We start from the raw sequence: 56,854 nt of genomic DNA, 5'->3' as shown, positions 1-56,854 counted from the left end.
GGTAACCGCCATGCTCGGAAAAGTGCATGGCCTGCGCCAAATCACACTCGCCGATCAATACGTCATACACCGAATATTCCAAGGCGTGTTTATCCACGCCACTGCCCATGGTGGCGTTGCCCTGCGGGTCGAGATCGATCAACAAAACGCGGCGCTTGGTCGCGACCAATGACGCTGCGAGGTTGATACAGGTTGTGGTTTTACCCACGCCCCCTTTTTGGTTCGCTATCGCGAATACCTTAGCCATTCTTGCTCGTGTTCCCAATCATGCCGTGCGGCGCAGTATCAGCAGATGGCGTTGGCCTTGGCAACCAGGAACGGTCAAGGCTTGTGCGCTATCGAGACGAAAATCTGTCGGTAATGCTACCAGCTCATCCGCGGGGTGCAGGCCTTTCATCGCTAACCAGCGTGTATGGATATCGCCAAGGTGACGCGTCCAACCGGTAAAGTCCGCGAGATTGCTAAACGCTCGGGAAACGATCCCGGTGAAAGGCAGCAAAGGTTGAAATGTTTCCGCCCGGCTGTGGATAACTTCAAGATTATCAAGTTTGAGTTCAAGTTTAACTTGGGTTAAAAAACGGGTTTTCTTGCCGTTACTGTCTAAAACCGTGACTTTCATATCGGGAAACAAGATCGCCAACGGAATGCCTGGCATTCCACCGCCGCTGCCAACGTCAAGCCAACGGTCACCGGTTATGAAGGGCACCACGCTCAAGCTGTCGAGTAAATGCCGCGAAACCATTTCATCTGGGTCGCGAACCGCAGTGAGGTTGTAAGCCTTGTTCCATTTGATCAGCAGTGCCAAGTAGGCCAGCAGTTGGTGGTGTTGGCTTTCGCTCAAATCGACACCAAGTTGCAGGGCGCCACGGGATAACTCTTGGGCATGTTGCGAGGTAACCATAGAACTCAAGCGCTTTGCTCCAACTGACGGCCCGCGCCGCGTTTTTTCAAATGAATCATCAACAGCGAAATTGCTGCAGGGGTCACACCAGGTATGCGCGAGGCTTGACCCAACGTTTCTGGACGAGTTATCCCCAGCTTGCCTTGAATCTCTTTCGATAGACCAGAGATGCCTACGTAATCGATATCAGCGGGCAACTTAGTATCTTCACTGGCCCGCAGACGAGCGATTTCATCCTGTTGACGATCAATGTAACCGGCGTATTTGGTTTTGATTTCGACCTGCTCGGCCACTTGAGGATCACTGCAGCCATCACCCGTGATGGCGATCAAACTAGCGTAATCGACTTCAGGACGCGTCAGCAGATTGAGCAAATTGTATTCATGGGTCAGCGGCGTACCGAAATGCGCAGAAATGGCATCACCCTGCGCAGTACCAGGGCGAACCCACGTACTTTTCAGGCGCTGCTCTTCCAGAACGATGCTTTCGCGCTTGGTGCAGAACGCCGCCCAACGGGCATCGTCGACCAACCCTAACGCTCGACCTTTCTCGGTTAACCGCAGGTCGGCGTTGTCTTCACGCAGAATCAAACGGTACTCGGCACGAGAAGTGAACATCCGGTACGGCTCTTGGGTACCCAAGGTAATCAGGTCATCGACCAATACGCCTATGTAAGCCTCATCTCTGCGTGGACACCAACTTTCTTTACCCTGTGCAAGCAGCGCAGCATTAGCACCGGCCAACAAACCTTGGGCGGCGGCTTCTTCGTAGCCTGTCGTGCCGTTGATTTGCCCAGCGAAAAAGAGACCACCTATCACCTTGGTTTCAAGGCTGTATTTCAAATCCCTGGGGTCGAAGTAATCGTATTCGATGGCATAGCCAGGGCGAACAATGTGCGCGTTTTCCATGCCCCTAATCGAACGGACGATTTGCAGTTGAACGTCAAAGGGCAACGAAGTCGAAATACCGTTCGGGTAAAGCTCATGAGTGGTTAACCCTTCCGGTTCGATAAAAACCTGATGGCTATCCTTGTCGGCAAAGCGATGGATTTTATCTTCGATAGAAGGGCAGTAACGTGGGCCAACACCTTCAATGACGCCGGAATACATCGGCGAACGATCGAGGTTGGCCGCGATGATTTCATGGGTACGGGCGTTGGTGTGCGTAATCCAGCAGCTGACCTGGGCAGGATGCTGTTCTTTCGAGCCCATGAACGACATGACTGGAATCGGCGTATCGCCTGGCTGCTCAGTCATCACCGAAAAGTCCACCGAACGCCCATCGATACGAGGTGGCGTGCCCGTTTTAAGACGACCCACTCTCAGAGGCAGTTCGCGTAGACGTTGAGCTAACGCAATCGACGGCGGATCACCTGCGCGTCCGCCCGAATAATTTTGCATTCCAATGTGGATAAGTCCACCGAGGAACGTGCCCGTGGTCAATACCACCGCGTCCGCGAGAAATCGGAGCCCCATCTGAGTCACCACGCCGCGGACTTGGTCCTGTTCAACAATCAAGTCATCGCAGGCTTGTTGGAATATCCACAGGTTCGGCTGGTTTTCGATAATTTCGCGAATAGCCGACTTGTACAGCACGCGGTCAGCCTGAGCTCGGGTAGCCCGAACGGCTGGGCCTTTACGGCTGTTCAACACGCGAAATTGAATACCGCCTTTGTCGGTCGCGATGGCCATCGCGCCGCCAAGGGCATCGATTTCCTTGACCAAATGGCTTTTGCCGATGCCACCGATGGCTGGGTTGCAGCTCATTTGGCCGAGTGTTTCCACGTTATGCGTCAGCAGCAAGGTTTTTGCACCCATGCGCGCTGACGCCAGTGCGGCTTCGGTACCGGCATGACCGCCACCGATGACGATCACCTCAAAACGGGAAGGGAAATCCACCACGCACCTCGTTCCTACTCTTGAGAACAGGAAATTAAATTTTGGACAGTCGGCAAGTATAGGGACTTACCCCCCTTGAAAGGAACCTTTTGCACAAAATTCAACCAGCTGTGGGTGATTGACGGTTATATAAATTAAAAAAAAAGAAATTTATAAATCTTTGTTTTTATGTTTACTACTACTGAGCCATGTTTCTGTGGATAGAATCCTGAAGCCCTTTATATTAGCTGTGTACAGAGAATCAAAACATTGTGGTCATGTAGCCCTGGGCCGATGGGATAAGTGGCCTAAGCCTGTGGATTAAAGGGCGACTTGTCCACAGGGTGAATTATTCTCAGGTTTTAAGCCTAGTTATCAACCGAGCTGAAGGATGGTTACACACAGGGCTTATTCCACCCAAAATAGCGGTTGTTGCTAAAGGTTGGGCGAACGGAAGCCACCGAGACAGACATTGATCCGCTCGGTTGGAGGTTATTGGGGAAGGGAGAGTCTATTTGCCGATGCAAAAACTGGAGAAGATACGTCCCAACAGATCATCAGAACTGAAAGCGCCGGTAATTTCGCCCAATGATTTTTGAGCTTGCCGTAAGTCTTCGGCGAGTAATTCGCCAGCGCCTGCGAGCGTCAGCTGAGCTCTTCCATGCTCAAGCGATGCGCTGGCATGCCCTAAGGCCTCAAGATGTCGCCTGCGTGCGCTGAAGCTGCTTTCAGAGGTTTGCTCGTAGCCCATACACGCCTTTAAGTGATCTCTTAACAACTCTAGGCCTTCTCCCGCAGCCATCGCACTTAGGCTTATCGTCACGTGGCCGTCAGCGCTACGTTCTTGACCAATGACATCGCCACTCAAGTCGGCCTTATTCCTGATCAGCGTTACCTTGGAGGGATCGGGTCTCTGCTCAAGAAACTCAGGCCATAAGGCAAAGGGATCGTCAGCCTCAGGGGCCGTCGCATCCACCACCAATAGCACCCGATCGGCCTCGTTGATTGCCTTAAGTGCTCGCTCAACACCAATTTTTTCAACTTTATCATCCGTAGCGCGCAGTCCAGCCGTATCCACAACGTGCAATGGCATACCGTCGATATGGATATGCTCACGTAGAATGTCTCGTGTCGTGCCAGCGATGTCAGTGACAATTGCTGCCTCTCTGCCTGCGAGTGCATTAAGCAAACTCGATTTTCCCGCGTTAGGTCGGCCGGCGATCACTACCGTCATACCGTCCCGTAGAAGCGCGCCCTGTCCGGCTTCTCGCAAGACTGTGGATAACTCATCGCGAACAGCATCCAGCATATTAAGTACGTGGCCATCGGCAAGAAAATCGATTTCTTCTTCTGGAAAATCGATGGCTGCTTCTACATAGATTCGAAGACCTATCAATTTTTCGGTCAAGTTATCCACACGTACTGAGAAAGCACCTTGCAAGGATCGGACAGCGTTACGTGCCGCTTGCGCTGAGCTAGCTTCTATCAAGTCGGCGATTGCCTCAGCTTGGGCCAAGTCGAGTTTGTCATTGAGAAATGCGCGCTCACTAAATTCACCCGGCTTTGCTAATCTGCTGCCAAGCTGCAAACAGCGCTGCAACAGCATATCCATCACTACCGGGCCGCCATGCCCCTGCAGCTCCAGGACATCTTCACCGGTAAATGAGTTAGGTCCGGGGAAGTAAAGAGCGATGCCCTCGTCGATAACCTCTCCATTTTCATCGCTGAAAGGACCGAAGTGCGCATAGCGGGGGATAGGAGTGCGACCGATGATTGCTGACGCAGCTGTACTCGCTAATGGACCGGATATTCGCACAATGCCTACGCCACCTCGTCCCTGGGCAGTAGCAATGGCAGCGATGGTTTCATGAGGAACGTTCATAACCAGGCTCTCTAGACAAATGGCGGATAGCAAAACGCCCCACGAGGGGGCGTTTTACAATTACTTATACACAGGTTAGATCAAGCAGCCGCGCTCTTGGTAGCCGCTTCAATTTTGCGAGTGATGTACCACTGCTGCGAAATCGACAGGCAGTTGTTGACGACCCAGTACAGAACCAGACCAGCAGGGAACCAAAGGAAGAAGAACGTGAAGATGATTGGCATCAGCTTCATGACCTTGGCTTGCATTGGGTCTGGCGGAGTTGGGTTCAACCGCTGCTGGATGAACATGGTTGCACCCATGATGATCGGCAGGATGAAGAACGGGTCTTTGATCGACAGGTCAGTGATCCAGAGAATGAACGGAGCCTGACGCATTTCCACGCTTTCCAGGAGAACCCAGTACAGCGAGAGGAAAACCGGCATCTGTACAACGATCGGCAAGCAACCACCTAGCGGGTTGATCTTCTCTTTCTTGTACAGCTCCATCATCGACTGCGACATTTTCTGCCGGTCATCGCCATGTTGTTCTTTCAGAGCAGCCAGTTTCGGTGCTACGGCTCGCATGCGGGCCATGGATTTGTAGCTGGCAGCCGAGAGAGGAAAGAACAGCCCCTTGATCAACATGGTCAAGAAGATAATCGAGAAACCCCAGTTACCGACCAGGCTGTGGATATGTTGCAGCAACCAGAAAATCGGTTGGGCGATGAACCAGAGAATGCCGTAATCGACAGTCAGCTCGAGACCTGGGGATAACTCTTTCAATACCGCTTGGCTTTTAGGTCCTGCATACAGCGTGGCAGTTGTCTCACCTGTTGCACCGGCAGCGACAGAGATCGCTGGGCCAGTGAAACCAATGATGTAATTGCCTTGAGCATCCTTACGAGTCTGTACGACATTGCTGTCGGACTTGTTTGGAATCCAGGCCGTCACGAAATAATGCTGCAACCAGGCAACCCATCCGCCTTGAACAGTTTCTTTCAGTGAAGCCTTATCGATGTCTTTCATCGATACTTTTTTGTACGGTTCGGCTGGAGTACCCAGCGCAGCGCCCAAATAAGTCGCAGTGCCGGTTGCAGTGCTTGAAGATGGATCCGCACTGGCATCACGTTTCAACTGAGCAAACAGATTACCGGCCCAAGGCTTGCCGCTCTGGTTATCAATCAGGTAGGTGACTTTCAAGTCATACAAGCCACGCTTAAACGAAAAGCGCTTGATGTAATTGACACCGTTGTCAGCAAACTTCAGATCAACAACCAAATCATTTTGGCCATCAGCCAGTTGATAGGTTTTCTGCGTACTGGTGTAAACCGGGCGACCTGCCGCTCGAGCGTCAGGACCATCTGTGCCGGTCAAGCCACTTTGCGCAAGATAAGTACGTTCGCCGCCATTATCGAACAGCTGGAAAGCAATCTCCGGGTGGTCTTGGCGACGTGGATACAGGGGCAATCGCAACTGAGCAATATCACCACCGACCGGGTCTATTTCCAGATTGAGCACATCCGTTTTTATTTGAATGAGGTCTTTACTGGCCGCAATTGGCGCTTCAATAGGTGCAGCAATTTCACCGTTGGCGCTTGGAACATCGGCACTTGCAGTAGTATTTGAACCCAGCGCCGTTTCCGGAATGACCGGTGCGGTAGTGCTGGCAGCAACATTCTGAGTCGGCAGGGCAGCCTGACCGTAATCTTGGTTCCATTTCAGAACCCCGACATAGGTCACGATTGCCAAGGCGGCGATCAGGATCGTGCGTTTAATATCCATGATTACTCGGCCATCGAAGAGGAACGGGAGGTAGGTACAGGTGGAACCGGGTCATAACCACCGGCATTCCACGGATGACAGCGACCTAACCGACGGAAGGTCAGCCAGCCACCGCGTAGAAGGCCATGACTTTCAATGGCTTCATACGCGTAGCAGGAACAGCTGGGGTAGAAACGACAGTGGCTGGCCATCAGCGGGCTAATGGCATAGCGATAGAACTGGATCGGAACGAGTGCCAGCTTACGCATCTGAACTGTCTACCCTTATGGTTTCGGTTTTAACATCAGGAACCGGCCGGCTGCGTGCCAGGCGTTTCCATAGCTTGCCGAAATGCTGAATCAATTCGGGGTTTTCTATTTCACCCAAACCTTTGCGCGCCACTATGACGATATCCCAACCAACCAGATCATCCTGGTGCTGGCGAAATGATTCGCGCATTAGGCGTTTCAAGCGATTGCGCTCAACGGAGAGTTTGACGCTCTTTTTACCGATCACCAGCCCCAACCGGGGATGATCAAGGTCGTTGTTGCGCGCAAGGAGCAGGAGATTCTTCCCCGGAACCTTACCGGTAGGGGAGTCAAAGACTGCCTTGAAATGTCGGGGTGTCAGCAAACGCTTTTCCCGACTGAAGTCCTGACTCACCACCTGTACCTATTTATCAAACTGCCAGACGCTTACGGCCTTTGGCGCGGCGACGCGACAAGACTGCACGGCCGTTTTTGGTGGCCATGCGTGCACGGAAACCGTGGGTGCGGGCGCGCTTGATAGTGCTGGGTTGGAAAGTACGTTTCATGGCGTGTTACCTGGTTCGTCCACAACGGGCCGGAATGGCCCCCGTTTTAAGAGACCGGGGATTCTAGAGAAAGCAAGCCTCTAGGTCAATTTCCAACCAGCGTTTCCTTCAATTACTTATCAAGTCGGTTTTTTAGCCTCGGTTTTCCAGTCGGTCGTTTTTGCTTGGCTGGCCAATATGGATAGGTGTTTAAATATAGAAATAAAGAAGGAGAGTATTTAAAGCTCTTTTATAAAGCTTATAGAAGCTAAGGACCGCTTTTTCTGTGGATAAGTACCTGTATGCCTTCAAAATAGAGCTGTACAGAGGATGACAACTCAGTTGAAAAACCGTGCTCCACCTGTGCTGTACAGTAGGATAAGCTGTGTATGGAACGCCGTTTTATCCACAGGCAGGTTATCCACAGAGTTCGTGCTGGACTTATGCAGTGGGTTGAGGCCCGCTTATCCACAATGCTTATGCACAGGTGATGGGTGCTGTAGTTTGTCCATAAAGCGTTGATTCTTCGCATCCTGGGAGCAACCTACATGTGGATAAGTCAGCCACTGATCGTTACAATAGCGGCTGTTTTTGCCTCACCGGCATTCGACTTAGGGGATATCTGTGTCAGCGGAACTTTGGCAGCAGTGCGTGGAGCTATTGCGCGATGAGCTGCCGGCCCAGCAATTCAACACTTGGATCCGCCCGCTACAGGTCGAAGCCGAAGGCGACGAGTTGCGTGTGTATGCACCCAACCGTTTCGTTCTTGATTGGGTAAATGAAAAATACCTCGGTCGGTTGCTTGAGCTTCTTGGCGAACGCGGACAAGGCCTTGCGCCCGCGCTGTCCTTATTAATTGGCAGCAAGCGCAGTTCTGCTCCACGGGCTGCACCCAATGCGCCGTTGGCTGCGGCTGCCTCGCACGCAATTTCAGTAAACCAGGTAGCGGCTTTACCCATTCAACAGGTTAGTTCGCCACCACCGAGCCACACGGTTGCGGTTCACGACGAGCCTTCTCGCGCCAGTTTCGATCCTATGGCGGGGGCTAGCTCGCAACAGGCGCCCGCTCGTGCGGAGCAGCGCACGGTTCAGGTAGAAGGTGCGCTCAAGCACACCAGCTACTTGAATCGCACCTTTACCTTTGAGAATTTCGTTGAAGGTAAATCAAACCAGCTGGCGCGGGCGGCGGCTTGGCAAGTGGCGGACAACCCCAAGCACGGCTACAACCCTCTATTTCTTTACGGCGGGGTGGGCTTGGGTAAGACACATTTGATGCACGCGGTGGGAAACCACCTCTTAAAGAAGAACCCGAACGCCAAGGTTGTTTACCTGCACTCGGAGCGCTTCGTTGCTGACATGGTAAAAGCGCTTCAGCTCAACGCGATCAACGAATTCAAACGTTTTTACCGTTCGGTCGATGCGCTGTTAATTGATGATATTCAGTTTTTTGCTCGCAAAGAACGCTCCCAGGAAGAATTCTTTCATACTTTCAATGCGTTGCTTGAAGGTGGTCAGCAGGTCATCTTGACCAGTGACCGCTATCCGAAAGAAATTGAAGGTCTGGAAGAGCGTTTGAAGTCGCGTTTCGGTTGGGGGTTAACGGTCGCCGTTGAGCCGCCTGAGCTGGAAACCCGTGTTGCTATCTTGATGAAAAAGGCAGATCAGGCGAAAGTTGATCTGCCTCACGACGCGGCGTTCTTCATTGCTCAGCGGATACGTTCTAACGTTCGCGAACTTGAAGGTGCGTTAAAGCGGGTCATTGCACACTCGCACTTCATGGGCCGCGATATTACGATTGAGTTGATTCGCGAATCATTGAAGGATCTTTTGGCACTCCAAGATAAGTTGGTCAGTGTGGATAACATTCAGCGCACAGTGGCTGAGTACTACAAGATCAAGATTTCTGATTTGTTGTCCAAGCGTCGTTCGCGTTCGGTAGCGCGTCCGCGCCAGGTTGCGATGGCGCTGTCCAAAGAGTTAACCAATCACAGCTTGCCTGAAATTGGTGATGTGTTTGGCGGTCGTGACCATACCACCGTCCTGCACGCATGCCGAAAGATCAACGAGCTTAAGGAATCCGACGCGGATATTCGCGAGGACTACAAGAACCTGCTGCGGACACTCACAACCTGATGACATTAGCGCAGCTTATTAAGGCAAGGGACTAGACCATGCATTTCACCATTCAACGCGAAGCCTTGTTGAAACCTCTGCAACTGGTCGCCGGCGTCGTAGAGCGCCGCCAGACCTTGCCGGTGCTTTCCAACGTGCTTTTAGTTGTCCAAGGGCAACAGCTTTCGCTGACAGGAACAGACCTGGAAGTCGAGCTGGTTGGTCGTGTTCAACTGGAAGAGCCAGCCGAGCCTGGGGAAATCACTGTCCCTGCTCGCAAGCTGATGGACATTTGTAAGAGCCTGCCCAACGATGCGTTGATTGACATCAAACTGGACGAGCACAAGCTTGTTGTTAAAGCAGGTCGTAGCCGTTTTACCTTGTCCACGCTGCCAGCCAATGATTTTCCAACGGTGGAAGAAGGTCCTGGCTCGCTGACCTTTAATTTGGTGCAAAGCAAATTGCGCCGATTGATCGAACGCACTAGCTTCGCCATGGCACAGCAAGACGTCCGTTACTACCTCAATGGGATGTTGCTGGAAGTCAGCGCGGGCATATTGCGTGCTGTTGCCACCGATGGCCACCGCTTGGCAATGTGCTCAATGACCGCCGAGATAGAGCAGGCGGATCGGCACCAAGTCATCGTGCCCCGCAAAGGTATCCTTGAACTTGCACGCTTACTGACTGAGCAGGACGGTATTGTCAGCATTGTTTTAGGTCAGCATCACATCCGCGCAACCACCGGTGAGTTTACTTTTACCTCTAAATTGGTTGATGGCAAATTTCCGGATTACGAACGTGTTCTGCCAAAAGGTGGTGATAAGTTGGTGTTGGGTGATCGGCAGGCATTGCGTGAGGCGTTCAGCCGTACCGCCATTTTGTCCAACGAAAAGTATCGCGGTATCCGCCTGCAATTGGCCAGTGGGCTTCTAAAGATCCAGGCTAACAACCCGGAGCAAGAAGAGGCCGAAGAAGAAATCGGTGTTGATTACACTGGCGGCAATCTGGAGATTGGTTTCAACGTTAGTTATCTGCTCGACGTATTAGGCGTGATGACCACCGAACAGGTGCGTTTGATTCTGTCCGATTCCAATAGCAGCGCACTGGTGCAGGAATCGGACAACGATGATTCTGCTTATGTTGTTATGCCGATGCGCCTGTAACGTGTCCATGCTTAGCAGAGTTTGAATGTCTCTTAGCCGCGTTACCGTCACTGGGGTGCGCAATCTGCACCCGGTGACAATCTCCCCCTCTCCTCGTATCAACATCCTTCACGGCGCAAATGGCAGTGGTAAAACCAGCGTTCTGGAAGCCATCCATTTGCTCGGCCTTGCGCGTTCCTTTCGTAGCATACGGTTACTGCCGGTCATCCAATACGAACAGCCCGCGTGTACAGTTTTTGGCCAAGTCGAATTGGCCGAAGGTGGGCATAGCAGTCTTGGTATTTCCCGTGATCGTCAAGGTGATTTTCAAATCCGCATCGATGGCCAGAATGCAAAAAGCGCTGCGCAATTGGCCGAGGCGCTTCCCCTGCAGTTAATCAATCCTGATAGCTTTCGCCTTCTAGAAGGCGCTCCGAAAATACGTCGACAGTTCCTCGACTGGGGAGTGTTCCACGTGGAACCTCGTTTTATGTCGACCTGGCAGCGCTTGCAGAAGGCCCTTAGGCAGCGGAACTCATGGCTCCGGCATGGTACACTCGACGCCGCTTCACAAGCCGCTTGGGACAGAGAACTATGCCTCGCCAGTGATGAAATCGACGAGTATCGGCGGGCATATATCAAGGCCCTTAAACCAGTGTTCGAGCAAACCTTAAGTGAATTGGTTGAGCTCGAAGGTTTGACCTTAAGTTATTACCGCGGGTGGGATAAGGAAAAAGAGCTGAGTGCTGTGCTTGCCTCGTCCCTGCATCGCGATCAACAGATGGGCCATACACAAGCCGGGCCGCAACGAGCTGATTTGCGCTTGAGACTGGGCGCTCATAATGCTTCGGATATTTTATCCCGTGGTCAGCAGAAGTTAGTGGTCTGCGCATTGCGCATTGCTCAAGGACATTTGGTCAGCCAAGCACGGCGAGGCCAATGTATTTATCTGGTGGATGATTTGCCGTCCGAACTGGATGAGCATCACCGCCGCGCGCTTTGCCGTTTATTGGAAGACTTACGCTGCCAGGTGTTTATCACCTGTGTAGATCACGAATTATTGAGGGAAGGCTGGCAGACGGAAACGCCAGTCGCTTTGTTCCACGTGGAACATGGCCGTATTACCCAGACCCACGACCACCGGGAGTGAATGCATGAGCGAAAATCAAACGTACGACTCCTCCAGCATTAAAGTGCTGAAAGGGCTAGATGCCGTACGCAAGCGTCCCGGTATGTATATCGGCGACACCGACGATGGCAGCGGTTTACACCACATGGTATTCGAGGTGGTCGATAATTCGATCGACGAAGCTTTGGCTGGTCATTGCGATGAAATAAGTATTGTTATCCACACGGATGAATCGATCACCGTGCGCGATAACGGTCGCGGAATTCCGGTAGACGTACACAAAGAAGAAGGCATTTCTGCAGCAGAGGTCATCATGACCGTGCTGCATGCCGGTGGTAAGTTCGATGACAACTCTTACAAGGTTTCTGGCGGCTTGCACGGAGTCGGCGTTTCAGTTGTAAACGCTTTGTCTGAATTGTTGCTGTTGACTGTGCGCCGTAGTGGCAAAGTTTGGGAACAGACCTATGTCCACGGTGTTCCACAGGAACCCATGCGCATCGTTGGCGAGAGCGATTCCACCGGTACTGAAATCCATTTCAAACCGTCGGACCTTACGTTCAAAAATATTCATTTCAGCTGGGACATTCTAGCTAAGCGTATTCGTGAACTGTCGTTCCTAAACTCTGGTGTAGGGATTGTTTTAAGGGACGAGCGCAGTGGTAAAGAAGAGCTGTTCAAATACGAAGGCGGTTTACGCGCATTCGTCGAATATCTGAATACCAACAAGACGCCGGTTAACCAGGTGTTTCACTTCAACATTCAGCGCGAAGACGGTATTGGCGTTGAAATCGCGTTGCAATGGAATGACAGCTTTAACGAGAACTTGTTGTGTTTCACCAACAACATTCCTCAGCGCGATGGTGGTACCCACCTGGTCGGTTTTCGCTCTGCATTGACGCGAAACCTGAACACTTACATCGAGCAAGAAGGTCTGGCTAAAAAGCATAAAGTTGCCACTACCGGCGATGATGCACGTGAAGGCCTGACGGCAATCATTTCGGTCAAAGTGCCAGATCCTAAATTCAGCTCGCAGACAAAAGACAAGCTGGTCTCATCGGAAGTTAAGACCGCAGTAGAACAAGAGATGGGTAAACACTTCTCTGACTTCCTGCTGGAAAATCCGGCTGAAGCCAGAGCTGTTGTTGGCAAGATGATCGACGCTGCTCGAGCCCGTGAAGCCGCACGTAAAGCTCGCGAGATGACACGTCGTAAAGGTGCGTTGGACATTGCCGGTCTCCCCGGCAAACTTGCGGACTGCCAGGAAAAAGACCCTGCCCTTTCCGAACTGTATTTAGTGGAAGGTGACTCTGCTGGCGGGTCCGCCAAGCAGGGGCGTAACCGTAAAACCCAGGCCATTTTGCCGCTTAAAGGTAAAATCCTTAACGTCGAAAAAGCGCGCTTCGACAAAATGATCTCGTCCCAAGAAGTGGGCACGTTGATCACGGCGCTGGGCTGCGGCATTGGTCGTGACGAATACAACATCGCGAAACTGCGCTATCACAACATCATCATCATGACCGATGCTGACGTTGACGGTTCGCACATCCGAACACTGTTGTTGACCTTCTTTTTCCGGCAACTGCCTGAGTTGATTGAGCGTGGCTACATCTACATCGCTCAGCCACCGTTGTACAAAGTGAAAAAGGGTAAGCAAGAGCAGTACATCAAAGACGACGAAGCCATGGAAGAATACATGACCCAGTCGGCCCTTGAAGATGCCAGCTTGCACCTTAACGAGTCGGCACCGGGTATTTCGGGTGAGGCGCTGGAGCGTCTGGTTCACGAGTTCCGCATGGTCATGAAGACACTCAAGCGCCTGTCGCGCTTGTACCCTCAGGAACTGACCGAGCATTTCATTTACCTGCCGTCGATTTCACTTGAACAACTGTCGGATCACGATGGCATGCAGGCTTGGCTGGCTTTGTTTGATGCGCGCCTGCGCGTTGGCGAGAAGTCCGGTCTGGTCTACAAAGCGAGCTTGCGTGAAGACCGCGAACGTAATGTTTGGCTGCCAGAGGTCGAACTGATCTCACATGGCTTGTCCAACTACGTTACGTTCAACCGGGACTTCTTTGGCAGCAACGACTACAAAACCGTAACGACCCTCGGTGAAAAAATCAGCACTTTGCTGGAAGAAGGCGCTTACGTGCAACGCGGTGAACGCAAGAAGCTGGTGACTGAGTTCAAGGAAGCTCTTGCTTGGTTGATGGCGGAAAGCACCAAGCGTCACACTATCCAGCGCTACAAAGGTCTTGGCGAAATGAACCCGGACCAGCTGTGGGAAACCACCATGGACCCGGCTGTACGTCGCATGCTTAAGGTAACGATTGAAGATGCTGTTGGTGCTGACCAGATCTTCAACACCTTGATGGGTGACGCGGTGGAACCTCGCCGTGACTTCATTGAAAGCAATGCGTTGGCTGTGTCTAACCTGGATTTTTAAGAGGTTAGATTCGCTAAGCAAACCCCAGCCTTGGTGCTGGGGTTTTGCTATGTGGATTTATGTAAGCTTGAGCTGCTATAGAACATCGCTGAATCCCACTTGAACAAATAACTCTAAACACTGCCTCAACAGTCCCTAGCACCTTACACTGGGGAACATCCAACCTCCCTGGACGTATCGATGACTGTTGAGACCAATCCAAACCCGCTCCTTGAAACTGTCGAAAGCCAACGCCTATCGGGCGATGATTCTGACCGTTGGCGTGAGTGGGGGCCGTATCTCAGTGACCGTCAGTGGGGTACGGTGCGTGAGGATTACAGCGCTGATGGGGATGCCTGGCGTTACTTCCCACATGATCACGCCCGTAGCCGCGCGTATCGGTGGGGGGAGGATGGGCTCGCGGGCTTTTCTGACAAAGCGCAACGCTGGTGCCTGGGGCTTGCGCTGTGGAACGAGCGTGATCCGATTATAAAGGAGCGGCTGTTCGGTCTGAATAACTCAGAAGGCAATCACGGTGAGGACGTCAAAGAGCTGTATTTCCATGTCGATGGTGTCCCCAGCCACGCCTACATGCGCATGCTTTACAAATACCCGCACTCGGCATTTCCCTACGATGATTTGGTACAAGAAAACGGCCGGCGCGGCCTGAACGATTCGGAGTACGAAGTACTGGATACCGGCGTATTCGATGACAACAATTACTTCGACGTAACCATCGAATACGCCAAGAACACCCCCGACGATATATTCATGCGGATCACCGTGGAAAATCGCTCTGAAAAATCCGCACGCTTGCATGTCCTGCCGCATGTCTGGGCGCGTAATACCTGGAGTTGGGGTGATTCAGCCGAACGCCCTGCCTTGGTTCTGCAAGATCAGCAAGTCCTTGCGAGTTATCCCCAGCAGCCAAATAGAGTCGCTACCGCCTGGGGTCCGCAAACCTGTGAATGGCTGTTCTGTGAAAACGAAACCAACACTCCTCGGTTGAGCGGTGAATGGGCGAGCGGACCATTCAAGGATGGCATCAATGACTGTGTAGTAGACGGAAACGCCAAGGCTGTTCATCGCGATAAAGGAACGCGCGCCGCAGCGCATTTCGTACTCGAACTAAAAGGCCGGGAAACAGAGGTTATTTATCTGCGTTTTGCTCCCTACGATGCGGAGGCAGTAAATGGTAGAAAGCTTGTGGATCTGTGCCGTAAGCAAGCCGACGATTATTACGTAGCGCTGCAGCATAACCAGAAGGACGCTGACGCTCGTAACGTTCAACGCCAAGCATTGGCGGGATTGCTCTGGTCGAAGCAATTGTATTATTTCGACGTGAACCGTTGGCTGAACGGTGACTCAACACAACCGCCGCCACCGCCTGAACGTGCTGGAGTTCGTAACACTCATTGGCGACATCTTTCTAATTTCGACATTGTTTCCATGCCCGATAAATGGGAATACCCGTGGTACGCCTCTTGGGACCTAGCATTCCAGGCGGTAGCGTTTGCGTTGATTGATCCGGTATTTGCCAAGGACCAGCTGTTGCTGTTGGTGAAAGACCGTTTCATGCACCCTAACGGGCAATTGCCGGCCTACGAGTGGCGTTTCGATGACGCTAATCCACCCGTTCACGCCTGGGCGTCATGGCGGGTTTATCAGCAGGAAAAACAGCTGACGGGTGTCGGTGATCTGGATTTTCTCGAGCGAATATTCCACAAGTTGTTGTTGAATTTTTCCTGGTGGGTCAACCGCAAAGACAGCGAAGGCCGCAACGTGTTTCAAGGCGGCTTTCTGGGCCTGGACAATATTGCGCTGTTTGATCGATCTGCGGCCATGGCACCGGGTTACGAGTTGGATCAAGCTGACGGTACCGCATGGGTTGCGGCCTATGCTTTGGACATGATGCGAATTGCCCTGGAGTTGGCGAAACGCAACGCGGTGTATGTCGATATCTCGGTTAAGTTTTTTGAGCATTTTTTGTACATCGCAGGCGCGATCAATCGAGGTGACGACAGTTCGGGTGGTCTTTGGGATGAGCAGGATAAATTTTTCTACGACGTGCTGCACCGCCCCGATGGCAGTATTGAACCGGTAAGGCTTCGCTCGCTGGTTGGATTGATGCCATTGTTTGCAGTTCAAGTGCTGGAGCAACGCGAACATGAGGGCTTGCCGGGGTTGCGGGAGCGGATGCTCGGCTTCCTCCGGCATCGCCCAGACCTTGCTCGATTAATTTCCCGCTGGACTGAACCCGGTAAAGGCAATCGACTTTTACTGGCGCTGTTACGTGGTCAGCGGACTAAAGACCTGCTGTCGCGGATGCTCGACGAAAATGAGTTCTTGTCTGAATTCGGTATTCGTTCGCTATCGAAGGCTTATGCGGAAACGCCATTCGGCATGCAAATAAACGGCAATATGCTGTGCGCTAATTATCAGCCAGCGGAGTCAAACTCACGGCTGTACGGTGGGAACTCGAATTGGAGGGGGCCGGTCTGGATGCCAGTGAATTACATGCTGATCGAATCCCTGCGGGAATTTCATCGCTATTACGACGACAACTTTCTCGTTGAATATCCGACGGGCTCCGGATTTCTCTCATCACTGGACGAAGTCACTGACGGACTTAGCCAGCGCCTGTCTCGTCTGTTTCTGCTCGACGAGAATGGAAGACGCCCGAGCATGGCAGCGTATCCACAGCTGCAGGCGGATCCTGCAAGTCGAGATCTCGTGCTTTTTCACGAATACTTTAATGGTGAAACGGGGCGTGGGCTGGGTGCGTCTCATCAAACCGGTTGGAGTGCTTTGGTTGCGCTGTTGCTGCAAAAATAACCGGATAAAAAAACAAACAAAAATCGAGCCTATAAAAACTTATGCACGGTTTTAGTTCGTTAGTGAACGTAAAAAATAAGTAATTAAATCAAAGAATTAGCGCAGTGTTTCACCAGATTCACAAAATTGGTGCACAGGTTATCCACAAAATCAGACGACTGCATTTTCTCCGCTCACCAAGGGTGCGTTTACCGAACCCATTGCCCGTTGAGTTGATTCATTCCAAGCTTGAACGCGTTCGTTGAGCGCTGCAATGGCTCTAGGACCAGTTCCCTCGGCATACATCGGTTCGCCAATGACGACTTCAATGGTACCGGCCCTCTTGGCCCATCCTTCCTTCGGCCAATACTTACCGGCGTTGTGCGCAATGGGCAGCACGGGAAGATTTGCGTTTACCGCAAGTGCTGTTCCGCCGCGTGAAAACTTACCTACTTGGCCAAACGGAACGCGGGTTCCTTCCGGAAAGATCAGTACCCAGACGCCATCTTTTAGCAGCTCGTCCCCGCGCTTGGCGACGTGCTTAAGCGCCGCTTTAGGGTTGTCGCGGTTGATTGCGATGGGCCGTAACATGGCCATGGCCCATCCAAAAAACGGTACGTACAACAATTCACGCTTGAGTACCTGGCTTAGCGGTTCGAAATGCGCCGAGAGGAAAAAGGTTTCCCATGTGCTTTGGTGATTGGAAAGAATTACGCATGGCTGCTGCGGGACGTTTTCCTGACCCTTTACATCTACATGGATATTGAGAAACACCCTGGTGAGCCACAACGCGCAGCGGCACCAGTACACATTGATGAACCTATAGCGCATGCGGAAGGGTAAAAACGGGGCAATGAAGAAACTCAGCGTGCACCACAGCAGTGAACTGGTGCCCAGCAGCAGGTAAAAGAAGAAGGTTCTGATTGCCTGCATGATCGACATAAGTGCTTTTACCGTTGCGGGCATCGCCCGTCTATTTACGCTGTTGAATAAGGTCCGCGGCAACTGCCGCCAGATCGTCAAAAATCAATGTGCTGGCAGGCAAAGGAGTATTCATCGTCCTCAAACCTTTGCCGGTCTTCACTAACACGGGCTGACAGTCGACGGCTAATGCCGCGTCCAAGTCACCCCTGGTGTCGCCAACAAACCACACACCCGCCAGATTAGCCGAATAATGCCTGGCGATAGTGGTGAGCATGCCCGGTTTTGGCTTGCGGCAATCGCAGCCGTCGTCGGGGCCGTGTGGGCAATACACGATCAAACCCATTTCGCCGCCCTGCTCTGCCACTAATTCACGCAATCGCACGTGCATCGCATCAAGGGTGGCGATGTCGTAAAACCCGCGGGCTATTCCCGACTGGTTGGTGGCGACTGCCACCGTCCAGCCGGCTTTGCTCAATTGCGCGATAGCCTCCATCGAGCCGGGAATGGGCAGCCATTCTTCCACCGATTTGATGTAAGCGTCGGAGTCATAGTTGATCACCCCGTCCCGATCAAGAATCAGCAACTTCACGCCTGTCAGCCCCTTGCGTTAGCCCAGCAACGATATATCGGCGACGCCGAGGAACAAGCCGCGCAAGCGAGCCAGTAATGCATAACGGTTTGCGCGCACGCTGGCGTCTTCTGCATTGACCATTACCGCTTCGAAGAACGCATCAACCGGTTCGCGCAGTGCCGCCAGACGGCCCAAAGCTTCTGTGTACTGACGCGAAGCGGCCATCGGTTGAACAGCTTGGTCGGCTTGTTGAATCGCCGAATACAGCGAGAACTCATTGGCGTTATCGAAGTATTTAGGTTCGACCGCGCTGGAAATCCCGCCCTGCGCTTTGCTCAACAGGTTCGACACACGCTTGTTCACAGCGGCCAGGGCTGCGGCCTCAGGCAATTTGCGGAACGCTTGAACGGCTTGAACCCGCTGATCGAAATCCAGGGCTGACGCTGGTTTCAGTGCGCGTACTGACAGGTACACAGAAACATCAACGCCTTCATCTTCATAACGCGCACGCAGGCGGTCGAAGATGAATTCCAGCACTTGATCGGCTAAGCCAGCTGGTTTGATCTTGCTGCCAAACTGGCTAACGGCAAACGCCACGGTCTGCACCAGATCCAGGTCCAGTTTCTTGTCGATCAGAATCCGCAGCACGCCCAATGCAGCGCGGCGCAGCGCATACGGGTCTTTGCTACCGGTGGGCAGCATGCCAATACCGAAAATTCCGACCAGGGTGTCGAGCTTGTCGGCAATTGCCACTGCTGCACCGGTCAGGGTACTTGGCAGTTCAGCACCGGCGCCGCGCGGCATGTATTGCTCGTTCAAGGCCAGCGCAACGTCTTCAGGCTCGCCGTCTGCCGTGGCGTAGTAATAACCGGCAACGCCTTGCATCTCCGGGAATTCGCCGACCATCTCAGTCGCCAAATCACACTTCGACAGCAGACCTGCACGGCCGGCGCGCAGTGCGTCGCCGCCGATGCGCGAAGCAATGAAAGCTGAAAGCTTCGAAACACGTTCGGCTTTGTCGAACACGCTGCCCAACTGCGCCTGAAAAACGACGTTTTGCAGGCGTTGGTTGAAGGTTTCCAGCTTCTGTTTTTTGTCTTGCTTGAAGAAGAACTCAGCATCAGTGAGGCGCGGGCGAACCACTTTCTCATTACCCGACACGATTTGCGCCGGGTCTTTGCTTTCGATGTTGGCCACGGTAATGAAACGCGGCAGCAACTTACCCTCGGCATCCAACAGGCAGAAATATTTCTGGTTGTCCTGCATGGTGATGATCAAGGCTTCTTGCGGCACTTCAAGGAAGCGCTCTTCGAACGAACACACCAGTGGCACCGGCCATTCGACAAGCCCGGTGACTTCGTCGAGTAGGCTTGGCGGCACGATGGCAGTGCCTTCGTGCTGGGTGGCCAGTTCAGCAACACGCTTGCTGATCAGCTCACGGCGCTCAGTAAAGTCAGCCAATACATAAGCAGCACGCAGGTCTTGCAAGTAATTGGCAGGCGAGGTGATACGCACGTTTTCCGGGTGATGGAAACGGTGACCACGGGAATCGCGACCGGCCTTTTGAGCGAGGATCGTGCAGTCGATCACGTGATCACCGAACAGCATCACCAGCCATTGGGTTGGGCGAACGAATTCTTCCTTGCGTGCACCCCAACGCATGCGTTTCGGAATTGGCAGGTCATTGAGCGAGTCTTCAACGATGGTAGGCAGCAAACTGATCGTGGGTTTGCCAACGATGTTCTGGCTGAAACGCAGTTTTGGCCCGCTCTGATCGATTTCGCTTAGCTCAACACCACACTTCTTGGCGAAGCCCAGTGCGGCTTGGGTTGGATTGCCGTCGGCGTCGAACGCGGCCTGACGTGGCGGCCCGTCCAGATTAACGCTGCGGTCTTCCTGCTGTGTCGCCAGTTGCGTGATCAACACGGCCAGACGACGCGGTGCAGCGTAAACATGTTTGGCGGTGAAACTCAGGCCGGCGGCTTGCAAGCCTTTTTCGATACCGGCCAGGAACGCGTCACCCAGAATGCTCAGGGCTTTTGGAGGCAGTTCTTCGGTGCCCAATTCAACCAGGAAATCTTGAGCACTCATTGTGCAGCCTCCAGCTTAGCCAGCACTTCGTCACGGATACCAGGCGGCGCCATCGGGAAGCCCAGTTTGGCGCGGGCCAGCAAATAAGCCTGGGCAACGGAACGAGCCAGCGTGCGGACGCGCAAAATGTATTGCTGACGTGCGGTGACCGAGATTGCCCGGCGCGCATCCAGCAAGTTGAACGTGTGCGATGCCTTGAGCACCATTTCATAGCTTGGCAATGGCAGCTCAAGCTCGATCAGGCGCGCGGCTTCGCTTTCATAGAAGTCGAACAGCTCAAACAGTTTTTCGACGTTGGCGTGTTCGAAGTTATAGGTCGACTGTTCAACTTCGTTCTGATGGAACACATCGCCATAGGTCACTTTGCCGAACGGGCCGTCGGTCCACACCAGGTCGTAGACTGAGTCGACGCCCTGCAGGTACATCGCCAGGCGCTCAAGGCCGTAAGTGATTTCGCCGGTGACCGGGTAGCACTCAATGCCACCTGCTTGCTGGAAATAAGTGAACTGCGTGACTTCCATACCGTTGAGCCAGACTTCCCAGCCCAGACCCCAGGCACCCAGTGTGGGCGACTCCCAGTTGTCTTCGACGAAACGAATGTCATGCACCAAGGGATCGAGGCCGACGTGCTTCAGGGAGCCGAGGTACAGCTCCTGAAAGTTGTCCGGGTTCGGCTTCAATACCACCTGGAATTGATAGTAGTGCTGCAAGCGGTTCGGGTTTTCGCCATAACGACCGTCGGTAGGACGACGGCTGGGCTGAACATATGCAGCGTTCCAGGTTTCCGGGCCGATGGCGCGCAGAAACGTCGCTGTATGGAATGTGCCGGCGCCGACTTCCATATCGTAGGGCTGAAGTACCACGCAACCTTGCTCGGCCCAGTATTGTTGGAGGGCGAGGATCAAGTCTTGGAAGGTACGCACGGCTGGCGTAGGCTGGCTCACGAAATTCACCTGTACTGGGGCTGCGATTTAAAGAGCGGGAGTATACCCGATTCGGCTGCGGCTCGACCCTTGGAGGCTTATGCCACGCTGCTTTTGGTGCAACGAAGACCCGCTGTATATCGATTATCACGATCAAGAGTGGGGAGTGCCTTTGCGCGATGCGCAGAAGCTCTTCGAGTTGTTATTGCTCGAAGGGTTCCAAGCAGGGCTCTCATGGATCACGATTTTGAAGAAACGCGCTCGTTATCGTGAAGTCATGTTCGGCTTTGACGTGCACAAAATTGCGCAGATGAGCGACGAGTACCTGGAAACACTGATGCTTGAGCCGGGCATCATTCGCAATCGTCTGAAGCTCAACGCCGCGCGGCGCAACGCTCAAGCCTGGTTGGCGCAAGACGACCCAGTGACTTGGTTATGGTCTTTTGTTGGCGGCGAGCCAAAGACCAACCACTTTAAAGACCGCAGCGAAGTCCCGGCAATCACACCGCAAGCGGAGGTGATGAGCAAAGCAATGAAGAAAGCGGGTTTTACCTTCGTCGGGCCGACCATTTGTTACGCTTTCATGCAGTCCTCGGGCATGGTCATGGATCACACCCTGGACTGTGATCGATACGCCGTCCTCGGCCGCTGATGGTTACAATGGTGGCCTTGCGAATTCAGGAGTGATTTGTGGATAAGTTTAAAGGTGCCCTTCTAGTTGGGCTTTTACGGTTATTTGCGTTGCTGCCATGGCGAGTGGTGCAGTGGGTTGGCGCGGCTATTGGTTGGCTGATGTGGAAAACCCCCAATCGCTCACGTGAAATCGTGCGCATCAATCTTTCCAAATGCTTTCCGGAAATGGACTCGGTCGAGCGCGAGCAATTGGTTGGCCGCAGCCTGATGGACATCGGCAAGACGTTGACTGAAAGCGCCTGTGCCTGGATTTGGCCCGCTCAGAAGTCGATTGATCTGGTGCGCGAAGTCGAAGGGCTTGAAGTGTTGGAAGCGGCGTTGGCGTCGGGTAAGGGCGTGGTCGGCATCACTAGCCACTTGGGCAACTGGGAGGTGTTGAACCACTTCTACTGCAACCAGTGCAAACCCATCATTTTTTATCGTCCGCCCAAGCTCAAAGCTGTGGATGACTTGCTGCGCAAACAGCGCGTGCAGTTGGGCAACCGCGTGGCCGCGTCGACCAAGGAAGGGATTCTCAGCGTCATCAAAGAGGTGCGTAAAGGCGGTTCGGTGGGTATTCCGGCTGACCCCGAGCCGGCTGAGTCTGCGGGGATCTTTGTACCGTTCTTTGCTGTTCAGGCGTTAACCAGCAAGTTTGTGCCGAATATGTTGGCTGGCGGTAAAGCAGTCGGCGTGTTCCTCCACGCCATGCGCCTGCCCGATGGTTCCGGCTACAAAGTGGTTCTGGAAGCTGCACCGGAAGCGATGTACAGCACCGACACCGCCACGTCAGTGGCGGCCATGAGCAAAGTCGTCGAGAAGTACGTGCGGGCTTATCCGAGCCAGTACATGTGGACGATGAAGCGCTTCAGAAGGCGCCCGGCTGGGGAAGAGCGCTGGTATTGAAAGACAAGATAACCGCCGGGCCGTGGATCTACAGAAGGATTATTTAATCCGCTGCGATCTTGATCAACTTGGCGTAGTAAAACCCATCGTGACCGCCCTCTTGAGGCAGCAGCTGACGACCATGCGGCTGCTTCAAACCGGGTGGTTGTTGGCCGAGCTGCCCGGCGATGTCCAACTCTCGTGCACTCGATGTCCGGGCAAGAAACGCGTCGACCACTTCAGTGTTTTCCATTGGCAACGTTGAACAGGTGGCGTAGAGCAGGATGCCGCCGACGTCTAGGGTTGGCCACAACGCGTCGAGCAGTTCACCCTGCAGCTTGGCTAGAGCCGGGATGTCGTCGGCCTGACGGGCGAGCTTGATATCTGGGTGGCGGCGAATCACCCCCGTAGCGGAACACGGCGCATCGAGCAGGATACGTTGGAACAGTTTGCCGTCCCACCACTGCTGAGTCTCGCGGGCATCTGCGGCGATCAGTTCGGCGCTTAGGCCTAGACGCTCCAGGTTTTCCTTCACCCGTACCAGACGCTTGGCTTCCAGGTCCACTGCGACCACGCCGGCCGATTGCGGCTGGACTTCAAGCAGGTGACAGGTCTTGCCGCCTGGCGCGCAACAGGCATCAAGTACCCGCTGGCCTGGGGCTAACTCAAGTAGGTCCGCCGCCAGCTGCGCTGCTTCGTCCTGAACACTGATCCAGCCCTCAGCAAAGCCCGGCAAGTTACGCACATCGCATGGCTCGCTCAGCACAATGCCGTCCTGGCTGAACGTGCAGGCGTGAGCGTCTATGCCTGCGCTCTGTAATAGTTGCATGTACGCGTCACGGCTGTGGTGACGGCGATTGACCCGCAAGATCATCGGTGGATGAGCGTTGTTGGCCACGCAGATAGCTTCCCACTGTTCCGGCCAATACGCCTTCAAGGCTTTTTGCAACCAGCGGGGGTGTGCGGTGCGAACCACTGGGTCATGTTCCAGTTCGACAAACAGCGCTTCACTTTCCCGTTGCGCGCGGCGCAGCACGGCGTTGATCAGCGCTTTGGCCCATGGTTTTTTCAGTTTGTCGGCGCAACCCACGGTTTCACCAATGGCGGCGTGCGCCGGAATACGCGTGTAGAGCAATTGATAGAGCCCCACCAGCAACAGCGCTTCAACATCGGCATCAACGCTTTTGAACGGCTTTTGAAGCAGTTTCGCTGCCAGCACAGACAGCCTTGGTTGCCAACGCGCCGTGCCGAAGGCCAGATCCTGGGTTAACCCACGATCACGGGCTTCAACGTTATCCAGTTGTTTTGGCAGCGAGCTATTCAGTGAAGCTTTGCCGCTGAGGACTACGGCGAGTGCTTTTGCGGCGGCGAGACGCGGGTTCATTGTTTAGTCACCACAGCACCGAGGACGGTGCCTTCGGCGAATTTCTCACGACGGCTGTTGAACAGGTCGGCGAAATTTAACGCTTTGCCCCCAGGTAGCTGCAAACGCGTCAGGCGCAAAGCGTTTTGTCCACAGGCCACAATCAGCCCGTCTTTACTGGCCGATAGAATTTCACCTGGTGTGCCCTGCCCTTCGTGGAGGCTGGCGGACAGCACTTTCAGCGACTCACCGTTAAGCGTGCTGTGGCTGATCGGCCATGGATTAAAGGCACGAATCAGTCGTTCAAGCTCGATGGCCGGTCGGCTCCAGTCGATGCGCGCTTCGTCTTTATTTAGTTTGTGGGCGTAGGTTGCCAGTGCATCGTCTTGAACCTCGCCGAGCAACGTCCCATCTGTCAGACCGCTAATGGCCTGAAGCACTGCTAGAGGACCGAGTTTGGCAAGACGGTCATGTAGAGTGCCGCCAGTGTCTTCAGCCGTGATCGGCGTGATGACTTTTAGCAGCATCGGTCCGGTGTCCAAGCCTGCTTCCATACGCATCACCGTCACGCCGCTTTCGGCGTCACCGGCTTCGACTGCGCGCTGAATCGGCGCCGCGCCACGCCAACGTGGCAGCAGCGACGCATGGCTATTGATGCAACCCAAGCGTGGGATATCCAGCACCACTTGCGGCAGGATCAGGCCGTAAGCGACCACTACCAGCAAATCAGGTTTGAGTGAGGCCATTTCGGCCTGAGCCTCGGCGTTGCGCAGCGTCGGCGGTTGTAGAACGACGATGCCGTGTTGCTCCGCGAGCTGTTTGACCGGGCTCGGCATCAGTTTCTGACCACGGCCAGCCGGGCGATCAGGCTGGGTATAAACCGCGATTACCTGATGGGGGCTGTCGAGCAAAGCCTGGAGGTGCTCGGCGGCAAATTCCGGGGTGCCGGCGAAGACGATGCGCAGTGGCTCGGTCATGGTTTTCTCTTAAATAAATGCGGACCCTATAGGGTTAAGTTGGATCAAGCCTGCTTGTGCAGTTTTTCCAACTTCTTTTTGATTCGATCGCGCTTGAGATTTGACAGGTAATCGACAAATAATTTGCCGTTCAAGTGATCGCACTCATGCTGAACGCACACAGCCAGCAACCCTTCGGCAATCAGCTCGAAAGACTTGCCGTCTCGGTCTAAAGCCGTAACCTTTACCTTATTGGGGCGGTCAACGTTTTCATAAAAACCTGGCACCGACAAGCAGCCTTCTTGATATTGCTCCATCTCCTCAGTGAGGATCTGGAACTGCGGGTTAATGAAAACCCGCGGTTCGCTGCGGTCTTCGCTGAGGTCCATGACCACGATGCGTTTATGAACGTTAACTTGGGTGGCCGCCAGCCCAATGCCTGGCGCTTCGTACATGGTTTCAAACATGTCATCGACCAACTGGCGAATGCCGTCGTCGACCACGGCCACCGGCTTGGCGATGGTGCGCAGGCGCGAATCGGGAAATTCAAGGATGTTTAAAATAGCCATATACGTTAGAGCTGCACTTGTAGGGTAAAGTCGAAAGTCGGCGGCCAGGCTTCTGACCAAAGGTCGAAGCTGGCAATCTAGCGAAACCCAAGCCTCTGGGACTCTGACTGTTTCACAGGAAGCCATATGATAAAGGGATTCACCGTATGAGGAAATCACTACTCGCCCTGCTGCTCTTGGCCTGCGCTGGCCTTAGTCAGGCGCAAGTGCAGTTGCGGGACGGTCATCCAGAGAATTACACGGTCGTTAAAGGCGACACGCTTTGGGATATTTCGGGAAAATTTCTGAGTGAACCTTGGAAATGGAAGGAAATCTGGAAGCAAAACCCGCAGATTGCCAACCCCGATTTGATTTATCCCGGCGACAAGCTGACGTTGATCTACGTGGATGGGCAGCCGCGTCTGGTGGTTAACCGCGGTGAGTCACGTGGGACCATCAAGCTGTCGCCACGCGTCCGCACTACGCCGATGGCTGAAGCGATCCCGAGCATACCGCTGGGCGTTATTAACAGTTACTTACTGAGCAACCGTATTGTCGATGATACGTCAGCGTTCATAAACGCCCCTTACATCGTCGCCGGTAACGCAGAAAGTGTCCTCAGCGGTGTGGGCGACCGGGTTTATGCCCGGGGTAATTTCGACTCGAACCATTTGGTATATGGGATTTTCCGTCAAGGTAAGACCTACATCGATCCTGTGACCGGAGCTGTCCTAGGAATTAATGCCGATGACATTGGTAGCGCCGAAGTCGTCGCCCATGAAGGGGACGTCGCAACCCTGATACTGCGGCGCTCCACTCAAGAAGTACGGCTGGCGGATCGCTTGTTTACGAGTGAGGAGCGGCCGATCAATTCGACTTTTTTTCCCAGTTCGCCAGGCACTAAGATTGATGGCTTGATCGTCGATGTACCGCGGGGTGTAACGCAGATTGGTGTGTTTGACGTAGTAACTTTAAACAAAGGCAGACGTGATGGTTTGGTCGAAGGCAACGTGCTGGCGATCTATAAAACGGGTGAACAGGTGCGCGACGACGTGTCCGGCGAACGAATAAAAATCCCGGACGAACGCTCGGGGTTACTTATGATTTTTCGCACTTATGAAAAGCTCAGCTATGGTTTGATACTTCATGCCACGCGTTCCTTGGCGGTCATGGACAAGGTGCGAAACCCGTAGAGCTATGTTTCAGAATAAGAGCGTGTTTTTTCCACAGGGCATGAACTTATCAAATAGTTACTAACAGAGTTATCCACAGGGTGTCCGTGCCAAAGATGAAGCGCAATAGGATCAAGGAAGATCTATGCCATTGTTCGAAACCGCTCTTGTTCCACCCGCTGAACTCGAAGCGCGTCTGCGTATACATCGTCTACCGGAGGTCGGGCCGAAACGCTTTCATCGGCTGATAAGCGCATTTGGCTCGGCTTCGGCGGCGCTCAGTGCGCCGGCCAGCGCGTGGCGGGCTTTGAGAATTCCTAGCGCCTGTGCCGATGCTCGTCGCTGTCCGAACGTACGCGATGGCGCCGGTGTTGCAATGGCCTGGCTTGAGCGTCCCGGCCAGCATTTGTTGATGTGGGACGACCCTCACTACCCTGCGTTACTCGCTGAAATTCCCGACGCTCCGCCGCTGTTGTTCGTGGCCGGTGACGCCGGAATTCTCGAACGGCCCCAAATAGGTATGGTTGGCAGTCGGCGTGCTTCCAAGCCGGGACTGGACACCGCCACTGCGTTTGCCCGAAGTCTGGCTGGCGCGGGTTTTGTCATCACCAGCGGCCTCGCGCTGGGTATTGACGGCGCCGCCCACCAAGGTGCGCTGGACGTTGGCGGGCAGACGATTGGCGTGCTTGGCACAGGCATTGAAAATTTTTATCCACAGCGTCACCGGCAGCTTGCCGCCACCATGTGCGCGCAAGGTGGCGCTGTGATTTCCGAGTTTCCCCTAGACGCCGGGCCACAACCTAGCAACTTTCCCCGACGCAATCGAATCATCAGCGGCTTGTCGGTTGGGGTGTTGGTGGTCGAAGCCAGTGTGCGCAGCGGATCGCTGATAACTGCACGCTTGGCCGCCGAGCAAGGACGTGAGGTGTATGCCATTCCGGGGTCAATTCACCACCCAGGCGCACGCGGTTGTCATCAACTGATTCGTGACGGTGCGGTGCTAGTAGAAACCGTCGAGCACATCATCGAGGCCTTACGCGGCTGGCAAACCGTAGCCAGTGCTATTCCGACGTCCACGGTCGCTACAGCCGAACGAGTACGTCATCCCTTGCTCGACTTATTACATGCCGCGCCGCATACCAGCGAGGCGCTGGCGCTCTCAATCGGCTGGTCATTGCCCGAGGTATTGGCTGCATTGACCGAGCTAGAGCTTGAAGGGCATATAAGTGGTGAGGCCGGGAGATGGTTTGCTCGTGCGTGCTGAGGTTAAACTGCGCGCAGTTGTTACTCGGAGATGGCGCAAATGGTTAGCAGTTGGCGTGTGCAGCAAGCCGCACGAGAAATTCGAGCGGGCGCGGTGATTGCCTATCCAACCGAGGCGGTATGGGGCTTGGGCTGCGATCCGTGGAATGAAGACGCGGTATATCGGTTGTTAGCAATCAAGTCGCGTCCCGTGGATAAGGGCCTGATTTTGGTAGCCGATAACATTCGCCAATTCGATTTTCTGCTCGAAGATTTTCCGGAAACCTGGCTCGACCGCATGTCTGCGACTTGGCCTGGACCCACTACATGGCTGGTGCCGCATCAAGACCTGTTACCCGAATGGATCACGGGTCTTCATGACACAGTCGCGTTGCGCGTGAGTGATCATCCACAGGTACGTGAGTTGTGTGCGTTGGTCGGGCCGTTGATTTCGACATCCGCCAATCCGGCTGGGCGTCCGGCGGCCCGGACGCGCATTCGAGTGGAGCAGTATTTTCGAGGAGAGATTGATTTGGTGCTCGGCGGTCTGTTGGGCGGCCGTAAGCACCCGAGTCTGATTCGAGACCTGGTGACGGGCGAAACCGTTCGCCCGGGTTAGGTCGTAAGATCAAGGAATCAAAATGGTCGATCCCGTAGTGCGACGTGCGCTGAGTTCGATGTGCGCCTTGGCGGCATCTTTGAGTGCATAGCGCTGGATGTCATCTACCTTGAGCTTGCCCTCGGCGATCAGGGCGAATACGTCGGTGGCCATGGTTTGCAGGTTTTCCGCATTGTTGGCGTAGGTCGTCAGCGTTGGGCGCGTGACGTACAGCGAGCCTTTTTGCGCAAGAATGCCAAGATTGACCCCTGCCACTGGCCCTGACGCATTGCCGAAGCTGATCAACAGACCGCGCGGCGCGAGGCTGTCCAACGAGGTCAGCCAAGTATCCTGGCCAACGCCGTCGTACACCACCGGGCATTTCTTGCCGTCGGTCAACTCGAGAACCCGCTTGACCACGTCTTCTTTGCTGTAATCGATGGTTTCCCAGGCACCCAGCGCTTTGGCATGCGCCGCTTTCTCAGCGGAACTGACCGTGCCGATCAGTTTAACGCCCAAGGCCTTCGCCCACTGGCACGCCAGAGAACCTACGCCGCCAGCTGCTGCATGAAACAGCACGGTTTCGCCGCTCTTAAGCGCATATGTCTGGTGAAACAGATACTGCACGGTCAGGCCCTTGAGCATTACCGCAGCCGCTTGTTCAAAGCTGATCGAGTCCGGCAGTTTCACCAGGTTCGCGGCTGGAAGAACATGCACCTCGCTGTAAGCGCCCAAGGGGCCACTTGCGTAAGCCACGCGGTCGCCGACCTTGAACTGGCGAACGTCGCTACCAACCGCTTCGACGATGCCCGCTCCTTCTGTGCCCAGGCCGGACGGCATTGACGGTGCCGGGTAAAGACCGCTACGGAAATAAGTGTCGATGAAGTTCAGGCCAATCGCTTTGGTGCGCACGCGGACTTGCTGAAGACCTGGTTCGGCGGGTTCGAACTCCACATATTCAAGAACCTCGGGGCCGCCAATGATGCTGAACTGGATACGCTTTGCCATCTGTTCTCTCCGGTGATGAATTGAAACAAGAAATGCAGGTAGCCATCGGACCCGATCCCTTGATCCCCGTCAACAGCGTCAGCCATATGGCCAATGGTATGCTAAGCGCCAATTTGCCAGCCCCGCTGATCCTCACGGTTCAACGACGTTACAAGGTGACCCGATGACAACCCGCACCGACGCTGTAAAAGCTTACTTGCTCGACCTGCAAGACCGAATTTGCAATGTGCTGGAAAGCGAAGATGGCGGCGCACGCTTTGCTGAAGATGCCTGGACGCGGCCAGCAGGTGGAGGCGGGCGCACCCGCGTCATCGGAAACGGTGATGTGATCGAAAAAGGTGGGGTCAATTTTTCTCACGTTTTCGGCAGCGGCTTACCGCCGTCCGCCAGCGCACATCGGCCTGAGTTGGCCGGGCGTGGTTTCGAGGCGTTGGGCGTGTCGCTGGTGATTCATCCGCACAACCCTCATGTGCCAACATCCCACGCGAACGTGCGGTTTTTCATCGCCGAAAAAGAAGGCGAAGAACCGGTCTGGTGGTTTGGTGGCGGCTTCGATCTGACCCCGTACTACGCCGTTGAAGAGGACTGCGTTCACTGGCACCGTATTGCCGAACAGGCTTGCGCGCCGTTCGGGGCCGATGTTTATCCCCGTTATAAAGCCTGGTGCGACACCTATTTCCATATTAAGCATCGCAACGAGCCGCGCGGGATTGGCGGCCTGTTTTTCGATGACTTGAATGAGTGGGATTTTGATACCAGCTTTGCTTTCGTTCGTGCCATCGGCGACGCTTACATCGACGCATATTTGCCCATCATTCAACGTCGTAAAAACATGGCCTACACAAAGAAGCAGCGTGAGTTTCAGGAATTTCGCCGTGGACGTTATGTCGAGTTCAACTTGGTCTACGACCGGGGCACTCTATTCGGTCTGCAATCGGGTGGCCGTACCGAGTCGATTCTAATGTCGCTGCCGCCACAAGTTCGCTGGAGCTACGATTGGAAGGCTGAACCGGGCACCGAAGAAGCGCGCCTGACTGAGTACTTCTTGCAGGACCGGGATTGGTTGGCGCTGGCCTGATAGGCCGCGGCTTGATTTTCCAAGTGAGTTCGGTCATTCAGGTGATTCACCTGTGGGAGCTGATTCAATAGTGACTGCCTCAGTCCAAACGCCACAAAGACCGAATCAGGAAGTTTTCCATGGACCATTATGTCGTTTTTGGTAACCCCATAGGCCACAGCAAATCGCCACTGATTCATCGTTTGTTCGCGAAGCAAACGGGAGAGCAGCTCGAATACAGCACCTTGCTAGCGCCGCTGGATGACTTCATCGGTTGTGCAAAGAATTTCTTTGAAAACGGATGCGGTGCCAACGTCACCGTGCCGTTCAAGGAGCAGGCTTTTCGTTTCGCAGACAGCTTGACTGAACGTGCGCAACGCGCGGGTGCTGTGAACACCTTGCGCAAAGGTTTAGACGGTCGCCTGTTGGGCGATAACACTGATGGTGCCGGGCTGGTGCGGGATCTGACCGTGAATGCCGGCGTGGCTTTGAAGGGAAAGCGTATCCTGTTGCTCGGTGCGGGCGGCGCGGTACGGGGCGCGCTGGAGCCATTGTTGGCCGAGAAGCCAGCGGTGTTGGTGATCGCTAACCGTACGGTTGAAAAAGCCGAGCAACTTGCCCAGGAATTCACCGATTTAGGGCCAGTTTTTGCCAGTGGCTTTGATTGGCTGGAGGAGTCATTTGACGTAATTATCAACGCAACCTCCGCCAGTCTTGCCGGTGAGGTTCCGCCGATTACCTCCAGTTTGATCCAGCAGGGGCATACCGTTTGCTACGACATGATGTATGGCAAAGAACCTACGCCATTCTGCCGTTGGGCCACGGACCATGGCGCGGCCAACGTTTTGGACGGCTTGGGCATGCTTGCCGAACAAGCGGCCGAAGCGTTCTACCTGTGGCGCGGGATGCGTCCGCACACAGCGCCAGTATTGGCTGAATTACGGCGCCAGTTGGCCAGCACCTGATGAGCTAAGGCGTTAGTCGACAAACAGAATCGGGCATTTATCGGCACCTTCCAGCTTGCGCAGTTCATCGACTACCTGCGGCCGGGCGCTTTTCAGCGTCAGGCTGCGGTTTAGGCCACGTAAACGGCGGGCTTCTTGATGAAGCATTTCAACGCCGGAGTAATCGATGAAGTTGATTTGCTGCGCTTCGATCACCACGCGCAGGCCTTTGCTGCTTTGCAAACGGACCTGCAGGTAGTGGCTGGCGCCAAAGAAAATCGATCCGCCCACCCGCAAAATATCATCATCGCCGTCGCGCCACTGCTGGACTCGCGGCTGCGAGGTGCGCTTGAGATAGAAGAACAGTGAGACCAGCACGCCCGCGTAAATCGCCGTTTGCAACTCCAATAGCAACGTGGCCAGGCAGGTCAACGCCATCACCACAAACTCCGCCCGACTCACACGAAACAGTGCGCGAATACCGCGACGGTCAACCAAGCCCCAGCAGATCAATAGAATTGATGCAGCCATGCTTGGAATCGGAATGTGCGCAATCAACGATGCGCCGCACAGCGCAAATAGCGCTACCCATAAGGCCGAAAACACTCCGGCCAATGGTGAACGCGCGCCGGCGTCATAACTTAATGCCGCGCGCGTGAACGAACCCGCCGAGAGGTACCCAGAAAATAACGAGCCGACCATGTTCGACAGACCTTGGGCGCGGACTTCCTGATTGGCATCGAGTAATTGTTGTGAGCGCGTCGATAGCGAGCGAGCAATAGACAGGCTGGTCACCAGCCCGAGCATGCCCACCGCGACGGCGCTGGGCAGTAATTTTAGAATCAGCTCCACGTCCAGCGGCAGCGCGCTGAAAGGTGGTAAATGCCCGACAAACGCATGGACCAGTTGCACCTGCCCAAACTTTTCCGGCCATAGCCACACCAGAGAACCGGCACCTGACAACGTAATCAACAAGGTTGGCCAGCGTGGGAGAAAGTATTTCAGGGTCCCACCGACGACCAGGGTCAGGGCGCCGAGGATCAGCGATGAAGAGTCAATCTCCCGCCGATGTTCAAGCAGGGCAGATATGCTTTTCAGCGCGGTGGATTGGCTGCTCACCTCCAACCCCAAAAAGCTCGGCAGCTGGCCCAGCGCGATCACTACGGCGGCGCCCAAGGTAAAACCCAATATCACTGAATGTGAAACGAAGTTCACCAGCGCCCCGAAACGTAGCAACCCCAACAGCCATTGAAACAGCCCGCCGATGAACGTCAGCAGCAAAATCAGTGTGATGTAATCGTTACTGCCGGGTACCGCCAACGGACTGATGCTCGCGTAGAGCACGATAGAAATTGCCGCAGTGGGCCCGCATATCAAGTGAAACGACGAGCCCCACAAACAGGCGATCAATACCGGAACAATGGCCGCATAAAGACCGTACTCCGGCGGTAATCCTGCGATCAAGGCATAAGCGATGGATTGCGGCAGTGCCAGAATTGCCCCACTCAAGCCTACGAGCGCGTCGTTACCAACACTGGCGCGGGTTTGTCGGGGAAGCCAATCCAGGAACGGAAAGAGTGTGTGGCGGTTGAACCAACCCATGAATCTCTCAGTGGTTTTACAAAAGCGTGAAAGTGGGATTTTAGCCATTTCGATGCAGGGTCACGGTGTGTGGTGACTGCTTGGCAGTCAATCGCAAGCAAGCTCGCTCTTATGTGATATGGGGCACACAGCCCATACCTGTAGGAGCAGGCTTGCCAGCGAAGCTTTTACCGTTACAACTTTGCTTTTACAGCAGTCAACGCGTCTTTCTGGTCGATGGTTTTTACGCCGTCGAGCCATTTTTCCAGAACAGCAGGGTTGGCTTTGATCCAGGCTTTGGCCGCTTCTGCGTTGGTGATTTTCTTGCTCACCACTTCAGACATGATGCTGTTTTCCATCTCTTGCGTGAAGCTCAGGTTGGTCAGAAGCTTGCCGACGTTCGGGCACGCATCGGCATAACCTTTGCGAGTCAGGGTGAACACGCTGCCGGTGTCGCCGAAATACGCCTCTCCGCCTTTGAGATAGTGCATTTTCATCTGCACGTTCATTGGGTGCGGCGTCCAGCCAAGGAACACTACAAAGGTGTTTTTCTTCACGTTGCGAGCGACTTCGGCCAGCATTGCCTGTTCGCTGGACTCAACCAGTTTCCACTGGCCCAGATCAAACTCGTTTTTCTTGATGATGGTCGCCAGCGAAATATTGGCCGGTGCGCCGGAGCCAATGCCGTAGATTTTTTTGCCGAATTTATCAGCGTACTTATTCAGATCGGAAAAGTTGTGTACGCCTGCGTCCCAGACGTAATCCGGCACGGCGAGGGTGAACTCGGTGCCATCCAGGTTTTTGGTCAGTTGAGTGACTTCGCCATTGGCAATGAACTTGTCATAGAAACCTTGCTGGGCCGGCATCCAGTTACCCAAGAATATATCCACTTGGCCGTCCTTGAGGCCACCGTAGGCGATCGGTACAGCCAGTGTGTCCACCTTGGCTTTGTAACCCATACCATCGAGCAAGAAGCCGGTAATCGCATTGGTAGCCGCAATATCGCTCCAGCCGGGATCAGCCATTTTTACCGTGCTGCAGCTCTGATCAGCGGCGAAGGCCGAAACGCTGGTCAAAGCAATAAACCCGACCGCCAGTGTTGTGGATAACTTCATTTGGTTGTGCCCCTTTGGTTTTTTTTGATTTTGGCAGGGTTAAGGTTGTGGATAACGTGCCTTACGCTCCAAATCGTCGAGGTCGATATGGTTGCGCATGTATTGCTGACTGGCGTCTACCAGCGGCTGGTGATCCCAACTCTTCAGCTTGCCGATTGCCAGCGATTGGGCGACAAAACGTCGACGACGCTGGCTGGCGAGCACCTGATGGTGTATCGCCGGAATATCCCATTTGGCCCGTGCTTCGGCCAGAAACGCAGTGAACAACTGTTGATGAGACGTTGACTGGCTTAGCTCTTCCAGCTCCTTGGGATCGTTGTGCACATTAAACAACATGCACGGATCCTGCTCTGAATAAATGAATTTATAGGCGCCGCGACGAATCATCATCAGCGGGCTAATCGTTCCTTCAGCCATATATTCACCAAACACTTCGTCGTGTCCGGCTTCACCATTCAAATGCGGTACTAGCGAACGACCATCAAGCGGTAGACCGGCATCTAACTCGCCCCCGGCCAACGCCACGAAGGTTGGAAGCAAATCGGCGGTGGAGACGGCTGAGCCTACGCGACGCGCGGTGAATTGGCCTGGAGCGTAGACCAGCAATGGCACGCGTGCGGCCATCTCAAACCAGTGCATTTTGTACCAAAGACCACGTTCGCCCAACATGTCCCCGTGGTCGCCCGAAAACACGATGATAGTGTCGTTGGCTAGGCCAGCGTCTTCGAGAGTTTGTAGCAGCTTGCCGATGTTGCTGTCGATGTAGCTGCACGCACCGAAGTAGGCGCGACGGGCATCGCGAATCTTATCCACAGGCATCGGTTTGTCCCACAGATCATAGACCTTGAGCAGACGTTGCGAATGTGGGTCCAGCGCCGCCTGATCGGCGTGGGCGGGCGGCATTGGTATGTCTTCGTCGGCGTACAGATCCCAGAACGGTTTCGGGATGGTGTACGGGTCGTGCGGGTGAGTCATGGAAACGGTCAGGCAGAACGGCGCATCACCATCTTCACGGATGTAATCGAACAAATACTGCTGTGCCTTGAATACCACCTCTTCATCGAAATCCAACTGATTGGTACGCACGCATGGCCCGGCTTGCAGCACCGACGCCATATTGTGGTACCAGCTAGGTCGGACATTCGGCTCGTCCCAGTTCACAGCCCAACCGTAATCGGCGGGGTAAATGTCACTGGTGAGGCGTTCTTCGTAGCCGTGCAACTGATCCGGGCCGCAGAAGTGCATCTTGCCGGACAGTGCGGTTTTGTAGCCTAAACCTCGCAAATAGTGGGCGTAGGTCGGTATGTCAGCTGGAAAATCGGCAGCGTTGTCGTAGGCGCCGATCTTGCTTGGCAATTGACCGCTGACCAAGGTAAATCGAGAGGGGGCACACAGCGGGCTGTTGCAGTAGGCGGCATCGAACACCACGCCTTCAGCGGCGAGGCGGCTCAAATTCGGCATTTTGACTGGAGATGAGGCGTAAAACGGCAACATCGGCGCGGCCATCTGATCGGCCATGATAAAAAGAATATTCTTGCGCTTCATGTATTCGCGGCATTCCATAGTGAAAATTTATGCGAGAGTGCTGGACCTGAGAATGCGACCCATGGACTTAGCGGTAAAGCCCATGCCAAACAATGCCTAGGATAAGTTCAGCTTATGTATGAAGCCCTTGGTGGTTTGTCTTTGGATTTGATGCGGGCGTTTGAAGCCGCTGCCAGACATCGTAGTTTTACCGCTGCGTCGGTTGAGCTGGGCACCACTCAGCCTGCGGTCAGCCAGCAGATCAAGCGTCTCGAAGAACAACTGACGACCCGATTGTTTGACCGCATCTACCGGGGCATTGAGCTAACCGAAGCGGGCGAAGTTTTGTTTAGCTACGTGCAGTCGGGCTTGCAGTCCATCGATGGTGGATTACATGCGATTACTGCACAGCGTCAGCACGAAGTGTTACAGGTAGCCACCGACTTTGCGTTTGCGGCTTATTGGCTCATGCCGCGCTTGCATCGCTTCCACAAAGCTAACCCGGACGTGGACGTCAGTTTGGTTACCAGTGAGCGTAGCCATAACATGCTGCGGGCTGATGTCGATGTGGCGGTATTGTTCGGTGACGGGCGTTTTAAGCAGGGCGAAAGCCGTTGGTTGTTCAGTGAAGAAGTGTTTCCTGTGTGCAGCCCGCAATTGGTAGCAGGCAGGACATTACCGTTGCCGACTGAAGCGTTGCTTGACCTTCCCTTGCTGCATTTACGCGGTGAGGGCAGCAGTAATTGGTTTGATTGGAGCGGAGTTTTCCGTGAACTCAATTTGCGCCAGGCTCCGGCCCCAGGCCAGTTGCGCTTCGACAATTACACGCTGTTGATCCAAGCCGCTATTGCCGGCCAAGGAGTTGCCATCGGCTGGCGGCATCTAGTGGATGCTTTGCTAGAACAAAATCTACTTTGCAGGCCCATCGCTGCTACCGCCATCTCAGCGTGCGGCTATTACGTAGTTTTGCCGCAACGCAAACGCCGGGTGCAACTGGTGCAACAGTTTGTCGATTGGCTGGCGACGGAGCAGGCGCAAAGCGGCGATTCGCTGGCGGGACGGACGTTGCCGTCGATTGCTGTATAGGCGTATTTTTCTCTGTAGGAGAGGCTGCCTGCGCCTTCGACGCGGCGCTTACGCGAAACAAAAGCAAGGCGAGAGGCCAGTTGCGATGATCAAAATCTGCCGTCTCGCCCGCGTGTTGGCTCAGTGAGTCTGCGTCGGGCGCAGGATCAATTCAGCACGTTATCCAAAATGGTGTAAATGACGCCTGTGGTAATTGCGACCAGCACCACATCCGGCCCTACCCGGCGCCATTCATAACCTTCGTAACGAGGTAACTGTTCAAGTGCGCGCGGGTCAATCGGTTCGCCGTAACCATAAGGCAGTGGGCGGCCACGCTCCAATCGGATGTCTGGCGGTAATGGCCGACCCCGGGAGAAGTACTCATGGTGATCATGGAAGCTGCGACGTGCCTCGTCGAAGTTCTCCGGCGGCCGGCGTGGACCGTGTTCATCATGGTCATAATGGCGGTCGTCATGGCCGTCATGGCCGTGATTGTCGTCTCGGTAATTTTCGTCCTGATGATTGTCGCCTCCACGTCCGTGATCGTGCTGATCACGGTCATCGGCGTGCAACAACGGACTGGCGCTCATGATCATCATGATCCCCAGGCCTGCAACTAAACGGGTTGGCAGTTTCATTTCTCGATCCTCGAAATTCGGTCAGCAAAAAGGGTTCTAAGCCGCCGCCAGGAACCCTTTTCGCTTGTAACTTAGTGTGTTTATTGAGGTTTAAATTCCTCTTCAGAGCAATCTTTACCCTTTGCTGACACGGGCGCTACGAACGCCGCTTGCCAACGCGGAACACAGGCTCAGTACGTCGTCGATGGCTTGGTTTGGAGAGGTGGCCTTGGCGATTTTGTCGACCAGGGCCGAACCGACCACTACACCTTCTGCCAACCTCGCGATATCAGCGGCTTGTTCCGGGGTACGGATGCCAAAGCCGACGCTGATCGGCAGATCGGTGTGGCGACGTAAACGCTCAATCGCGTATTTGACTTGGTCCGAAGTCGCCGACCCAGCGCCAGTAACTCCGGCAACAGACACGTAGTAGACGAAGCCAGAGCTTCGCTCCAAGACCGTTGGCAGGCGTGCGTCATCGGTGGTTGGGGTGGTCAAGCGGATAAAATCGATACCGGCAGCCTGCGCCGGCGTGGCCAGCTCAGCGTCATGTTCGGGCGGCAGGTCTACGATGATCAAGCCATCGACGCCGACGGCTTTGGCTTCTGCCACGAAGGCCTCAACACCGAAGCGGTGAATCGGGTTGTAGTAGCCCATCAGCACAATCGGTGTGGAGTGGTTGTCGACGCGGAATTCGCGAACCATGTTTAGGGTTTTTGCCAGGGTTTGACCTGCGTCCAAAGCGCGCAAGGTCGCCAACTGAATCGCCAGCCCGTCGGCCATGGGATCGGTGAACGGCATGCCCAACTCGATAACATCGGCTCCGGCCTCCGGTAGGCCCTTGAGGATTGCCAGGGAGGTTTCATAACCCGGGTCGCCAGCGGTGATAAAGGTTACCAGCGCGGCCCGGCCTTCGGCTTTCAATTCTGCGAAACGTTGTTCGAGACGGCTCATACCAATTGCTCCTGGGACTTGTTGGCAGCGGTCATGTGGCTCATCACGGTTTGCATGTCTTTGTCACCACGGCCCGAGAGGCAAACCACCATCAAGTGATCATCGCGCAGGTTGGTGGCGCGTTTCATGGCTTCGGCCAATGCGTGAGCTGTTTCGAGCGCCGGGATAATGCCTTCCAGCAGGCAGCAATGGTGGAACGCCTCGAGTGCTTCGTCGTCGGTGATACTGACGTACTCGACGCGTTTCATTTCGTGCAGGTAAGCGTGTTCCGGGCCAATGCCAGGGTAGTCGAGGCCAGCAGAAATCGAGTGCGCGTCTGTGATCTGGCCGTCGGTATCTTGTAGTAGATAAGTGCGGTTGCCGTGCAGAACCCCCGGTACGCCGCCGTTCAGGCTGGCGGCGTGTTTGTCGGTATCGACGCCATGACCGCCAGCTTCAACGCCAATGATTTCGACACTGGCGTCATCCAGAAAGGGGTGAAACAGGCCCATGGCGTTGGAGCCGCCACCGACGCAAGCAATCAGACTGTCTGGCAGACGGCCTTCTTTTTCTTGCAGCTGTTCTTTGGTTTCTTTGCCTATGATTGATTGAAAGTCGCGAACCATCGACGGATAAGGATGTGGGCCAGCCACGGTTCCAATCATGTAGAAGGTGTCCTCGACGTTGGTAACCCAATCGCGTAGAGCTTCGTTCATCGCGTCTTTCAGAGTGCCGGTGCCGGAAATGACTGGCACGATCTCAGCGCCCAGCAGCCTCATGCGAAACACGTTGGCCTGTTGCCGTTCTATGTCGGTTGCGCCCATATAGATAACGCACGGAAGACCGAAACGCGCTGCTACGGTCGCTGTGGCCACGCCATGCATGCCAGCACCTGTTTCAGCGATCAGGCGTGTTTTACCCATACGTTTGGCAAGCAACACCTGGCCGATGCAGTTATTAATTTTGTGCGCGCCGGTGTGGTTCAGTTCTTCGCGCTTAAAGTAGATTTTTGCGCCGCCGCAATACTCGGTCAGACGTTCGGCGAAATATAGTGGATTTGGACGGCCCACATAGTCGCGCTGAAAGTAGGCGAGTTGCTTAAGAAATTCGGGATCGACCTTGGCGGCTTCGTATTCTCGGTCAAGGTCGAGCACCAGGGGCATTAGGGTTTCAGCCACGTAACGGCCGCCAAATGAGCCAAACAGGCCGTTTGCATCAGCGCCTTTGCGAAAATGGGTCTGGGTCATGGGACCTCCAAGTGATGTATCGAAAATGATTAGCCGTTGAGGCAGTACAACCACTTTAACCAGCGCCATCGCCGATGAAAACCGATAAGATCGACGCGACTTGTCAGAAAAACTCACGGATACCATGAGCCGAGATCTCCCCCCTCTTAATGCCTTACGCGCTTTTGAAGCGGCTGCCCGTTTAAGCAGCGTCAGCAAGGCTGCCGAGCAGCTCCACGTTACCCACGGCGCGGTCAGTCGGCAGCTCAAAGTGCTGGAAGAGCACTTGGGCCTCGCGTTGTTCGTCAAAGACGGGCGTGGCCTTAAACTCACAGATGCAGGTATTCGGTTGCGCGATGCCAGCGCTGACGTATTTGAACGCTTGCGCTCGGTCTGCGCTGAATTAACTCAAACCAGCGCCGACGCCCCCTTTGTTCTGGGCTGCTCAGGAAGCCTGCTGGCACGCTGGTTTATTCCGCGTCTGGGGCGTCTGAACGCGGAGTTACCAGATTTGCGCCTGCATTTGTCGGCCGGGGAAGGTGATTTTGATCCCCGTCGTCCCGGGTTGGATGCCTTACTGGTTTTTGCCGAACCGCCTTGGCCCTCAGACATGCAGGTATATGAGCTCGCCAGTGAGCGGATTGGCCCAGTGATGAGTCCCCGGTTTTCCGGTTTTGAAAAACTTCGTCATGCGCCGGTGCGGTCATTGACGAGCGAAACGCTGTTACAAACCACGTCTAGGTTGCAAGCTTGGCCGATTTGGGCTCAGAAAAACGGGATCGAGCCAGACGCGCTGCATTATGGTCAGGGTTTTGAGCATTTGTATTATTTGCTAGAAGCAGCTGTTGCAGGATTAGGCATTGCGATCGCGCCGGAGCCGCTGGTGGCGGATGACCTACGTGCCGGACGCCTAGCGGCACCTTGGGGCTTTAGTGAGACACCGGCGCGGCTGGCGTTGTGGATTCCGAAACGCGCCGCAGATGGGCGCGCTCAGCAATTGGCGCAGTGGCTAAAAGCCGAGCTTGAGCGGGGAGCCAGAGGCTGAATCAATCGCGCCTGAACAACAGGTAGGCAGCCAGCAGACCGATTGCACCGACCGCAACGCCAGCGGTGGTCCACGGGTGTTCTTGCGCGTAATCGCGAGTAGCAAGACCCGTTTCGCGAGTTTTGTCTTTAACTTCGGCGTACACATCGCTAAGCAAGCTGCGTGAATGGCTTAGCGCATTTTCAGCGTTGGCTTTGAGGCTTTTCAGGGTTTTGCGCGACTCGTCCGACGCATCGGATTTAAGGCTCTCAAGGGATTTAAGAAGACTTTCGATCTCGGCTTCCATGCTTTGCAACGAGGCTTTACGTAGAGAGGTGTTAGCCATAGTGGCTCTCCTGCAGTGATGAGTGGCGTGTGTTGTTTCCGACTCCGAGGTTTCAGGAAAGTGCGGCGGTACCTGAACTTTTCAAAAGTTTTTGCCCACAGAGTAAGTAGCAATTCGCTGCTACGCTCTTAACGACATCTTTGGGAGAACTGCCATGAGTGATCACCACACTTACAAAAAAGTCGAGCTGGTTGGCTCATCGTCCACCACCATCGAAGACGCGATCGACAACGCCATCGCTGAAGCGGCCAAAAGCATCAAGCACCTGGAGTGGTTCGAAGTACTGGAGACTCGCGGCCATATTGAAGATGGGAGGGTTGCGCACTACCAGGTGACGTTGAATGTAGGCTTTCGAATCGCGAATAGCTGATCACGCTGAACTTTTGCACTGGCTGATTGCCATAAAATCCGCTACAAACAGTGAACCCGCTGTCGCGAAATCGTTGGCGTGGTTAATGATTAGGTTGCGTCCCAACCTGGTTAACCTAACGAGGGAGTGTGACCGATGAAGAAGTTTGTATTGGCGATAGCGCTGTTAAGCATTGCAGGTACCGCGATGGCCGCTGGCAAGTCCTGCGATGATTTAAAATCGGAAATCGATGCGAAAATCAAAGCTAAAGGTGCCTCGTCTTACAGCCTTGAGGTCGTTGCGAAAGGCAGCTCGACGGATGCTAAGGTTGTGGGCACCTGTGAGGCCGGCACCAAGGAAATTGTGTACAAGCGCGGCTAATGCGTAAGGCTTAACAAAAACCGACGCCCTCAAGGGCGTCGGTTTTTTACGTAAGTTTCCCGCCTTTCGTTGATCTGCGCAGCCTGCAAAGATTCAGCCCAGTACAGTTTCCGCCAGAATCTCGTAAGAGCGCAATCGATCGGCGTGGTCGTACATGTCGCAAGTAAAGATTAGTTCGTCGGCTTGGGTCTGCTCCACTAACACTTCAAGCTTGGCGCGAATTTTCAGCGCGCTGCCGACCATTGCCAACCCTAGGAAATCAGCCACGGCTTCACGTTCGTGGGGCAACCATAAGCCTTCCATGGTTTTTACCGGAGGTTTCTGGACCAAGCTTTGGCCCCGCATCAACGAAAGAATCCGCTGGTAAAGCGAGGTCGCCAGATAATCGGCGTGCTCATCGGTATCGGCGGCCGCCAATGGCACGCCGAGCATGACGTAAGGATCGTCCAGGTAGATCGACGGCTTGAAATGGTTACGATAAACCCGAATCGCTTCGTGCATGTAACGCGGCGCGAAATGGGATGCGAAGGCGTAAGGCAAACCGCGCTCGCCGGCCAGTTGTGCGCTGAACAAGCTAGAGCCCAGTAACCAGACCGGCACGTTGGTGCCCGTACCCGGTACGGCAATTACCCGCTGATTCGGCGTGCGAGGACCTAGATAGCGCAGCAATTCGGACACGTCTTCAGGAAAATCGTCCGCGCTGCCGGAGCGTTCGCGGCGCAAGGCGCGGGCGGTCATTTGATCCGATCCTGGCGCGCGGCCCAGGCCCAAATCGATGCGGCCTGGATATAAGCTGGCGAGAGTTCCGAATTGTTCTGCTATCACCAGCGGTGCGTGATTGGGCAGCATGACGCCACCGGCGCCGACGCGAATGGTCGAGGTGCCACCGGCTACATAGCCAATCAGGACTGAGGTCGCCGAGCTGGCGATGCCGTCCATGTTGTGGTGTTCGGCCACCCAAAAACGGTTATAGCCAAGCTTTTCAACGTGTCTGGCTAAATCCAACGAGTTGCGAAGCGATTGCGCTGAGCCAGCATCTTGGCGCACTGGCACCAGATCGAGGGTAGAGATTTTGACATCCGCTAAACGTTTCATAAGCCACTAATAGCCTCTGGAGTATGCCGTGCAGGTTTGCGCCAAGACGTTTAACGGCGAACAGAACCCACGATAACGTGTAATGAAAATAGGGGCGTATTTTCGCGTTTCAATGGCTGGTGCCGAAATATCCTACTGAAACAGTAGGAAATGCCCTTTGGTTGAACTTTGTAAAGCCTACACTCCTCAGAACTCTAGTCATTGTGCAAACCGTCTGCACGCGTTCAATACATGCATGAGGAGAAACCATGAGCATCGTTAAAAAAGCATCAGCCCACTGGAAAGGCGATCTGAAAAACGGTATTGGCAGCATCTCTACCGAAACCAACGTACTTAACAAAGCACCTTACGGCTTCAAGGCCCGATTTGAAGGCGGTAAGGGCACCAACCCTGAAGAACTGATTGGCGCGGCACATGCTGGCTGCTTTTCAATGGCACTGTCGATGATTCTTGAGGGCGCGGGCCTCGAAGCCGACAGCATCGACACCGACGCGGCCGTGACCTTGGAGCAATCCGCTGGTGGCTTTGATATCACCGCCATACACCTGACCTTGAAGGCGAAAATTCCTAACGCCACTCAAGCGCAATTCGACGAGCTGACCAAGAAAGCCAAAGACGGCTGCCCGGTCTCCAAAGTACTAAACGCGGCTATTACGCTGGATGCCACGTTGGTAAGTTGATGGATATGCCAACCCACGCAGCGTTGCCTGCGTGGGTTTATGGAGAACCCTGTTCCTACGCAGTGTCTATGAATGGATAACCCGGTATTGTGTTCGCTAAATCGAGGGAGTCGAACATGAAGCGCATTTTTTTAGCTGGTATCTGTACCGCATTTGCCGCTACAGCATTGGCAGCGCCAAAACCTTGCGGTGAGCTCAAGGATGAAATTGAGGCCCAGATTCAAGCTAAAAACGTAACCTCCTATACGTTGGAAATTGTTTCCAACGAGGAAGTCCACGACGAAAACATGGTTGTTGGTACCTGTGAAAACGGTACGCGAAAAATCATCTACCAACGCAACGACAAATAATCAAAGGCATGTCACTTCACGGTCTTCGGCCACCATTTGGCGCTTCGCGTCATATAGTCGGGCACTGACTGTAATCCCTGCATTCCGGGCTTCAAGGCGATAACGTTGCCCTGGCGCGAAGTGGTCGTAGCGCAAAACGATATAACACGTACGATCTCCTACGTTGTCAAATCCGCTCAAGCCAATCCCGTTGGGTTGATAGTCAAATCGCACCTGCAGTTCATGACTGCCAGGTTGCACCTGAAAATAACGACCATCTCCCCAACGCTGTCCATCGAGCTTGTCTGCCATCACCAAATTGCCGGTGTAGGTAAACATCTCGATCCACGCCTGTTGCGCGTCAACCGGAGGCAGAGCCGGAATTGCGCACCCGCTGAGAATTAGTGCAGTTATCAACAAAGGCTGGCGCATGGGGGGCTCCGTGATCGAACAGGTGTCGATGGTAGTTGCGTTCGGGGTGTGGTGTCCGGCATAACGCAGGTTGAATTAAGACATTAGGGCCAAGGCATGATTCGACACGACTTTCTGTTTCTTTGCCGTGGATTCGCGCTATTGGCAATATTGCTGCTCAGCGGCTGTACCAGTGTCGACTACTACGGTCAGCTTGCCACTGGGCAATTGCGTTTACTCCATGCTCGTGAGCCGGTAACTACTATTATTGCTGACCCTAAACGCGACCCGAAGCTGCGAAACCAACTGGTTCAATCGCAACAGGCGCGAGCGTTCGCCAGTCGCCAACTGCACCTGCCAGACAACCAAAGTTATCGGCTGTATGTCGATATCGGGCGGCCTTATGTAGTTTGGAATGTATTCGCTACCGATGAGTTTTCCCTCAACGCACAGAGCCAGTGTTTCCCTGTTGCGGGATGCGTAGCTTATCGAGGTTATTACAACCCAAGCGACGCTCGGGGCAAAGCGGCATTGCAGCGTCTGGCCGGTCAAGACGTTTATTTGAGCGGCGTTGAAACCTATTCGACGTTAGGTTGGTTCGACGATCCGATCATCAGCTCGATGCTGCATTGGGGCGATGAGCGTCTGGCAGCATTGATCTTTCATGAGTTGGCGCATCAGCGTTTTTACGTGAAGGACGATTCTGAGTTCAACGAGTCTTATGCCAATTTTGTCGAGCAAGAAGGCGGTCGCCAATGGCGCGTGGCGCGTGGTTTGGCTCCGGAAAAAGAGTCGGACTCCAAACAACGGGAACAATTTACCCAACTGGTTTTAGGGGCGCGGGAACGCTTGAAAAAACTCTACGCGCAGCCGCTGCCGACGCAGGTGATGCGCGAACGTAAAGCGGCGGAGTTCGAGCGGTTGCGCAGCGACTACCGGCAGATCCGCGACAGTCAGTGGGCAGGCAATCGCCGCTACGATCCTTGGATCAATGCACCGTTGAACAACGCCAAGCTGCTGCCATTTGGATTGTATGACCAATGGGTGCCAGCGTTTGCGGCGCTGTATAAACAGGAACACGGCGATTGGTCGGCGTTTTACAGTGCGGTGGAAAAGCTGGGTGGGTTGCCGATTGAGCAGCGTAGAGCGCAGATGCGCAAGTTGATGGGTAGCTGATTTCGGGAACGGTTCGACCCTTCGCGGAAGCGATGTGTGTCACGACATGGCATCAACTCTTCAAAAACGCTCGATGCATTTCGGCCAATGTCGCAAAGTGGTAAGTCGGTGATTCTGCAGTCAGTTCTTCTTGACTGCCAAACCCATATCCCACCGCCGCCACATCCAAACCATTACGTTTGCCGCCGATCAAGTCATGTTTGCGGTCGCCGATCATCAAGGTTTGTTTGGGATCAAGCTGTTCTTCGCTCATCAAATAACCGATCAACTCGACCTTGTCAGTTCGCGTGCCATCAAGTTCGCTGCCGTAAATCACTTTAAAGTGCTTGGCGAAATTAAAGTGCCGGGCGATTTCCCGGGCAAACTCCCAGGGTTTTGAGGTCGCTATGTACAGCTGCCGATCCTGCTTGGCGAGGGTTTCCAGCAGCTCAATCACGCCATCAAACACCCGATTCTCATACAGCCCGGTGACCCTGAACCGCTTGCGATAAAACCCTACCGCCTCCCAGGCCTTTGCCTCATCGAATTCGTAGAACTGCATGAACGCCTGCAACAACGGCGGGCCGATGAAGTGTTCAAGCTTGGTCAGATCCGGCTCATCAATACCCAGACGGCTCAAGGCAAACTGGATCGAACGAGTAATACCCAAGCGCGGGTCGGTCAAGGTGCCATCGAGGTCGAACAAAATAGTTTGGTAGTGCATGGAAATCCTAAAAGCAGGCTTGTACGGCATGTTAAATCGGCTGGTCATACCCTTCGACCAGGTGCTGATCCTTGAGCTTCACGTAGTTGCCAGCACTGTAACTAAAAAACGCTCGTTCTTTGTCGTTCAGTGCGCGAACCTGTTTGACCGGACTGCCGACGTACAAAAACCCACTGGCCAATCGCTTGCCTGGCGGCACCAGGCTGCCTGCGCCGATGATCACCTCGTCCTCAACCACCGCGCCATCCATCACGATGCTGCCCATACCAATCAAAATGCGATTACCGACAGTGCAGCCATGCAGCATGACCTTGTGCGCAATAGTCACTTCGTCGCCAATCAGCAACGCAAAGCCGTCCGGGTTGAACGGACCTGCATGGGTGATATGCAGCACGCAGCCGTCTTGAACGCTGGTGCGGGCGCCGATGCGGATACGGTGCATGTCGCCGCGAATCACCGTCAATGGCCAGACCGAACTGTCAGCGCCAATCTCGACATCCCCTATCACGACGGCAGATCGATCGACAAATGCACGTTCGGCAAGCACCGGCATGTGTCCCTGAAACGGTCGAATAGTCACGATAGCTTCCTTCTTTAGGAGTGATAGATGGGTCTGAGTGCTGCGGTCGGCGTCGATTGTAATTAAGATGGACCCACGTTTCCTCAAGCCAAGGTGTTTAACCGTGAGCGCGAACAACCCTCTTTTACAACCGTATGACCTGCCACCGTTCTCCGCCATTCGTGCCGAGCACGTCAAACCGGCGATTGAACAGATTCTTGCCGACAACCGCAAGGCGATTACCGAGCTGCTCGTGACCGAGGGTAAACAGCCGACTTGGGCCGGGCTGATTCTGGCGATGGACGAGCTCAACGACCGTCTGGGTGCCGCCTGGAGTCCGGTCAGCCATCTCAATGCCGTGTGCAATAGCCCCGAGTTGCGCGAGGCTTACGAGTCTTGTCTACCCGCATTGAGCGCTTACTCCACCGAAATGGGCCAGAACCGGGAATTGTTTCAGGCCTTCGAGGCGTTGGCCAATGGTCCTGAAGCCGCGGGTTTTGATGTCGCGCAGAAAACCATTCTTGAGCATTCGTTGCGCGATTTCCGTTTGTCGGGTATCGATTTGCCGCCAGAACAGCAGCTGCGGTATGCCGAGGTGCAGGCCAAGTTGTCCGAATTGGGCAGCCATTTCTCAAATCAACTGCTCGACGCGACTCAAGCCTGGACCAAGCACGTCACCGACGAAGCGGCCCTCGCCGGGTTGACCGACTCGGCCAAAGCGCAGATGGCCGCAGCGGCGAAAGCCAAAGACCTCGACGGCTATTTGATCACCTTGGAATTCCCGAGCTACTTCGCGGTGATGACCTACGCCGAAGACCGTGCCCTGCGTGAAGAACTTTACGCGGCGTACTGCACCCGTGCGTCGGACCAAGGCCCGAACGCTGGGCAGAATGACAACGGCCCGGTCATGGAGCAGATCCTCGACCTGCGTCGGGAATTGGCTCAGCTGTTGGGTTTTGCCAGTTTCTCTGAACTGAGCCTGGCGACCAAGATGGCTGAATCCAGCGATCAGGTGCTGAGTTTCCTGCGTGATCTGGCCAAGCGCAGCAAGCCGTTTGCTGTTCAGGATCTCCAGCAGCTCAAGGCCTACGCGGCCGAACAAGGTTGTGACGACCTGCAAAGCTGGGACAGCGGTTTCTACGGGGAAAAACTCCGTGAACAGCGCTACAGCGTTTCTCAGGAGACCCTGCGCGCCTACTTCCCCATCGACAACGTGCTGAGCGGCCTGTTTGCGATTGTGCAGCGTCTGTACGGGATCGAAATCACTGAACAGAAAGGATTCGACACCTGGCACCCGGATGTTCGCCTGTTCGAAATCAAAGAGAATGGCCAGCACGTCGGGCGCTTCTTCTTCGACCTCTACGCTCGCGCCAACAAGCGTGGCGGCGCCTGGATGGATGGTGCCCGTGACCGTCGTCGCACCGCTGAAGGCCGGCTGCAAAGCCCGGTGGCGAATCTGGTGTGCAACTTCACCCCAGCCGTCGGCGGTAAACCTGCGTTGTTGACCCACGATGAAGTAACCACCCTGTTCCACGAATTTGGCCATGGCCTGCACCACTTGCTGACCCGCGTTGAACATGCCGGTGTGTCCGGTATTAACGGTGTGGCGTGGGATGCCGTGGAGTTGCCTAGCCAGTTCATGGAGAACTGGTGCTGGGAGCCTGAAGGCTTGGCGCTGATTTCCGCGCATTACCAGTCCGGCGAAGCGCTGCCCCAGGATTTGCTGGAAAAAATGCTCGCCGCGAAAAACTTCCAGTCTGGGCTGATGATGGTTCGTCAGCTGGAGTTTTCGCTGTTTGACTTCGAACTGCATGCGACCCACGGCGATGGTCGAAGCGTGGCGCAGGTGCTGGAAAACATCCGCGACGAAGTGTCGGTAATGCGTCCGCCTGCCTATAACCGCTTCCCCAACAGCTTTGCGCACATCTTTGCTGGAGGCTACGCGGCGGGTTACTACAGTTACAAGTGGGCGGAAGTGTTGTCAGCCGATGCCTTCTCGAAGTTCGAAGAAGACGGGGTATTCAACGCCGAAACCGGCCGCGCGTTCCGTAACGCGATCCTGGCGCGTGGCGGTTCACAGGCGCCGATGGTGCTGTTCGTGGACTTCCGCGGACGTGAACCGTCGATTGACGCACTGTTGCGCCATTCAGGCTTGAGTGAGGAAGCGGCAGCATGACCGATACACCCGTCACCATCACCAAACGACGCTTCATTGCCGGGGCTGTTTGCCCGGCGTGCAGCGAGCCGGACAAGTTGATGATGTGGAGCGAGAACGACGTGCCTCACCGCGAATGCGTGAGCTGTGGTTACTCAGACACACTCAACGAGCAAGGCTTATCGGTGCCCAAGGAATTGGGCACTCGGGTCAATACGGCGCTGGCCAAAGTGGCTGACCCTAAGGTGCAGGGCGTGCAGTTCTTCCCTAATCCGAAGCTGAAAAAGCCGGTTGAGCCGAACTAATAACGTCCCGCATTACGACTCGCGAATGAATCCCCCTTAGAAGATTCCAGAATCTTTGGGGGAGCTTGCTCTGTCAGATAAAACGCGAAACCTGAGGGCTTGCCCGCAATCGGCTACGCAGCAGTCGTAAAAGCAGCAACACAATCTTTCAGCTGAAACAAACAGCTATCGGAAGCGTTTTGCGATCCATCGCGAGCGAGCGCGCGTCTAAAGCTCGCCTGGCATTAAAGCTCGGTGCAGTCGTGCTCAGGTTTTTGTGGAGAAAATCCTTATTCGACGATACTGTATGTATAAACAGTAAGTGGAAAATCGTATGTCTATCTCCCTGCCCCCTCGCGGTCGTGGCACTGCGAGCAATCCCTACAATCGCTTTGCGCCCAACCGATCCGTAGCCGAGGACGATGGTTGGTACCAAGAAGTGCCAATGACCCAGGGCACTGAAGTGCGTAGCGAAACGGCGAAGACGATCATTACCCGCAATACTTCACCGGATATTCCATTTGATCGGTCAATCAATCCCTATCGAGGATGTGAGCACGGGTGCATTTATTGTTACGCCCGGCCCAGCCATGCTTACTGGGATATGTCGCCGGGGCTGGATTTTGAAACCAAACTGATCGCCAAAACCAATGCTGCTGCGGTGCTTGAGCAACAGTTGTCCAAGCCGGGATATCGTTGTGCGCCCATAACCCTGGGCTCTAACACCGATCCTTATCAGCCGATTGAGCGCGAGTACAAAATCACCCGGGCGCTGCTTGAGGTTCTGCTGCGCTATCGGCATCCGGTGACGATCATCACCAAAGGTTCGTTGATTTTGCGCGATCTTGACCTGCTGGCGGAGTTGGCCAAACAGCGCCTGGTGTCTGTGTTTATTAGTCTGACGACCCTTGATGACGAGCTAAAGCGCATTCTTGAACCCCGCGCTGCGGCGCCCAAGGCCCGGTTGAGGGCAATTCGGGTTATGCGCCAGGCGGGTATTCCTGTCGGCGTGTTGTGCGCGCCGATGATCCCGATGATCAATGACAGTGAACTGGAGAGCCTGTTGGCCGAGGCCAAAGCGGCGGGCGCATTGAGTGCTAGCTACGTCATGCTGCGATTGCCGCTGGAAGTTGCTCCGCTGTTCGAAGAGTGGCTGCACGCTCACTACCCGCAACGGGCGGCGCATGTGATGAGCCTTATCCGGCAGGTTCGCGGTGGCGAGTTGTATGACAGTCGCTTTGGCGTGCGTATGCGAGGTCAAGGCCCCTTCGCCGATCTGTTGGCCCAGCGCTACAACGTTGCAGTGAAGCGTCTTGGGTTGAATCATCGGGAGAGTCTCAGCTTGGATTGCGAAGCGTTTTGCCCGCCTGGAGGGCAGATGTCGTTGTTGTAATGTACGTGCCCTTTAATGTCAGACTCGCCATTGTCGGAAGGTCTTTGGGCCCTTATCGCAGTGTTGGAAACTCTGTCGCTTCAGTTTCAATTAAGCTTATGCCAGTACGGTTCAGTCAAAGTGGCCAGTTGGTCACGTTCCCTTGGAGACGATTACCATGAGTGGCACTGACAAACAGCCCTTGGCTGCGGAAAGCGCCGATGTAGCGCTTAAGCATATCGTTGATGGATTTCTGCATTTTCGCCATGAAGTTTTCCCGAAACAGGAGGAGCTCTTCAAAAGCCTGGCCACTGTCCAACGGCCGCGCGCGATGTTTATTGCCTGCGCCGACTCACGGATCGTGCCGGAGCTTATTACCCAAAGTTCTCCGGGCGATTTGTTTGTCACCCGCAACGTCGGTAACGTTGTGCCGCCTTATGGTCAGATGAATGGTGGCGTTTCAACTGCCATCGAGTACGCGGTGATCGCCTTGGGCGTGCAGCACATCATTATTTGCGGACATTCCGATTGCGGCGCGATGCGCGCTGTCCTTAACCCACAAACCCTTGAAAAAATGCCCACGGTCAAAGCGTGGCTGCGGCATGCCGAAGTGGCGAAGACGGTTGTCGAAGACAATTGCCACTGTGCAGATGAGCAGGAGAGCATGCACGTACTGACTCAGGAAAACGTGATCGCGCAGTTGCAGCATCTGCGTACGCATCCGTCAGTGGCATCGAAGATGGCCAGCGGTCAGTTGTTTATTCACGGTTGGGTTTACAGCATTGAAACCAGTGACATTCTGGCTTATGACGCCGAACAGGATTGTTTCCTGCCGCTTGATGGCTCGCACCCTATTCCGGTGGCAACGCCCAAGTCGCGTTTCTAGCATTTGCAAATAGGTTGCGCACGACCCCCGGCGTCTGAGTCGGCTGAGTCGTGCGCGGGCGCAGTCTTGCCCTTAATGCGTTTGTGACGTGTCCAAATCGAGTCCGACGCCCAGTTGGCGCGACAGGCTCGGCCAGCGCTTCCACGCCGCTTCGGTGTCAGGGCTCTTAAGGCGTTCGCGATACGCCTCTACTGACTCTAGCGCGAAGCTATCTTCGTCGAGCATTTCATCCACCGCATGGTGTACAGCTTCGTCTAGCTGGTTAGCAAAAGCTTCGCCGATCAACTGATGGGCAATAACGCTCGCCACGGTGGTGTTCGAGGGAATCAGCGGCTGACCAAAGTGCTTGATGTAGAGGTCGTTTACCTCCTCAACCAGACGATGGGCTAGATAGGCTTCGTCTAGCAAGCTGTCCAACCCTTCATGACCGGCCATAATCGCGGGCGGTTGAAGAAAAAACTGTTCGGCGATCTTCAAGACAGGTTTGATCTGCGCTTCAATGCCCGCCTCGATAGCCACCGCATTGGCAGCCTCTAGCAAGTCGGGAACCAGTTCAATATAAGCTGCTACAAAGCGTGTCAAAACGCCTTTCGCATCTAATTCAGGGACGTGAATGGCGGGGTGCAGGTGTGGCAACTGAGTTTCAAGCTGACGCGACAATTGACCGGTATCGGCCTCGTGTTGGAGCGCTTGTTGAATCTGCTCGCGCAAAGCGGCGGTGTTCATGAAAACTCCTGAACGTAATGAAATAAGGCAAAAAGCAAAACGAAGTCATACGGTAGCCTGCTTATAAAATTCTCTCAGACGCATTTGTCATAACAACTTCACACGTTTGTGGGTGACCTATATAAGCAGTTTCATTCTGTCGACGCATTGTGCGCCCCTCATAGCTGCGAATCGACAATTTAGCCAGCTAACGAGATTTTGCGTCAGCACATTGCGAGGTCTCAAGCGCTGTCTATACTCGGGGTTGAAGGAAGATTAACCGGCGACGCCCGAATGAATTCGCAGCTTTGGCCCGACCGTCAAGCCACCATTCTTGACAGCCGCTCCCTTGGCCGCAGATGAAAGTGAAAGCCGGCGGGATAACAAGAACGATAAGGGGAACCCGCAATGATGCGACATCCATATGTCTGGATGGGCTTGCTGTTGTCGTCAATATTCAATCAGGCGCAGGCCGCTTGGACGACGAATATGGCGCCAGGAGCGACCGAAGTCAGTCATGAGATATTCGATTTACACATGACCATTTTCTGGATATGCGTAGTGATCGGTATCGTCGTTTTTGGGGCCATGTTTTGGTCGATGATTCTTCATCGGCGCTCTACTGGGCAAGTGGCCGCCAAGTTTCACGAGAGTACGCGAGTTGAAATTGCCTGGACAATTGTGCCGCTGGTGATTTTGATCGTAATGGTTATTCCTGCCACCCGAACCATGATCAAAATGTACGATACCGGTGCGTCGGATATCGATATCCAGATAACCGGTTATCAATGGAAGTGGCATTACAAATATCTAGGACAAGACGTCGAATTTTTCAGCAACTTGGCTACCCCTGCTGCGCAGATACACAACAAAGAAGCCAAGGGCGAAAACTACTTACTCGAAGTTGACGAGCCATTGGTTATTCCAGTGGGAAAGAAAATCCGGTTTCTGGTGACCGCTGCTGACGTCATCCACTCGTGGTGGGTGCCAGCGTTTGCAGTCAAGCGCGACGCCATTCCGGGGTTCATCAACGAAGCTTGGACCCGTGTCGATAAACCCGGGATCTACCGAGGTCAGTGTTCAGAATTGTGTGGCAAAGACCACGGCTTCATGCCGATTGTGGTGGAAGCCAAGACTCAGGCTGACTACGACACTTGGCTGGCGGGGCGCAAACTTGAAAGCGCCAAACTCAAGGAGTTGACCAGTAAAGACTGGACGATGGATGAGTTGGTGGCCCGTGGCGATAAGGTTTATCACACCACCTGCGTGGCTTGTCATCAGGCGGAAGGTCAGGGCCTGCCGCCGATGTTCCCGGCGCTTAAGGGTTCGAAAACTGTCACCGGGCCCAAAGAAGGCCACCTGAACACCGTGTTCCATGGTCGTCCCGGTACGGCGATGGCGGCGTTCGGTAAACAGCTTTCAGAAGTGGATATTGCGGCGGTGGTTACTTACGAGCGCAATGCTTGGGGTAATAACAAAGGCGACATGGTCACCCCCAAAGATGTGTTGGCTCTGAAACAGGCGGACGCGAAATGACCTCGTCCATGGCTGAATCACGTCGTTTCGCAGACTGTTTTGCAGGAGACAGATCATGAGTGCAGTGATCGATGACCATGGCCACGTGGGCCATGTTGATGACCATGCGCATGGCCCCGCGAAGGGCCTGATGCGCTGGGTACTGACCACTAACCACAAGGACATTGGCACGCTGTACCTCTGGTTCAGCTTCTGTATGTTTTTGCTCGGCGGGTCGTTCGCCATGGTGATACGCGCAGAGCTGTTTCAGCCCGGACTGCAAATCGTCGAGCCGGCGTTCTTCAACCAGATGACCACCATGCACGGTCTGGTGATGGTGTTTGGCGCGGTGATGCCCGCGTTTGTCGGTCTTGCCAACTGGATGATCCCGTTGATGATCGGCGCGCCCGACATGGCGCTGCCGAGGATGAACAACTTCAGCTTCTGGCTACTTCCGGCGGCTTTTTTGCTCTTGATCTCGACGTTATTTATGCCCGGTGGTGGCCCGAACTTCGGCTGGACCTTCTATGCGCCGTTGTCGACAACCTACGCGCCGGAAAGTGTGACCTTCTTCATTTTTGCCATTCACATGATGGGCATCAGTTCGATAATGGGCGCGATCAACGTGATTGCGACCATCCTCAACCTGCGCGCGCCCGGCATGACGTTAATGAAGATGCCGTTGTTCGTTTGGACATGGCTGATCACGGCATTTCTATTGATCGCGGTGATGCCAGTGCTGGCTGGATGCGTGACCATGATGTTAATGGACATCCACTTCGGCACCAGTTTTTTCAGCGCGGCGGGCGGTGGTGATCCGGTGTTGTTCCAGCATGTGTTCTGGTTTTTTGGGCACCCTGAGGTGTACATCATGATCCTGCCGGCGTTTGGCGCGGTCAGTTCGATCATCCCGACGTTTTCGCGTAAACCGCTGTTTGGCTATACCTCGATGGTTTATGCGGTGGCAAGCATCGCGTTTCTGTCGTTTATCGTATGGGCGCACCATATGTTCGTAGTGGGCATTCCGTTAGTGGGTGAGTTGTTCTTTATGTACGCCACAATGCTCATTGCGGTGCCCACCGGGGTGAAGGTGTTCAACTGGGTTAGCACCATGTGGCAAGGCTCGCTGAGCTTTGAGACGCCGATGTTGTTCGCTGTTGCCTTCGTGATTTTGTTCAGCATCGGCGGATTTTCTGGGCTAATGCTGGCCATCGCTCCTGCGGACTTCCAGTATCAGGACACCTATTTCGTGGTGGCGCACTTCCACTACGTGCTGGTACCGGGTGCAATTTTCGGAATCTTCGCCTCGGCTTACTACTGGTTGCCGAAATGGACCGGGCACATGTACGACGAAACGCTGGGCAAGCTGCATTTCTGGCTGTCCTTTATCGGCATGAACGTCGCGTTTTTTCCGATGCACTTTCTCGGGCTAGCTGGCATGCCACGGCGTATTCCCGATTACAACTTACAGTTTGCAAATTTCAACATGGTGTCGTCCATCGGAGCATTTACCTTTGGTGCTACGCAGATCTTCTTCCTGTTCATCGTGATCAAAACTATTCGCGGCGGCCCTCCAGCGCCAGCCAAGCCTTGGGATGGTGCCGATGGATTGGAATGGAGTATTCCATCCCCCGCGCCGTATCACACCTTCACCACGCCGCCAGAAGTGAAGTGACATGGACGAACAGCGTTCAATCCGGCGCTTGGTCATCCGCCTCTTGATGTTGGTGGTGCTGATGTTTGCGTTCGGTTTCGCGTTGGTGCCGCTGTATGACGTGATGTGCAAGGCGCTCGGCATCAATGGCAAGACCGGCGATAAATACGAAGGCTCCCAAGTGATTGATCAGAGTCGTCAGGTGCAGGTGCAATTTCTATCGAGCAACAACAGCGACATGGTTTGGGACTTCTACCCAAAGGGCGATGTGTTGGACGTACACCCCGGCGCGGTCAACGAGATGCTGTTCGTGGCGCATAACCCGACCAACCATGTGATGAAAGCGCAGGCAATCCCGAGCATCTCGCCGGGCGAAGTCGCGGTGTATTTCCACAAGACTGAATGCTTTTGCTTCACACAACAAACCTTGCAGCCGGGCGAGCGAATCGAAATGCCGGTGCGCTTCATCCTCGATCGCGAATTACCCAAAGACGTGAAACAACTGACCTTGGCTTATACGCTGTTTGACATCACCGCTCGCTCGCCGCCAGTTGCCAAAGTCGCCAGCAATGACGGCCAAGACCTTGCAACCAAGGGTGCCCGATAAGGAGAACAATAAGATGGCAATTCACGAGCATTACTACGTTCCCGCGCAAAGCAAGTGGCCGATTATCGCTACGGTCGGCATGTTCACTACGATGTTTGGCCTTGGCACCTGGTTCAACGACCTGAAGGCGGCACGTCCCGAATCCCACGGACCATTGATCTTTTTTGTGGGCGGATTGTTGTTGGCCTACATGCTGTTTGGCTGGTTTGGAACCGTTATCAAGGAAAGCCGTTCGGGGTTGTTCAGTGCGCAAATGGACCGTTCGTTTCGCTGGGGAATGAGCTGGTTTATCTTCTCCGAAATCATGTTTTTTATCGCATTCTTTGGCGCGCTGTTCTACGTGCGCACTTGGGCCGGTCCATGGCTGGGCGGTGAAGGTTCTAAGGGTGTGGCGCACATGCTTTGGCCGAACTTTCACTACGCCTGGCCGCTAATGAATCCACCTGACCCAAAGCTCTTTCCTGGTCCGAAAGAGGTGATTAACCCGTGGCACTTGCCGCTGATCAATACCGTCCTGCTGGTCAGCTCCAGCGCCACGGTCACAGTTGCTCACCACGCATTGAAAAAAGGCCACCGTGGCGCCCTAAAAATTTGGTTGGCGATCACCGTGTTACTGGGCTTGAGCTTTTTGATGTTGCAGGCAACCGAATACATGGAGGCGTATCACGAACTGGGCCTGACCTTGGGTTCGGGCATCTACGGCGCTACGTTTTTCATGCTCACCGGTTTTCACGGCGCCCACGTCACCATCGGCACGATCATTCTGTTTGTCATGTTGATGCGAGTGATGCGCG

The 56,854-nt window shown here is 54.5% G+C and carries 56 protein-coding genes (2 of these 56 running past the window's edge); 28 read left to right on the top strand and 28 right to left on the bottom strand.

Annotated features, from left to right (window positions below; all coding sequences use genetic code 11):
- The 8 genes from QN378_RS17725 to rpmH all read right to left on the bottom strand — a co-directional run.
- On the bottom strand, positions 1 to 247 hold the 5' end (the start) of the coding sequence (locus QN378_RS17725; protein WP_323550799.1) for a ParA family protein. The gene continues 545 nt to the left of window position 1, outside the view; the window shows 247 of its 792 coding nt (coding positions 1–247); its start codon is at positions 245 to 247; the stop codon falls past the left edge of the window.
- An 18-nt stretch (positions 248 to 265) separates the two neighbouring features.
- Entirely contained in the window at positions 266 to 901 is a 636-nt protein-coding gene (gene rsmG, locus QN378_RS17720) for a 16S rRNA (guanine(527)-N(7))-methyltransferase RsmG (protein ID WP_322206971.1), read from the bottom strand.
- Between the two features lie 5 nt (positions 902 to 906).
- The gene (mnmG, locus tag QN378_RS17715) at positions 907 to 2,799 is read right to left on the bottom strand and encodes a tRNA uridine-5-carboxymethylaminomethyl(34) synthesis enzyme MnmG (protein WP_323550798.1); all 1,893 of its coding nucleotides are present in this window, start codon (positions 2,797 to 2,799) and stop codon (positions 907 to 909) included.
- A 490-nt stretch (positions 2,800 to 3,289) separates the two neighbouring features.
- Complete coding sequence (gene mnmE, locus QN378_RS17710) at positions 3,290 to 4,660, bottom strand: tRNA uridine-5-carboxymethylaminomethyl(34) synthesis GTPase MnmE (protein WP_322205997.1); 1,371 nt, start codon at positions 4,658 to 4,660, stop codon at positions 3,290 to 3,292.
- A gap of 80 nt (positions 4,661 to 4,740) precedes the next feature.
- Positions 4,741 to 6,423 carry a membrane protein insertase YidC gene (gene yidC, locus QN378_RS17705; RefSeq protein WP_322205996.1) on the bottom strand — a complete coding sequence of 561 codons (1,683 nt, stop codon included), beginning with the start codon at positions 6,421 to 6,423 and terminating at the stop codon, positions 4,741 to 4,743.
- 2 nt (positions 6,424 to 6,425) lie between these two features.
- Positions 6,426 to 6,671, bottom strand: a complete 246-nt coding sequence (gene yidD, locus QN378_RS17700; protein ID WP_299830942.1) for a membrane protein insertion efficiency factor YidD — start codon at positions 6,669 to 6,671, stop codon at positions 6,426 to 6,428.
- Positions 6,664 to 7,068, bottom strand: a complete 405-nt coding sequence (rnpA, locus tag QN378_RS17695) for a ribonuclease P protein component (protein WP_322205995.1) — start codon at positions 7,066 to 7,068, stop codon at positions 6,664 to 6,666. The genes yidD and rnpA overlap by 8 nt, the downstream gene beginning before the upstream one ends.
- Before the next feature lie 13 nt (positions 7,069 to 7,081).
- Positions 7,082 to 7,216, bottom strand: coding sequence for a 50S ribosomal protein L34 (rpmH, locus tag QN378_RS17690; RefSeq protein ID WP_002551315.1), 135 nt, complete (start codon positions 7,214 to 7,216; stop codon positions 7,082 to 7,084).
- A gap of 603 nt (positions 7,217 to 7,819) precedes the next feature.
- Here rpmH and dnaA point away from each other — a divergent pair.
- The 5 genes from dnaA (at position 7,820) to QN378_RS17665 (ending at position 16,835) form a co-directional block, all read left to right on the top strand.
- Entirely contained in the window at positions 7,820 to 9,328 is a 1,509-nt protein-coding gene (gene dnaA / locus QN378_RS17685; protein WP_322205994.1) for a chromosomal replication initiator protein DnaA, read from the top strand.
- Positions 9,329 to 9,366: 38 nt separating this feature from the next.
- Complete coding sequence (gene dnaN, locus QN378_RS17680; RefSeq protein ID WP_322205993.1) at positions 9,367 to 10,470, top strand: DNA polymerase III subunit beta; 1,104 nt, start codon at positions 9,367 to 9,369, stop codon at positions 10,468 to 10,470.
- A 25-nt stretch (positions 10,471 to 10,495) separates the two neighbouring features.
- Positions 10,496 to 11,599: a DNA replication/repair protein RecF gene (gene recF, locus QN378_RS17675; RefSeq protein ID WP_322205992.1), complete on the top strand. Its 1,104-nt coding sequence runs from the start codon at positions 10,496 to 10,498 to the stop codon at positions 11,597 to 11,599.
- 4 nt (positions 11,600 to 11,603) lie between these two features.
- A complete protein-coding gene (gene gyrB, locus QN378_RS17670) occupies positions 11,604 to 14,021 on the top strand; it encodes a DNA topoisomerase (ATP-hydrolyzing) subunit B (protein ID WP_323550797.1) in 2,418 nt (805 codons plus the stop codon).
- Positions 14,022 to 14,201: 180 nt separating this feature from the next.
- Entirely contained in the window at positions 14,202 to 16,835 is a 2,634-nt protein-coding gene (locus tag QN378_RS17665) for an MGH1-like glycoside hydrolase domain-containing protein (protein ID WP_323550796.1), read from the top strand.
- Positions 16,836 to 16,985: 150 nt separating this feature from the next.
- Here the strand turns inward: QN378_RS17665 and QN378_RS17660 are convergent, their stop codons facing one another.
- Genes QN378_RS17660 through glyQ form a run of 4 tightly spaced genes read right to left on the bottom strand, consistent with a single transcriptional unit; the run spans position 16,986 to position 21,344 of the window.
- Positions 16,986 to 17,756 carry a lysophospholipid acyltransferase family protein gene (locus QN378_RS17660; RefSeq protein ID WP_322206970.1) on the bottom strand — a complete coding sequence of 257 codons (771 nt, stop codon included), beginning with the start codon at positions 17,754 to 17,756 and terminating at the stop codon, positions 16,986 to 16,988.
- Positions 17,757 to 17,787: 31 nt separating this feature from the next.
- A complete protein-coding gene (gene gmhB / locus QN378_RS17655; protein WP_322205990.1) occupies positions 17,788 to 18,327 on the bottom strand; it encodes a D-glycero-beta-D-manno-heptose 1,7-bisphosphate 7-phosphatase in 540 nt (179 codons plus the stop codon).
- Between the two features lie 18 nt (positions 18,328 to 18,345).
- Entirely contained in the window at positions 18,346 to 20,400 is a 2,055-nt protein-coding gene (gene glyS / locus QN378_RS17650; protein ID WP_323550795.1) for a glycine--tRNA ligase subunit beta, read from the bottom strand.
- Complete coding sequence (gene glyQ / locus QN378_RS17645) at positions 20,397 to 21,344, bottom strand: glycine--tRNA ligase subunit alpha (RefSeq protein ID WP_299828526.1); 948 nt, start codon at positions 21,342 to 21,344, stop codon at positions 20,397 to 20,399. Before glyQ ends, glyS begins: the two co-directional genes overlap by 4 nt.
- Before the next feature lie 79 nt (positions 21,345 to 21,423).
- On the opposite strand from glyQ, the gene QN378_RS17640 reads away from it, so the two are divergent.
- Both QN378_RS17640 and QN378_RS17635 read left to right on the top strand, forming a co-directional pair.
- Entirely contained in the window at positions 21,424 to 21,975 is a 552-nt protein-coding gene (locus tag QN378_RS17640) for a DNA-3-methyladenine glycosylase I (protein WP_322205988.1), read from the top strand.
- Positions 21,976 to 22,013: 38 nt separating this feature from the next.
- Positions 22,014 to 22,901 (top strand): lysophospholipid acyltransferase, encoded by an 888-nt coding sequence (locus tag QN378_RS17635; protein WP_322205987.1) that lies wholly within the window; start codon positions 22,014 to 22,016, stop codon positions 22,899 to 22,901.
- Between the two features lie 43 nt (positions 22,902 to 22,944).
- Here QN378_RS17635 and rsmB read toward each other — a convergent pair whose 3' ends face one another.
- From rsmB to def, 3 genes are read right to left on the bottom strand one after another with little or no spacing between them, the layout of a single operon-like run.
- A complete protein-coding gene (rsmB, locus tag QN378_RS17630; RefSeq protein ID WP_323550794.1) occupies positions 22,945 to 24,264 on the bottom strand; it encodes a 16S rRNA (cytosine(967)-C(5))-methyltransferase RsmB in 1,320 nt (439 codons plus the stop codon).
- A complete protein-coding gene (fmt, locus tag QN378_RS17625; protein ID WP_322205985.1) occupies positions 24,261 to 25,220 on the bottom strand; it encodes a methionyl-tRNA formyltransferase in 960 nt (319 codons plus the stop codon). The genes rsmB and fmt overlap by 4 nt, the downstream gene beginning before the upstream one ends.
- Before the next feature lie 44 nt (positions 25,221 to 25,264).
- The gene (gene def, locus QN378_RS17620) at positions 25,265 to 25,768 is read right to left on the bottom strand and encodes a peptide deformylase (RefSeq protein ID WP_322205984.1); all 504 of its coding nucleotides are present in this window, start codon (positions 25,766 to 25,768) and stop codon (positions 25,265 to 25,267) included.
- Positions 25,769 to 25,914: 146 nt separating this feature from the next.
- Here def and QN378_RS17615 point away from each other — a divergent pair, with 146 nt between their 5' ends.
- From QN378_RS17615 to QN378_RS17605, 3 genes are all read left to right on the top strand, one after another.
- Entirely contained in the window at positions 25,915 to 26,940 is a 1,026-nt protein-coding gene (locus QN378_RS17615) for a LysM peptidoglycan-binding domain-containing protein (RefSeq protein ID WP_322205983.1), read from the top strand.
- A 124-nt stretch (positions 26,941 to 27,064) separates the two neighbouring features.
- Positions 27,065 to 28,183 (top strand): DNA-processing protein DprA, encoded by a 1,119-nt coding sequence (dprA, locus tag QN378_RS17610; RefSeq protein ID WP_322205982.1) that lies wholly within the window; start codon positions 27,065 to 27,067, stop codon positions 28,181 to 28,183.
- A gap of 39 nt (positions 28,184 to 28,222) precedes the next feature.
- A complete protein-coding gene (locus tag QN378_RS17605; protein WP_322205981.1) occupies positions 28,223 to 28,780 on the top strand; it encodes an L-threonylcarbamoyladenylate synthase in 558 nt (185 codons plus the stop codon).
- Positions 28,781 to 28,789: 9 nt separating this feature from the next.
- Here the strand turns inward: QN378_RS17605 and QN378_RS17600 are convergent, their stop codons facing one another.
- On the bottom strand, positions 28,790 to 29,767 hold the full coding sequence (locus QN378_RS17600) for an NADPH:quinone reductase (RefSeq protein WP_322205980.1): 978 nt from the start codon (positions 29,765 to 29,767) through the stop codon (positions 28,790 to 28,792).
- On the opposite strand from QN378_RS17600, the gene QN378_RS17595 reads away from it, so the two are divergent.
- The 3 genes from QN378_RS17595 (at position 29,761) to aroE (ending at position 31,789) form a co-directional block, all read left to right on the top strand.
- Positions 29,761 to 29,934 (top strand): hypothetical protein, encoded by a 174-nt coding sequence (locus QN378_RS17595; protein ID WP_323550805.1) that lies wholly within the window; start codon positions 29,761 to 29,763, stop codon positions 29,932 to 29,934. The genes QN378_RS17600 and QN378_RS17595 overlap by 7 nt on opposite strands.
- Positions 29,931 to 30,845, top strand: a complete 915-nt coding sequence (gene hemF, locus QN378_RS17590; protein WP_323550806.1) for an oxygen-dependent coproporphyrinogen oxidase — start codon at positions 29,931 to 29,933, stop codon at positions 30,843 to 30,845. Before QN378_RS17595 ends, hemF begins: the two co-directional genes overlap by 4 nt.
- A 119-nt stretch (positions 30,846 to 30,964) precedes the next feature.
- Positions 30,965 to 31,789, top strand: coding sequence for a shikimate dehydrogenase (gene aroE, locus QN378_RS17585; protein ID WP_322205978.1), 825 nt, complete (start codon positions 30,965 to 30,967; stop codon positions 31,787 to 31,789).
- A gap of 12 nt (positions 31,790 to 31,801) precedes the next feature.
- Here the strand turns inward: aroE and QN378_RS17580 are convergent, their stop codons facing one another.
- The 3 genes from QN378_RS17580 to betC form a co-directional block, all read right to left on the bottom strand.
- Positions 31,802 to 33,370: a SulP family inorganic anion transporter gene (locus QN378_RS17580; RefSeq protein WP_322205977.1), complete on the bottom strand. Its 1,569-nt coding sequence runs from the start codon at positions 33,368 to 33,370 to the stop codon at positions 31,802 to 31,804.
- Positions 33,371 to 33,543: 173 nt separating this feature from the next.
- Entirely contained in the window at positions 33,544 to 34,464 is a 921-nt protein-coding gene (gene choX / locus QN378_RS17575; RefSeq protein WP_322205976.1) for a choline ABC transporter substrate-binding protein, read from the bottom strand.
- 39 nt (positions 34,465 to 34,503) lie between these two features.
- Complete coding sequence (gene betC / locus QN378_RS17570; protein WP_322205975.1) at positions 34,504 to 36,009, bottom strand: choline-sulfatase; 1,506 nt, start codon at positions 36,007 to 36,009, stop codon at positions 34,504 to 34,506.
- A gap of 114 nt (positions 36,010 to 36,123) precedes the next feature.
- Between betC and QN378_RS17565 the strand changes: the two genes are divergently transcribed.
- Entirely contained in the window at positions 36,124 to 37,074 is a 951-nt protein-coding gene (locus QN378_RS17565) for a choline sulfate utilization transcriptional regulator (RefSeq protein WP_322205974.1), read from the top strand.
- Positions 37,075 to 37,220: 146 nt separating this feature from the next.
- Here QN378_RS17565 and QN378_RS17560 read toward each other — a convergent pair whose 3' ends face one another.
- The 3 genes from QN378_RS17560 to trpB form a co-directional block, all read right to left on the bottom strand.
- Positions 37,221 to 37,691 (bottom strand): anti-virulence regulator CigR family protein, encoded by a 471-nt coding sequence (locus QN378_RS17560; protein WP_322205973.1) that lies wholly within the window; start codon positions 37,689 to 37,691, stop codon positions 37,221 to 37,223.
- Between the two features lie 114 nt (positions 37,692 to 37,805).
- Positions 37,806 to 38,624: a tryptophan synthase subunit alpha gene (gene trpA, locus QN378_RS17555; RefSeq protein ID WP_322205972.1), complete on the bottom strand. Its 819-nt coding sequence runs from the start codon at positions 38,622 to 38,624 to the stop codon at positions 37,806 to 37,808.
- The gene (trpB, locus tag QN378_RS17550) at positions 38,621 to 39,850 is read right to left on the bottom strand and encodes a tryptophan synthase subunit beta (protein WP_322205971.1); all 1,230 of its coding nucleotides are present in this window, start codon (positions 39,848 to 39,850) and stop codon (positions 38,621 to 38,623) included. The genes trpA and trpB overlap by 4 nt, the downstream gene beginning before the upstream one ends.
- A 124-nt stretch (positions 39,851 to 39,974) precedes the next feature.
- Between trpB and QN378_RS17545 the strand changes: the two genes are divergently transcribed.
- Positions 39,975 to 40,874, top strand: a complete 900-nt coding sequence (locus QN378_RS17545; protein WP_322205970.1) for a LysR family transcriptional regulator — start codon at positions 39,975 to 39,977, stop codon at positions 40,872 to 40,874.
- A gap of 1 nt (position 40,875) precedes the next feature.
- On the opposite strand, the gene QN378_RS17540 is transcribed toward QN378_RS17545, so the two are convergent.
- Entirely contained in the window at positions 40,876 to 41,199 is a 324-nt protein-coding gene (locus QN378_RS17540; RefSeq protein ID WP_322205969.1) for a DUF883 family protein, read from the bottom strand.
- 154 nt (positions 41,200 to 41,353) lie between these two features.
- On the opposite strand from QN378_RS17540, the gene QN378_RS17535 reads away from it, so the two are divergent.
- Positions 41,354 to 41,569 (top strand): dodecin, encoded by a 216-nt coding sequence (locus QN378_RS17535; protein WP_322205968.1) that lies wholly within the window; start codon positions 41,354 to 41,356, stop codon positions 41,567 to 41,569.
- A 135-nt stretch (positions 41,570 to 41,704) separates the two neighbouring features.
- The gene (locus QN378_RS17530; protein WP_322205967.1) at positions 41,705 to 41,929 is read left to right on the top strand and encodes a DUF1161 domain-containing protein; all 225 of its coding nucleotides are present in this window, start codon (positions 41,705 to 41,707) and stop codon (positions 41,927 to 41,929) included.
- 93 nt (positions 41,930 to 42,022) lie between these two features.
- Here QN378_RS17530 and QN378_RS17525 read toward each other — a convergent pair whose 3' ends face one another.
- Positions 42,023 to 43,024, bottom strand: a complete 1,002-nt coding sequence (locus QN378_RS17525; RefSeq protein ID WP_322205966.1) for an LLM class flavin-dependent oxidoreductase — start codon at positions 43,022 to 43,024, stop codon at positions 42,023 to 42,025.
- A 248-nt stretch (positions 43,025 to 43,272) separates the two neighbouring features.
- On the opposite strand from QN378_RS17525, the gene QN378_RS17520 reads away from it, so the two are divergent.
- Positions 43,273 to 43,704 carry an OsmC family protein gene (locus QN378_RS17520; RefSeq protein ID WP_322205965.1) on the top strand — a complete coding sequence of 144 codons (432 nt, stop codon included), beginning with the start codon at positions 43,273 to 43,275 and terminating at the stop codon, positions 43,702 to 43,704.
- Positions 43,705 to 43,820: 116 nt separating this feature from the next.
- Positions 43,821 to 44,054 (top strand): DUF1161 domain-containing protein, encoded by a 234-nt coding sequence (locus tag QN378_RS17515; protein WP_322205964.1) that lies wholly within the window; start codon positions 43,821 to 43,823, stop codon positions 44,052 to 44,054.
- Here QN378_RS17515 and QN378_RS17510 read toward each other — a convergent pair whose 3' ends face one another.
- On the bottom strand, positions 44,055 to 44,465 hold the full coding sequence (locus QN378_RS17510; protein ID WP_322205963.1) for a hypothetical protein: 411 nt from the start codon (positions 44,463 to 44,465) through the stop codon (positions 44,055 to 44,057).
- A 96-nt stretch (positions 44,466 to 44,561) separates the two neighbouring features.
- On the opposite strand from QN378_RS17510, the gene QN378_RS17505 reads away from it, so the two are divergent.
- Entirely contained in the window at positions 44,562 to 45,620 is a 1,059-nt protein-coding gene (locus tag QN378_RS17505; protein ID WP_322205962.1) for an aminopeptidase, read from the top strand.
- Between the two features lie 52 nt (positions 45,621 to 45,672).
- On the opposite strand, the gene QN378_RS17500 is transcribed toward QN378_RS17505, so the two are convergent.
- Positions 45,673 to 46,323: an HAD family hydrolase gene (locus QN378_RS17500; RefSeq protein WP_322205961.1), complete on the bottom strand. Its 651-nt coding sequence runs from the start codon at positions 46,321 to 46,323 to the stop codon at positions 45,673 to 45,675.
- A gap of 31 nt (positions 46,324 to 46,354) precedes the next feature.
- A complete protein-coding gene (locus QN378_RS17495; protein ID WP_322205960.1) occupies positions 46,355 to 46,903 on the bottom strand; it encodes a gamma carbonic anhydrase family protein in 549 nt (182 codons plus the stop codon).
- 103 nt (positions 46,904 to 47,006) lie between these two features.
- Here QN378_RS17495 and prlC point away from each other — a divergent pair, with 103 nt between their 5' ends.
- The 4 genes from prlC to QN378_RS17475 all read left to right on the top strand — a co-directional run bounded on the left by prlC (position 47,007) and on the right by QN378_RS17475 (position 51,579).
- A complete protein-coding gene (gene prlC, locus QN378_RS17490; protein WP_322205959.1) occupies positions 47,007 to 49,058 on the top strand; it encodes an oligopeptidase A in 2,052 nt (683 codons plus the stop codon).
- A complete protein-coding gene (locus QN378_RS17485; protein WP_323550808.1) occupies positions 49,055 to 49,342 on the top strand; it encodes a YheV family putative zinc ribbon protein in 288 nt (95 codons plus the stop codon). Before prlC ends, QN378_RS17485 begins: the two co-directional genes overlap by 4 nt.
- A 313-nt stretch (positions 49,343 to 49,655) precedes the next feature.
- A complete protein-coding gene (locus tag QN378_RS17480; RefSeq protein ID WP_322205957.1) occupies positions 49,656 to 50,714 on the top strand; it encodes a PA0069 family radical SAM protein in 1,059 nt (352 codons plus the stop codon).
- 157 nt (positions 50,715 to 50,871) lie between these two features.
- Entirely contained in the window at positions 50,872 to 51,579 is a 708-nt protein-coding gene (locus QN378_RS17475) for a carbonic anhydrase (protein ID WP_322205956.1), read from the top strand.
- Between the two features lie 72 nt (positions 51,580 to 51,651).
- Here QN378_RS17475 and QN378_RS17470 read toward each other — a convergent pair whose 3' ends face one another.
- Entirely contained in the window at positions 51,652 to 52,305 is a 654-nt protein-coding gene (locus QN378_RS17470) for a hypothetical protein (protein ID WP_322205955.1), read from the bottom strand.
- Positions 52,306 to 52,692: 387 nt separating this feature from the next.
- On the opposite strand from QN378_RS17470, the gene coxB reads away from it, so the two are divergent.
- The 4 genes in view from coxB to QN378_RS17450 are tightly spaced (at most 55 nt apart) and all read left to right on the top strand, a layout consistent with a single transcriptional unit that may run on beyond the window.
- Positions 52,693 to 53,820: a cytochrome c oxidase subunit II gene (gene coxB, locus QN378_RS17465; protein ID WP_322205954.1), complete on the top strand. Its 1,128-nt coding sequence runs from the start codon at positions 52,693 to 52,695 to the stop codon at positions 53,818 to 53,820.
- Between the two features lie 55 nt (positions 53,821 to 53,875).
- Entirely contained in the window at positions 53,876 to 55,474 is a 1,599-nt protein-coding gene (gene ctaD, locus QN378_RS17460; protein ID WP_322205953.1) for a cytochrome c oxidase subunit I, read from the top strand.
- A 1-nt stretch (position 55,475) separates the two neighbouring features.
- Positions 55,476 to 56,060 (top strand): cytochrome c oxidase assembly protein, encoded by a 585-nt coding sequence (locus tag QN378_RS17455; RefSeq protein ID WP_322205952.1) that lies wholly within the window; start codon positions 55,476 to 55,478, stop codon positions 56,058 to 56,060.
- Positions 56,061 to 56,073: 13 nt separating this feature from the next.
- Positions 56,074 to 56,854 carry the 5' portion of a cytochrome c oxidase subunit 3 gene (locus tag QN378_RS17450; RefSeq protein ID WP_322205951.1) on the top strand. Its footprint extends 107 nt past the window's final position, so only the first 781 of its 888 coding nucleotides appear in the window; its start codon is at positions 56,074 to 56,076; its stop codon lies beyond the right edge, outside the window.

It is taken from the genome of Pseudomonas sp. 10S5, from assembly GCF_035019745.1.
Classification (GTDB): domain Bacteria; phylum Pseudomonadota; class Gammaproteobacteria; order Pseudomonadales; family Pseudomonadaceae; genus Aquipseudomonas.
Note: the sequence above shows the minus strand (reverse complement) of the source record. Positions and strands in the feature narration are given on the sequence as shown.

Excerpts from the sequence above, each read along its gene's own strand:
- rsmB (WP_323550794.1), bottom strand. The coding sequence starts at position 24,264 with ATGAACCCGCGTCTCGCCGCCGCAAAAGCACTCGCCGTAGTCCTCAGC.
- mnmE (WP_322205997.1), bottom strand. The coding sequence starts at position 4,660 with ATGAACGTTCCTCATGAAACCATCGCTGCCATTGCTACTGCCCAGGGA.
- rsmG (WP_322206971.1), bottom strand. The coding sequence starts at position 901 with ATGGTTACCTCGCAACATGCCCAAGAGTTATCCCGTGGCGCCCTGCAA.
- QN378_RS17470 (WP_322205955.1), bottom strand. The coding sequence starts at position 52,305 with ATGAACACCGCCGCTTTGCGCGAGCAGATTCAACAAGCGCTCCAACAC.
- hemF (WP_323550806.1), top strand. The coding sequence starts at position 29,931 with ATGACAACCCGCACCGACGCTGTAAAAGCTTACTTGCTCGACCTGCAA.
- QN378_RS17560 (WP_322205973.1), bottom strand. The coding sequence starts at position 37,691 with ATGAAACTGCCAACCCGTTTAGTTGCAGGCCTGGGGATCATGATGATC.
- trpB (WP_322205971.1), bottom strand. The coding sequence starts at position 39,850 with ATGACCCAGACCCATTTTCGCAAAGGCGCTGATGCAAACGGCCTGTTT.
- fmt (WP_322205985.1), bottom strand. The coding sequence starts at position 25,220 with ATGACCGAGCCACTGCGCATCGTCTTCGCCGGCACCCCGGAATTTGCC.
- QN378_RS17580 (WP_322205977.1), bottom strand. The coding sequence starts at position 33,370 with ATGGGTTGGTTCAACCGCCACACACTCTTTCCGTTCCTGGATTGGCTT.
- gyrB (WP_323550797.1), top strand. The coding sequence starts at position 11,604 with ATGAGCGAAAATCAAACGTACGACTCCTCCAGCATTAAAGTGCTGAAA.
- QN378_RS17600 (WP_322205980.1), bottom strand. The coding sequence starts at position 29,767 with ATGGCAAAGCGTATCCAGTTCAGCATCATTGGCGGCCCCGAGGTTCTT.
- QN378_RS17605 (WP_322205981.1), top strand. The coding sequence starts at position 28,223 with ATGGTTAGCAGTTGGCGTGTGCAGCAAGCCGCACGAGAAATTCGAGCG.
- QN378_RS17525 (WP_322205966.1), bottom strand. The coding sequence starts at position 43,024 with ATGAAACGTTTAGCGGATGTCAAAATCTCTACCCTCGATCTGGTGCCA.
- choX (WP_322205976.1), bottom strand. The coding sequence starts at position 34,464 with ATGAAGTTATCCACAACACTGGCGGTCGGGTTTATTGCTTTGACCAGC.
- QN378_RS17480 (WP_322205957.1), top strand. The coding sequence starts at position 49,656 with ATGTCTATCTCCCTGCCCCCTCGCGGTCGTGGCACTGCGAGCAATCCC.
- recF (WP_322205992.1), top strand. The coding sequence starts at position 10,496 with ATGTCTCTTAGCCGCGTTACCGTCACTGGGGTGCGCAATCTGCACCCG.
- QN378_RS17545 (WP_322205970.1), top strand. The coding sequence starts at position 39,975 with ATGAGCCGAGATCTCCCCCCTCTTAATGCCTTACGCGCTTTTGAAGCG.
- QN378_RS17510 (WP_322205963.1), bottom strand. The coding sequence starts at position 44,465 with ATGCGCCAGCCTTTGTTGATAACTGCACTAATTCTCAGCGGGTGCGCA.
- QN378_RS17475 (WP_322205956.1), top strand. The coding sequence starts at position 50,872 with ATGAGTGGCACTGACAAACAGCCCTTGGCTGCGGAAAGCGCCGATGTA.
- ctaD (WP_322205953.1), top strand. The coding sequence starts at position 53,876 with ATGAGTGCAGTGATCGATGACCATGGCCACGTGGGCCATGTTGATGAC.
- QN378_RS17505 (WP_322205962.1), top strand. The coding sequence starts at position 44,562 with ATGATTCGACACGACTTTCTGTTTCTTTGCCGTGGATTCGCGCTATTG.
- yidD (WP_299830942.1), bottom strand. The coding sequence starts at position 6,671 with ATGCGTAAGCTGGCACTCGTTCCGATCCAGTTCTATCGCTATGCCATT.
- QN378_RS17455 (WP_322205952.1), top strand. The coding sequence starts at position 55,476 with ATGGACGAACAGCGTTCAATCCGGCGCTTGGTCATCCGCCTCTTGATG.
- QN378_RS17540 (WP_322205969.1), bottom strand. The coding sequence starts at position 41,199 with ATGGCTAACACCTCTCTACGTAAAGCCTCGTTGCAAAGCATGGAAGCC.
- QN378_RS17565 (WP_322205974.1), top strand. The coding sequence starts at position 36,124 with ATGTATGAAGCCCTTGGTGGTTTGTCTTTGGATTTGATGCGGGCGTTT.
- coxB (WP_322205954.1), top strand. The coding sequence starts at position 52,693 with ATGATGCGACATCCATATGTCTGGATGGGCTTGCTGTTGTCGTCAATA.
- dprA (WP_322205982.1), top strand. The coding sequence starts at position 27,065 with ATGCCATTGTTCGAAACCGCTCTTGTTCCACCCGCTGAACTCGAAGCG.
- QN378_RS17485 (WP_323550808.1), top strand. The coding sequence starts at position 49,055 with ATGACCGATACACCCGTCACCATCACCAAACGACGCTTCATTGCCGGG.
- QN378_RS17660 (WP_322206970.1), bottom strand. The coding sequence starts at position 17,756 with ATGTCGATCATGCAGGCAATCAGAACCTTCTTCTTTTACCTGCTGCTG.
- trpA (WP_322205972.1), bottom strand. The coding sequence starts at position 38,624 with ATGAGCCGTCTCGAACAACGTTTCGCAGAATTGAAAGCCGAAGGCCGG.
- def (WP_322205984.1), bottom strand. The coding sequence starts at position 25,768 with ATGGCTATTTTAAACATCCTTGAATTTCCCGATTCGCGCCTGCGCACC.
- QN378_RS17640 (WP_322205988.1), top strand. The coding sequence starts at position 21,424 with ATGCCACGCTGCTTTTGGTGCAACGAAGACCCGCTGTATATCGATTAT.
- dnaN (WP_322205993.1), top strand. The coding sequence starts at position 9,367 with ATGCATTTCACCATTCAACGCGAAGCCTTGTTGAAACCTCTGCAACTG.
- QN378_RS17615 (WP_322205983.1), top strand. The coding sequence starts at position 25,915 with ATGAGGAAATCACTACTCGCCCTGCTGCTCTTGGCCTGCGCTGGCCTT.
- QN378_RS17500 (WP_322205961.1), bottom strand. The coding sequence starts at position 46,323 with ATGCACTACCAAACTATTTTGTTCGACCTCGATGGCACCTTGACCGAC.
- rpmH (WP_002551315.1), bottom strand. The coding sequence starts at position 7,216 with ATGAAACGTACTTTCCAACCCAGCACTATCAAGCGCGCCCGCACCCAC.
- QN378_RS17520 (WP_322205965.1), top strand. The coding sequence starts at position 43,273 with ATGAGCATCGTTAAAAAAGCATCAGCCCACTGGAAAGGCGATCTGAAA.
- betC (WP_322205975.1), bottom strand. The coding sequence starts at position 36,009 with ATGAAGCGCAAGAATATTCTTTTTATCATGGCCGATCAGATGGCCGCG.
- yidC (WP_322205996.1), bottom strand. The coding sequence starts at position 6,423 with ATGGATATTAAACGCACGATCCTGATCGCCGCCTTGGCAATCGTGACC.
- QN378_RS17515 (WP_322205964.1), top strand. The coding sequence starts at position 43,821 with ATGAAGCGCATTTTTTTAGCTGGTATCTGTACCGCATTTGCCGCTACA.
- aroE (WP_322205978.1), top strand. The coding sequence starts at position 30,965 with ATGGACCATTATGTCGTTTTTGGTAACCCCATAGGCCACAGCAAATCG.
- glyS (WP_323550795.1), bottom strand. The coding sequence starts at position 20,400 with ATGAGTGCTCAAGATTTCCTGGTTGAATTGGGCACCGAAGAACTGCCT.
- QN378_RS17665 (WP_323550796.1), top strand. The coding sequence starts at position 14,202 with ATGACTGTTGAGACCAATCCAAACCCGCTCCTTGAAACTGTCGAAAGC.
- QN378_RS17530 (WP_322205967.1), top strand. The coding sequence starts at position 41,705 with ATGAAGAAGTTTGTATTGGCGATAGCGCTGTTAAGCATTGCAGGTACC.
- QN378_RS17535 (WP_322205968.1), top strand. The coding sequence starts at position 41,354 with ATGAGTGATCACCACACTTACAAAAAAGTCGAGCTGGTTGGCTCATCG.